This window comes from methane-oxidizing endosymbiont of Gigantopelta aegis, from assembly GCF_016097405.1.
In the GTDB taxonomy this organism is placed as follows: Bacteria; Pseudomonadota; Gammaproteobacteria; order Methylococcales; family Methylomonadaceae; genus Methylomarinum.
Window position 1 is genome coordinate 690,246 of record NZ_JAEHGD010000001.1, and the last position, 55,586, is coordinate 745,831.

At 47.1% G+C, this 55,586-nt stretch carries 65 protein-coding genes, 1 tRNA gene, 1 other RNA gene and 1 pseudogene (2 of these 68 cut by a window edge); 37 read left to right on the top strand and 31 right to left on the bottom strand.

The genetic code is table 11. The annotated features are described in order from the left end of the window. The 4 genes in view from JEU20_RS15775 to JEU20_RS15790 are tightly spaced (at most 46 nt apart) and all read left to right on the top strand, a layout consistent with a single transcriptional unit that may run on beyond the window. Positions 1-190, top strand: partial view of a transposase gene (locus JEU20_RS15775; RefSeq protein WP_425356670.1) — the 3' portion only. 20 nt of this gene lie to the left of the window's left edge; only the last 190 of its 210 coding nucleotides appear in the window; the start codon falls outside the window, past its left edge; it ends in the stop codon at positions 188-190. 14 nt (positions 191-204) lie between these two features. Then, complete coding sequence (locus tag JEU20_RS15780; protein ID WP_425356701.1) at positions 205-522, top strand: transposase; 318 nt, start codon at positions 205-207, stop codon at positions 520-522. A gap of 46 nt (positions 523-568) precedes the next feature. Beyond that, positions 569-1,261, top strand: a complete 693-nt coding sequence (locus JEU20_RS15785; protein ID WP_425356671.1) for a DDE-type integrase/transposase/recombinase — start codon at positions 569-571, stop codon at positions 1,259-1,261. After that, positions 1,188-1,538 (top strand): hypothetical protein, encoded by a 351-nt coding sequence (locus JEU20_RS15790; protein WP_425356672.1) that lies wholly within the window; start codon positions 1,188-1,190, stop codon positions 1,536-1,538. The genes JEU20_RS15785 and JEU20_RS15790 overlap by 74 nt, the downstream gene beginning before the upstream one ends. Before the next feature lie 51 nt (positions 1,539-1,589). Here JEU20_RS15790 and JEU20_RS03460 read toward each other — a convergent pair whose 3' ends face one another. The 9 genes from JEU20_RS03460 to JEU20_RS03500 all read right to left on the bottom strand — a co-directional run bounded on the left by JEU20_RS03460 (position 1,590) and on the right by JEU20_RS03500 (position 10,130). After that, positions 1,590-3,191 (bottom strand): type IV pilus secretin PilQ, encoded by a 1,602-nt coding sequence (locus JEU20_RS03460; RefSeq protein ID WP_245395089.1) that lies wholly within the window; start codon positions 3,189-3,191, stop codon positions 1,590-1,592. Between the two features lie 15 nt (positions 3,192-3,206). Continuing rightward, positions 3,207-3,764, bottom strand: coding sequence for a pilus assembly protein PilP (locus tag JEU20_RS03465; protein WP_198243675.1), 558 nt, complete (start codon positions 3,762-3,764; stop codon positions 3,207-3,209). After that, entirely contained in the window at positions 3,761-4,372 is a 612-nt protein-coding gene (locus JEU20_RS03470; RefSeq protein ID WP_198243676.1) for a type IV pilus inner membrane component PilO, read from the bottom strand. Before JEU20_RS03470 ends, JEU20_RS03465 begins: the two co-directional genes overlap by 4 nt. Further along, positions 4,369-4,941, bottom strand: coding sequence for a PilN domain-containing protein (locus JEU20_RS03475; protein ID WP_198243677.1), 573 nt, complete (start codon positions 4,939-4,941; stop codon positions 4,369-4,371). The genes JEU20_RS03470 and JEU20_RS03475 overlap by 4 nt, the downstream gene beginning before the upstream one ends. Beyond that, on the bottom strand, positions 4,941-6,002 hold the full coding sequence (locus tag JEU20_RS03480; RefSeq protein WP_198243678.1) for a pilus assembly protein PilM: 1,062 nt from the start codon (positions 6,000-6,002) through the stop codon (positions 4,941-4,943). The genes JEU20_RS03475 and JEU20_RS03480 overlap by 1 nt, the downstream gene beginning before the upstream one ends. A gap of 315 nt (positions 6,003-6,317) precedes the next feature. Then, positions 6,318-6,845 (bottom strand): RNA 2',3'-cyclic phosphodiesterase, encoded by a 528-nt coding sequence (thpR, locus tag JEU20_RS03485; RefSeq protein ID WP_198243679.1) that lies wholly within the window; start codon positions 6,843-6,845, stop codon positions 6,318-6,320. A gap of 153 nt (positions 6,846-6,998) precedes the next feature. Next, a complete protein-coding gene (sucD, locus tag JEU20_RS03490) occupies positions 6,999-7,889 on the bottom strand; it encodes a succinate--CoA ligase subunit alpha (protein ID WP_198243680.1) in 891 nt (296 codons plus the stop codon). A 10-nt stretch (positions 7,890-7,899) separates the two neighbouring features. Continuing rightward, positions 7,900-9,081 (bottom strand): malate--CoA ligase subunit beta, encoded by a 1,182-nt coding sequence (locus tag JEU20_RS03495; RefSeq protein WP_198243681.1) that lies wholly within the window; start codon positions 9,079-9,081, stop codon positions 7,900-7,902. Between the two features lie 95 nt (positions 9,082-9,176). Then, positions 9,177-10,130: an HpcH/HpaI aldolase/citrate lyase family protein gene (locus JEU20_RS03500; RefSeq protein WP_198243682.1), complete on the bottom strand. Its 954-nt coding sequence runs from the start codon at positions 10,128-10,130 to the stop codon at positions 9,177-9,179. 241 nt (positions 10,131-10,371) lie between these two features. Between JEU20_RS03500 and JEU20_RS03505 the strand changes: the two genes are divergently transcribed. The 9 genes from JEU20_RS03505 to JEU20_RS03545 all read left to right on the top strand — a co-directional run bounded on the left by JEU20_RS03505 (position 10,372) and on the right by JEU20_RS03545 (position 17,198). Next, positions 10,372-11,082: a DUF1538 domain-containing protein gene (locus JEU20_RS03505; RefSeq protein ID WP_198243683.1), complete on the top strand. Its 711-nt coding sequence runs from the start codon at positions 10,372-10,374 to the stop codon at positions 11,080-11,082. After that, on the top strand, positions 11,079-11,852 hold the full coding sequence (locus JEU20_RS03510; RefSeq protein WP_198243684.1) for a DUF1538 domain-containing protein: 774 nt from the start codon (positions 11,079-11,081) through the stop codon (positions 11,850-11,852). Before JEU20_RS03505 ends, JEU20_RS03510 begins: the two co-directional genes overlap by 4 nt. Continuing rightward, positions 11,852-12,202 carry a P-II family nitrogen regulator gene (locus JEU20_RS03515; RefSeq protein ID WP_198243685.1) on the top strand — a complete coding sequence of 117 codons (351 nt, stop codon included), beginning with the start codon at positions 11,852-11,854 and terminating at the stop codon, positions 12,200-12,202. Before JEU20_RS03510 ends, JEU20_RS03515 begins: the two co-directional genes overlap by 1 nt. Then, entirely contained in the window at positions 12,199-12,603 is a 405-nt protein-coding gene (locus tag JEU20_RS03520) for a CBS domain-containing protein (protein WP_198243686.1), read from the top strand. Before JEU20_RS03515 ends, JEU20_RS03520 begins: the two co-directional genes overlap by 4 nt. A gap of 184 nt (positions 12,604-12,787) precedes the next feature. Next, positions 12,788-13,954: an aminotransferase class V-fold PLP-dependent enzyme gene (locus JEU20_RS03525; protein WP_198243687.1), complete on the top strand. Its 1,167-nt coding sequence runs from the start codon at positions 12,788-12,790 to the stop codon at positions 13,952-13,954. 328 nt (positions 13,955-14,282) lie between these two features. Further along, positions 14,283-14,711, top strand: a complete 429-nt coding sequence (locus JEU20_RS03530) for a YeeE/YedE family protein (RefSeq protein WP_198243688.1) — start codon at positions 14,283-14,285, stop codon at positions 14,709-14,711. Beyond that, positions 14,708-15,121 (top strand): YeeE/YedE family protein, encoded by a 414-nt coding sequence (locus tag JEU20_RS03535; protein ID WP_198243689.1) that lies wholly within the window; start codon positions 14,708-14,710, stop codon positions 15,119-15,121. The genes JEU20_RS03530 and JEU20_RS03535 overlap by 4 nt, the downstream gene beginning before the upstream one ends. Then, a complete protein-coding gene (xseA, locus tag JEU20_RS03540) occupies positions 15,121-16,464 on the top strand; it encodes an exodeoxyribonuclease VII large subunit (protein WP_198243690.1) in 1,344 nt (447 codons plus the stop codon). The genes JEU20_RS03535 and xseA overlap by 1 nt, the downstream gene beginning before the upstream one ends. After that, positions 16,461-17,198, top strand: coding sequence for a pteridine reductase (locus JEU20_RS03545; RefSeq protein WP_198243691.1), 738 nt, complete (start codon positions 16,461-16,463; stop codon positions 17,196-17,198). Before xseA ends, JEU20_RS03545 begins: the two co-directional genes overlap by 4 nt. Here JEU20_RS03545 and folK read toward each other — a convergent pair whose 3' ends face one another. Next, positions 17,199-17,696, bottom strand: coding sequence for a 2-amino-4-hydroxy-6-hydroxymethyldihydropteridine diphosphokinase (folK, locus tag JEU20_RS03550; RefSeq protein ID WP_198243692.1), 498 nt, complete (start codon positions 17,694-17,696; stop codon positions 17,199-17,201). Beyond that, positions 17,693-18,052: a dihydroneopterin aldolase gene (gene folB, locus JEU20_RS03555; RefSeq protein WP_198243693.1), complete on the bottom strand. Its 360-nt coding sequence runs from the start codon at positions 18,050-18,052 to the stop codon at positions 17,693-17,695. The genes folK and folB overlap by 4 nt, the downstream gene beginning before the upstream one ends. An 82-nt stretch (positions 18,053-18,134) precedes the next feature. Between folB and plsY the strand changes: the two genes are divergently transcribed. Continuing rightward, positions 18,135-18,707 (top strand): glycerol-3-phosphate 1-O-acyltransferase PlsY, encoded by a 573-nt coding sequence (gene plsY, locus JEU20_RS03560; protein WP_198243694.1) that lies wholly within the window; start codon positions 18,135-18,137, stop codon positions 18,705-18,707. 2 nt (positions 18,708-18,709) lie between these two features. Here plsY and tsaD read toward each other — a convergent pair whose 3' ends face one another. After that, on the bottom strand, positions 18,710-19,729 hold the full coding sequence (gene tsaD / locus JEU20_RS03565; RefSeq protein WP_198243695.1) for a tRNA (adenosine(37)-N6)-threonylcarbamoyltransferase complex transferase subunit TsaD: 1,020 nt from the start codon (positions 19,727-19,729) through the stop codon (positions 18,710-18,712). A gap of 103 nt (positions 19,730-19,832) precedes the next feature. On the opposite strand from tsaD, the gene rpsU reads away from it, so the two are divergent. From rpsU to JEU20_RS03610, 10 genes and pseudogenes are all read left to right on the top strand, one after another. Next, positions 19,833-20,066, top strand: a complete 234-nt coding sequence (rpsU, locus tag JEU20_RS03570; RefSeq protein WP_198243696.1) for a 30S ribosomal protein S21 — start codon at positions 19,833-19,835, stop codon at positions 20,064-20,066. Between the two features lie 4 nt (positions 20,067-20,070). Continuing rightward, a complete protein-coding gene (locus JEU20_RS03575; protein WP_198243697.1) occupies positions 20,071-20,520 on the top strand; it encodes a GatB/YqeY domain-containing protein in 450 nt (149 codons plus the stop codon). Positions 20,521-20,533: 13 nt separating this feature from the next. Continuing rightward, positions 20,534-22,228 carry a DNA primase gene (gene dnaG / locus JEU20_RS03580; RefSeq protein WP_198243698.1) on the top strand — a complete coding sequence of 565 codons (1,695 nt, stop codon included), beginning with the start codon at positions 20,534-20,536 and terminating at the stop codon, positions 22,226-22,228. 89 nt (positions 22,229-22,317) lie between these two features. Further along, positions 22,318-24,108, top strand: a complete 1,791-nt coding sequence (rpoD, locus tag JEU20_RS03585; RefSeq protein ID WP_198243699.1) for an RNA polymerase sigma factor RpoD — start codon at positions 22,318-22,320, stop codon at positions 24,106-24,108. 15 nt (positions 24,109-24,123) lie between these two features. Next, positions 24,124-24,200, top strand: a tRNA-Ile gene (locus tag JEU20_RS03590). A 115-nt stretch (positions 24,201-24,315) separates the two neighbouring features. Beyond that, positions 24,316-25,476, top strand: a complete 1,161-nt coding sequence (gene metK / locus JEU20_RS03595; RefSeq protein WP_198243700.1) for a methionine adenosyltransferase — start codon at positions 24,316-24,318, stop codon at positions 25,474-25,476. An 18-nt stretch (positions 25,477-25,494) separates the two neighbouring features. Beyond that, positions 25,495-26,787, top strand: a complete 1,293-nt coding sequence (gene ahcY / locus JEU20_RS03600) for an adenosylhomocysteinase (protein ID WP_198243701.1) — start codon at positions 25,495-25,497, stop codon at positions 26,785-26,787. A 93-nt stretch (positions 26,788-26,880) separates the two neighbouring features. Next, positions 26,881-27,372: pseudogene (locus JEU20_RS03605) on the top strand (16S rRNA (uracil(1498)-N(3))-methyltransferase); the annotation flags it as partial. A gap of 5 nt (positions 27,373-27,377) precedes the next feature. After that, positions 27,378-27,608 (top strand): RsmE family RNA methyltransferase, encoded by a 231-nt coding sequence (locus JEU20_RS15575; RefSeq protein WP_342590450.1) that lies wholly within the window; start codon positions 27,378-27,380, stop codon positions 27,606-27,608. Beyond that, entirely contained in the window at positions 27,605-28,483 is an 879-nt protein-coding gene (locus tag JEU20_RS03610) for a CPBP family intramembrane glutamic endopeptidase (protein ID WP_198243702.1), read from the top strand. The genes JEU20_RS15575 and JEU20_RS03610 overlap by 4 nt, the downstream gene beginning before the upstream one ends. On the opposite strand, the gene JEU20_RS03615 is transcribed toward JEU20_RS03610, so the two are convergent. After that, complete coding sequence (locus JEU20_RS03615) at positions 28,473-28,955, bottom strand: YajQ family cyclic di-GMP-binding protein (RefSeq protein ID WP_198243703.1); 483 nt, start codon at positions 28,953-28,955, stop codon at positions 28,473-28,475. The genes JEU20_RS03610 and JEU20_RS03615 overlap by 11 nt on opposite strands. A gap of 80 nt (positions 28,956-29,035) precedes the next feature. Here JEU20_RS03615 and JEU20_RS03620 point away from each other — a divergent pair, with 80 nt between their 5' ends. Continuing rightward, positions 29,036-29,719: a hypothetical protein gene (locus JEU20_RS03620; protein WP_198243704.1), complete on the top strand. Its 684-nt coding sequence runs from the start codon at positions 29,036-29,038 to the stop codon at positions 29,717-29,719. On the opposite strand, the gene JEU20_RS03625 is transcribed toward JEU20_RS03620, so the two are convergent. Next, positions 29,706-30,944, bottom strand: coding sequence for a multifunctional CCA addition/repair protein (locus JEU20_RS03625; RefSeq protein ID WP_198243705.1), 1,239 nt, complete (start codon positions 30,942-30,944; stop codon positions 29,706-29,708). The two genes, JEU20_RS03620 and JEU20_RS03625, sit on opposite strands and share 14 nt — an antisense overlap. An 85-nt stretch (positions 30,945-31,029) precedes the next feature. Here JEU20_RS03625 and JEU20_RS03630 point away from each other — a divergent pair, with 85 nt between their 5' ends. Beyond that, positions 31,030-31,818 (top strand): sulfite exporter TauE/SafE family protein, encoded by a 789-nt coding sequence (locus tag JEU20_RS03630; protein ID WP_198243706.1) that lies wholly within the window; start codon positions 31,030-31,032, stop codon positions 31,816-31,818. A gap of 134 nt (positions 31,819-31,952) precedes the next feature. Here the strand turns inward: JEU20_RS03630 and JEU20_RS03635 are convergent, their stop codons facing one another. The 7 genes from JEU20_RS03635 to JEU20_RS03665 form a co-directional block, all read right to left on the bottom strand. Then, positions 31,953-32,498 (bottom strand): IS630 family transposase, encoded by a 546-nt coding sequence (locus JEU20_RS03635; RefSeq protein ID WP_198245841.1) that lies wholly within the window; start codon positions 32,496-32,498, stop codon positions 31,953-31,955. After that, positions 32,449-32,790 (bottom strand): IS630 transposase-related protein, encoded by a 342-nt coding sequence (locus JEU20_RS03640; RefSeq protein WP_198243707.1) that lies wholly within the window; start codon positions 32,788-32,790, stop codon positions 32,449-32,451. The genes JEU20_RS03635 and JEU20_RS03640 overlap by 50 nt, the downstream gene beginning before the upstream one ends. A 199-nt stretch (positions 32,791-32,989) precedes the next feature. After that, positions 32,990-33,625 carry a YiaD family glycine zipper/OmpA-like lipoprotein gene (locus tag JEU20_RS03645; protein WP_198243708.1) on the bottom strand — a complete coding sequence of 212 codons (636 nt, stop codon included), beginning with the start codon at positions 33,623-33,625 and terminating at the stop codon, positions 32,990-32,992. 209 nt (positions 33,626-33,834) lie between these two features. Then, a non-coding RNA gene (gene ssrS / locus JEU20_RS03650) (6S RNA) lies at positions 33,835-34,015 on the bottom strand. A gap of 225 nt (positions 34,016-34,240) precedes the next feature. After that, positions 34,241-35,182 carry a hypothetical protein gene (locus JEU20_RS03655; protein WP_245395090.1) on the bottom strand — a complete coding sequence of 314 codons (942 nt, stop codon included), beginning with the start codon at positions 35,180-35,182 and terminating at the stop codon, positions 34,241-34,243. 206 nt (positions 35,183-35,388) lie between these two features. Next, positions 35,389-35,700 (bottom strand): cell division protein ZapA, encoded by a 312-nt coding sequence (locus JEU20_RS03660; RefSeq protein ID WP_198243709.1) that lies wholly within the window; start codon positions 35,698-35,700, stop codon positions 35,389-35,391. Beyond that, positions 35,697-35,924 carry a TIGR02449 family protein gene (locus JEU20_RS03665; protein ID WP_198243710.1) on the bottom strand — a complete coding sequence of 76 codons (228 nt, stop codon included), beginning with the start codon at positions 35,922-35,924 and terminating at the stop codon, positions 35,697-35,699. Before JEU20_RS03665 ends, JEU20_RS03660 begins: the two co-directional genes overlap by 4 nt. Before the next feature lie 128 nt (positions 35,925-36,052). Between JEU20_RS03665 and JEU20_RS03670 the strand changes: the two genes are divergently transcribed. The 5 genes from JEU20_RS03670 to JEU20_RS03690 all read left to right on the top strand — a co-directional run bounded on the left by JEU20_RS03670 (position 36,053) and on the right by JEU20_RS03690 (position 40,853). After that, entirely contained in the window at positions 36,053-36,592 is a 540-nt protein-coding gene (locus JEU20_RS03670) for a UPF0149 family protein (RefSeq protein ID WP_198243711.1), read from the top strand. Continuing rightward, entirely contained in the window at positions 36,589-37,899 is a 1,311-nt protein-coding gene (pepP, locus tag JEU20_RS03675) for a Xaa-Pro aminopeptidase (RefSeq protein ID WP_198243712.1), read from the top strand. The genes JEU20_RS03670 and pepP overlap by 4 nt, the downstream gene beginning before the upstream one ends. Next, the gene (gene ubiH, locus JEU20_RS03680; RefSeq protein ID WP_198243713.1) at positions 37,899-39,095 is read left to right on the top strand and encodes a 2-octaprenyl-6-methoxyphenyl hydroxylase; all 1,197 of its coding nucleotides are present in this window, start codon (positions 37,899-37,901) and stop codon (positions 39,093-39,095) included. Before pepP ends, ubiH begins: the two co-directional genes overlap by 1 nt. Beyond that, positions 39,095-40,315 carry a UbiH/UbiF/VisC/COQ6 family ubiquinone biosynthesis hydroxylase gene (locus tag JEU20_RS03685; RefSeq protein WP_198243714.1) on the top strand — a complete coding sequence of 407 codons (1,221 nt, stop codon included), beginning with the start codon at positions 39,095-39,097 and terminating at the stop codon, positions 40,313-40,315. Before ubiH ends, JEU20_RS03685 begins: the two co-directional genes overlap by 1 nt. Before the next feature lie 82 nt (positions 40,316-40,397). Then, positions 40,398-40,853, top strand: coding sequence for a hypothetical protein (locus tag JEU20_RS03690; RefSeq protein ID WP_198243715.1), 456 nt, complete (start codon positions 40,398-40,400; stop codon positions 40,851-40,853). 132 nt (positions 40,854-40,985) lie between these two features. Here the strand turns inward: JEU20_RS03690 and JEU20_RS03695 are convergent, their stop codons facing one another. The 9 genes from JEU20_RS03695 to trpE form a co-directional block, all read right to left on the bottom strand. After that, complete coding sequence (locus tag JEU20_RS03695; RefSeq protein WP_245395091.1) at positions 40,986-42,020, bottom strand: ABC transporter ATP-binding protein; 1,035 nt, start codon at positions 42,018-42,020, stop codon at positions 40,986-40,988. After that, positions 41,983-42,483, bottom strand: a complete 501-nt coding sequence (locus JEU20_RS03700; protein WP_198243716.1) for a nucleotide exchange factor GrpE — start codon at positions 42,481-42,483, stop codon at positions 41,983-41,985. The genes JEU20_RS03695 and JEU20_RS03700 overlap by 38 nt, the downstream gene beginning before the upstream one ends. Beyond that, positions 42,476-42,787, bottom strand: coding sequence for a J domain-containing protein (locus JEU20_RS03705; RefSeq protein ID WP_198243717.1), 312 nt, complete (start codon positions 42,785-42,787; stop codon positions 42,476-42,478). Before JEU20_RS03705 ends, JEU20_RS03700 begins: the two co-directional genes overlap by 8 nt. After that, positions 42,780-44,231, bottom strand: a complete 1,452-nt coding sequence (locus tag JEU20_RS03710; RefSeq protein WP_198243718.1) for a tetratricopeptide repeat protein — start codon at positions 44,229-44,231, stop codon at positions 42,780-42,782. The genes JEU20_RS03705 and JEU20_RS03710 overlap by 8 nt, the downstream gene beginning before the upstream one ends. Before the next feature lie 275 nt (positions 44,232-44,506). Beyond that, entirely contained in the window at positions 44,507-44,707 is a 201-nt protein-coding gene (locus JEU20_RS03715; protein WP_198243719.1) for a hypothetical protein, read from the bottom strand. Between the two features lie 293 nt (positions 44,708-45,000). Further along, positions 45,001-45,798: an indole-3-glycerol phosphate synthase TrpC gene (gene trpC / locus JEU20_RS03720; RefSeq protein ID WP_198243720.1), complete on the bottom strand. Its 798-nt coding sequence runs from the start codon at positions 45,796-45,798 to the stop codon at positions 45,001-45,003. Positions 45,799-45,804: 6 nt separating this feature from the next. Continuing rightward, positions 45,805-46,887, bottom strand: a complete 1,083-nt coding sequence (trpD, locus tag JEU20_RS03725) for an anthranilate phosphoribosyltransferase (protein ID WP_198245846.1) — start codon at positions 46,885-46,887, stop codon at positions 45,805-45,807. A 5-nt stretch (positions 46,888-46,892) separates the two neighbouring features. Then, positions 46,893-47,483, bottom strand: a complete 591-nt coding sequence (locus JEU20_RS03730) for an anthranilate synthase component II (protein ID WP_198243721.1) — start codon at positions 47,481-47,483, stop codon at positions 46,893-46,895. Beyond that, a complete protein-coding gene (trpE, locus tag JEU20_RS03735; RefSeq protein ID WP_198243722.1) occupies positions 47,480-48,967 on the bottom strand; it encodes an anthranilate synthase component I in 1,488 nt (495 codons plus the stop codon). The genes JEU20_RS03730 and trpE overlap by 4 nt, the downstream gene beginning before the upstream one ends. A gap of 131 nt (positions 48,968-49,098) precedes the next feature. Between trpE and JEU20_RS03740 the strand changes: the two genes are divergently transcribed. Next, positions 49,099-49,956 (top strand): fumarylacetoacetate hydrolase family protein, encoded by an 858-nt coding sequence (locus tag JEU20_RS03740; RefSeq protein WP_198243723.1) that lies wholly within the window; start codon positions 49,099-49,101, stop codon positions 49,954-49,956. 86 nt (positions 49,957-50,042) lie between these two features. Beyond that, entirely contained in the window at positions 50,043-50,528 is a 486-nt protein-coding gene (locus JEU20_RS03745; RefSeq protein ID WP_198243724.1) for a hypothetical protein, read from the top strand. A gap of 226 nt (positions 50,529-50,754) precedes the next feature. Here JEU20_RS03745 and JEU20_RS03750 read toward each other — a convergent pair whose 3' ends face one another. Beyond that, positions 50,755-52,608 (bottom strand): bifunctional diguanylate cyclase/phosphodiesterase, encoded by a 1,854-nt coding sequence (locus tag JEU20_RS03750; protein WP_198243725.1) that lies wholly within the window; start codon positions 52,606-52,608, stop codon positions 50,755-50,757. Positions 52,609-52,796: 188 nt separating this feature from the next. Here JEU20_RS03750 and hisB point away from each other — a divergent pair, with 188 nt between their 5' ends. The 4 genes in view from hisB to hisF are tightly spaced (at most 31 nt apart) and all read left to right on the top strand, a layout consistent with a single transcriptional unit that may run on beyond the window. Beyond that, positions 52,797-53,390 carry an imidazoleglycerol-phosphate dehydratase HisB gene (hisB, locus tag JEU20_RS03755; protein WP_198243726.1) on the top strand — a complete coding sequence of 198 codons (594 nt, stop codon included), beginning with the start codon at positions 52,797-52,799 and terminating at the stop codon, positions 53,388-53,390. A 27-nt stretch (positions 53,391-53,417) separates the two neighbouring features. Next, positions 53,418-54,059 (top strand): imidazole glycerol phosphate synthase subunit HisH, encoded by a 642-nt coding sequence (hisH, locus tag JEU20_RS03760; protein ID WP_198243727.1) that lies wholly within the window; start codon positions 53,418-53,420, stop codon positions 54,057-54,059. Between the two features lie 31 nt (positions 54,060-54,090). Next, on the top strand, positions 54,091-54,828 hold the full coding sequence (hisA, locus tag JEU20_RS03765; RefSeq protein ID WP_198243728.1) for a 1-(5-phosphoribosyl)-5-[(5-phosphoribosylamino)methylideneamino]imidazole-4-carboxamide isomerase: 738 nt from the start codon (positions 54,091-54,093) through the stop codon (positions 54,826-54,828). Beyond that, positions 54,825-55,586, top strand: partial view of an imidazole glycerol phosphate synthase subunit HisF gene (gene hisF, locus JEU20_RS03770; RefSeq protein ID WP_198243729.1) — the 5' portion only. The gene runs 15 nt beyond the window's last position; only the first 762 of its 777 coding nucleotides appear in the window; it begins with the start codon at positions 54,825-54,827; its stop codon lies beyond the right edge, outside the window. The genes hisA and hisF overlap by 4 nt, the downstream gene beginning before the upstream one ends.

Genomic DNA, 55,586 nt, shown 5'->3' on the forward strand with positions numbered 1-55,586 from the left:
ATTTAAAGTACAATCAGTAGAAAAAGCATTATCCAGAAGACCAGAACAATCGCTAAAGCAAATTGCAGTTACTTTAGGTGTGGGTTACTCCACACTTCAAAAATGGATTCGGTTAGCTAAGAAAAATCAACTCGAAAAAACAGAGTCAAACATGTCAAAAGAAAAAGCCCTCAAGATTGGAATACAGTAGAACGTTTTGAAGCCATTGTTCATTGTCATCATCTCACCGATGATCAGGCTAGCGCCTATTGTCGTGAACAAGGCATCTACTTACATCATCTAAATACCTGGAAAGCGGAATTTTTGTCAGAATCTAAATCAACAGAATCCGTATATAAACAGGCGCAAACAAAACTCAAACAAGAAAACAAGCGTTTGCATAAGGAGCTAAACCGCAAAGAGAAAGCGTTATCAGAAACAGCGGCTTTACTGGTGTTATCAAAAAAGTGCCAAGCGATCTGGGGGAAAAGGCGGCCGATTAATCGCCTACTCAGATCGCCAACACTACAGCGCACTCATTGATGAAGCCGTTGACAATGGAGCGCGGCAGAAATTAGCCTGTGAACTGGTGGGTATATCAGCTCGAACCTATCAGCGTTGGAACCGGGGAGAAGGACTCTCAGAAGACCTACGACTGCACAATACAGCGCCTGTGCACAATCAATTATCCGAGGCCATCAAGCAAGAAATCATCACCGTGATTAATAAACCGGAATACAGCGCTTTAACGCCGCATCAAATCGTTCCGAGGTTATTGGATTTGGGCTGCTATCTCGCATCAGAATCAACCTTTTATCGTGTCATGAAAGCCCACAACCAGCTTAAGCACAGAGCTAAAGGAGCCGCAGGTCAGCATAATAAACCGCAGTCACTCAAAGCCACACAGGCCAATCAAATCTACTCGTGGGATATTACGTATTTATTAAGCCCCGTCAAAGGGCAGTATTTTTACCTCTACATGGTGATGGACATCTATAGTCGGAAAATCGTAGGCTGGCAAGTTCATGATGCCGAATCAAGCGCACACGCTGCTGATTTGATCGAAGATATCGCTCGCCGGGAAAACATCGACAAAAAGCAATTGGTGATACATTCTGACAACGGCAGTCCGATGAAAGGCGCAACATTAAGGGCCAAATTGGTCGATTTAGACATTGCCACGTCGTTCAGCAGACCTCGTGTCAGTAATGATAATCCTTATTCAGAATCGTTATTTAAAACAGTCAAATATCATCATACCTTTCCAGAAAACCCTTTTTAAAACATTAAGCGAAGCCAGGAACTGGGTTGAAGCTTTCGTTTGTTGGTTCAACAATGAACATCAACACAGTGCGCTCAAGTTTGTAACACCCAACCAACGCCATAACGGCTTAGACAGCGCCGTACTCGAAAAAAGAAAACGAGTCATCGAGCAAGCAAAAAGAGACAATCCAGAGCGATGGAATGGACGACAAACACGAAATTTAACGCCCATTGGCCATGTTTATCTTAATCCGGATAAGGAAAATTTCAACACAACAGAATGTCAAGCAGCTTAATAAAATTCATTTCGTAAATTATTGCAAAAAATGCGACAGGTTGGTTGACATTTAGCGTGTTCCGCCACCGCCTACGGCAAAGTTTTTACCAGAACCCACAATAGCCTGTTTAGCCACACCAAATTTCACCCCTAAATTACGGGCAAATTCGGTAGTCGCCACAACGATACGCGATTCGATCATCACCTGCCTGACGGGAATATCCAATTGCGCAATCATTTTATGAATTTCTTCTAATTGTTTTGCCGTATCCCGGATAATCAGTGTATTGGTACGCGAATCAACTGTCGATGTGCCACGAGGTGATAACAAACCTTGTTGTTGATTTCGTGTAGTTTGTCGATTGGTGGTTGAGGTTGATGTTCTTGGCGTTAAAAAGCCGCCACCCGTTCCTGATATTGAAGAAGACGTCGACTGTGAACGAACCACATTTCGGCCCGATAATAAGGCTTGAATTTCTTCTGCCTTAGCATATTGAATCGGGATATATTCTGTTCTTAACGGCTCTAACTTTTCAACGACTTTCTTGGCTGCTAGTTCTTCCTCTTCCATTTTAGTGATCTCTGAAGCCGGCGCAACGAAGATCACATTACCGCTTTGCCGTTTAGCCAGACCTTTAGACTTTAAGACTAAGGCTAACGCTTGATCCCACGGAACATCATTCAGGCGCAATGTCACATTCCCTTTGACTGAATCGGACGCAATAATATTCAAATTAGTAAAGTCAGCGAGTATCTGCAAGACAGAACGCACCTCAATATCCTGAAAATTTAAGGTTAATTTCTTGCCGGTAAATGGAAATTTACTCTTGACTCTGGACAGCTTTTCCGCCTCGCTTAATGGTCTGAATTCAACGGTCAACATACCTTCAGACTGAAAAGACGAATATTCAAAGTTACCATCGACCGGCTTGATGTTAATACTGACACCGTTACCCCGTTGCTTGGCGATAATACTGCGCACCGGCGTCGCAAAGTCCATCACATCATATTGCTTGGCTAAATTTGCGGGCAAGCGGGTATTAAGAAAATTCAAGACGACTTTGTCGCCGCGCTCTTTAATATCGACGATGGTATTTGGATTGGATAGTTTCAACAATAAACGGCCCTCGCCTTTTGGCCCGCGCCTGAAATCCAGAGCTGTAATTTCCTGCCGAGGCACCAATTTACTGATGACATCCTGCTTCTGCTGTTTCCTGATGTTTTTTTCTTTCAAGGCAACAGATTTAGCCGCATCCAATGTCAGAAAGAATTTCCCACTCATTTGTTGCGCCTTATAGGCGACTAAACTATTTAAATTGACGATAACACGCGTTCTTCCTCCAGCCTCAATGACATAGACATTGTTAACAGCGCCCTGTTTGACTGGAAAACTTTTCTTGGCTAAATGGCTTTTAACACCATCAAAATCTAGCGCAATCCGTGCTGGGTTATCGGTTTCAAAAATCTTAGGTTTTCCCACCTCACCCTGTAATCCAAGCACTATTTGAACCCGGTTGCCTGCTAGGGTTGAGAACTGCAGGTTTTCAATCGCCTTTTCCGTTTCAGCCATACTGTTCGACGCCTGCAAACAGAGTGCCAGCGCCAATAAAATGCCGCTCACGTTAATCATGACGGACAATCCCCATTGCTGTTTATTTTGTTTCGTATACATCTGCCAACCCTTGAATTATTCTGCCAACGCTATAGTAACTTGCTGTTCACGCCAATAGCCCGGTTTTTTATCCGGTACAATCTCGGTCAATTCAATTTTATCCTCTTGAATGCGGACAATTTTGCCGTAATTGGTTCCCATGTGATTGCCTTCTTTAACCCGATGAATCGTACCATCAGCGGCTTTTATCAAAGCCCATAGCGTATGATCCATTTTGACGGTACCGACCATACGCAACGAATCTAAGGTATAAAATTCCAATTCCTCTTTACGCCGAGTGATATCGGGCCGAATGCCACTGCCGATGCCAATTTCAAAATCTTCCGCCTCGGCGACTTTATCAATTGGTCTGAAAGGATCACGCAAACCTTCAGGATTAAATAAAAAGGGTTCAACCGCTTTGATCTCAGGCAAAGGCTCTATCGCACTTTTTGGCCTAGCCTTTACTTCAGCAATATAGCGCTCAAGATCGTCAAAGTCATTTTGAGCACACCCTGTCAGCGCAATCAGCATAACCCAATAGCACAGAGAAAAAGATTTTTGTGGACGCATCAGCCTCATTTCAGCTTTCATCGTCTTTTCCTCCTCTTTTTGGCAGGTTTTTTACTCGACTGCACGCCTTCGTTGTAAGTTTTAACGACTGCTCTCATAGTTAGCTTTTTACCTTTATTCGGTAAGATAACAACATTATGGACCGTCACAATCCGTGGCAATGAGGCCAACCCACTAATAAAAAGCCCTAACTCTTCATAGTTTCCGAGCACTTCAATATGAATAGGGAGTTCAGAATAAAAATCTTTCCTGATTTCGCCGCTAGGTTTAAACAATTTGAATTCCAGACCGCTCGCTAACCCGGTTTGAGAAATATCGACCAGCAAATTAGCCACCTCCGCTTTTGTTGGCATTTGCTTGATCATTTCGCCTAACGAGTCTTCTATTTGCGCGAGCTGTTCACGATAATCTTGTAGATTGACGGCTTTTTTCTGTTTAATTTCAAACGCAGTTTTCAGAGTTTTTTCTTTTGCTGTTAGCTGCTCAAGCTCGGCCAACTGATCGGTTGTAATATAGGAATAACTGGCGAATACAACGGCTGCACAGATAATCACAACCGTAGCAATTTTTACAGGAAGCGGCCAAGTTCCTGCCGCTTCAAAATCCCAGTCGACTTCAGACAGATTCATAACTTGCCTCCCGTCTGTGCTTTAGCCTGCTTTTTCCCCTGAATGGCTGTCATGGTAAAATCGTTCAACGCTTTTGTTCTCGCGCCTTTGCCTTTAATAAAATTTAATTTAGGCGTATGCATCCAGGAGGAGTGTTCTATTGCACGCATAAACGCCGATACTCGCGCATTTGATTGCGCCTTGCCAGCAAAAAACAGCTTCTTCCCTTTCTGCTCAAATTTAGTCAAATAAATGCCATCCGGGGTAATCCTAGGCAGTTCATCGAATAAATGAACGACTTCGGGACGACTTTCCTGCAATTTCTGAATTAATTCGATTTTTGTCAGCAACTTTTCTTTCTTTGTTTCAATATCTTTAATTTCCTTAATTTTCCGATTCAGAACATTGATTTCAGTTTGCAAGCGTTGATTACGTTGCGCCTGATATTCCTTTTTGCCTTCAATATGCATATAAATTGCAAACAAGACCGTGCAAGTCAATGCAACAGCAAGCCCTATTGCGACTAAAAAATCCTGCTGTTGCTGTTTACGCCGTTGTTCGCGCCAGGGTAATAAATTAATTCTGGCCATCAGTCAAAACTCCTCAACGCCAGTCCGCAAGCAATCATCATGGCAGGTGTATCATTGCTCAGTGCTTGCGGTTTAACCTTATTGGAAAGTGCCATATTGATAAAGGGGTTCGCAATGTAAGTTGGCATGCTGAGTTCCTGCTCTATCAACGCATCAATGCCGGCAATTGAGGCACAGCCACCAGCGAGGACAATACTGTCAACCGAGCGACTGGCGCTAGATGAAACAAAAAACTGCATGGAACGAGCGATTTGCTGAACAATCGCCCGACGAAAAGGCTCAAGAACATCAGTTTGATAATTGTCCGGCAGCCCACCATGTTTTTTTGCCAAGCCGGCCTCTTCATAAGACAGTCCATAACGTCGCTGGATTTCTTCCGTGAGCTGCCTGCCGCCAAAGCCTTGCTCTCGGGTATAAATCGTTCGCCCTTCAAATAGAACATTGAGTGTTGTTGTGGTCGCACCAATATCGACGACAGCAACGGTTTCATTTTCAGTCGCCTCGGGAAACTGGTCTTCCACCAAGGTAAACGCATTCTCCATTGCAAAGGCTTCAACATCGACTATTGCTGGCTTTAAGCCAGCAATAGTCAAGGCTTCAACGCGGTCTTGTACGTTTTCCTGTCGGCAGGCAGCAAGTAATACATCTTGCATTTCAGGATTTGTTTCATTGATGCCTTGAACCTCAAAATCCAGATTAACTTCATCTAATGAATAAGGAATATACTGGTCGGCCGCCATCATGATTTCTTCTTCCATTTCATCTTCGCTCAAATCACTTGGCATTTGGATGATTTTGGTCATCACCGACGAGCCCGATACGGCAACACAGGCTTGTTTGTTTCGTGTTCCCGACTGTTTTACTGCTGTCTTGATCGCATTGCCGATAACTTCGGTATTAGTGATATTTTTATCGACAATTGCATCCTGAGGTAACGGTGCAACAGCATAACTTTCGACCTTATATTTAATCCCTGTTTTGCTGAGTTCTAATAGCTTAACAGCCGCTGTACTTATATCGATACCCAGAACAACAGACTGATTTTTTCTAAACCAGTTCATGAAAAAGCCCTTGTAAGATACTGTGTGGTCTTGCTATTTATTTTCGACATCATATAAAAGTCTTTTAAAAAGCTGTTTGAGGCAAGTATAGACGCGATTTATTTTTTTCCCAGAAAAATAGCTGTCTAAATCCTATTTTGCCAACTGGCTAACAAGAATATTGAGTTTCTAGGAGGTTGTCGGGTTTAGGAATTCGTGACGAGACGAGTGGGAAATCAAGGACAGTTTTTCGATCTTTTGAGGCGCATAGTAGTGCTACGCAACGAAAAAGATCGGAAAAATGGACTGATTTCCCACTGTCGCAGTAGAATTTTCCTAAATCCGACAACCTCCTAGGCTTAAAGGCCAACGTTGCACGACCTGATAATGCACGCCATCCTCCAGACTTATGGATTCAACCAGGCAAAAATCCTGCGCACGCCAACACACAGGTTCAAAATCAAGTTGTACTGTTTTTCGCACCTTTCGCGCTAATGTCACATGCGGGCGATAGCGCCTGGATTCTGTCCGAATCCCCGCTGCCTCAGCTCTAACGTTGATAGCATCGACTAACGCCAAAACTGAAGGTGGCGGTTCGGCAATCAAACATAAAATGCGCGGCTTGCGCCAAAAACTCAAGCGATCAAATGTCAAACTGACAGCTTGAGTCTGAATACCTGTACACAACTGCCGCAGCAAGCGTTCTGAATCGGTATCCACTTGTCCCAGAAAACTGAGGGTGACATGAAGATTTGATGACCTGACGAGCTTCATATCTTTGTCAGGCAATCGCCGACAAATCTGGACAATTTGCCGACGTACGCCATCATCAGGCCATAATGCAAAAAAAAGTCGTTTCATCATACAAAAAAGCTGTATTCCAACTAATCAGAATACAGCTTTTCCCGGCTTAAAAATAGAGATTCACACATTGCGCGCTTACAGACAGCTTACGCAAAGCAATGCACAAGACTCATAAAAACGAGTCTTATGCACTATCTCTCGTGACTGTTACTCTCAGCCCAGCTTTGCCAGCACTTTGGCAACGGTTTCACCCATCGCCGAAGGCGTTGGTGCAATCGTCACACCCAACTCGGTCAATCTTTCAACTTTTTCAGCCGCCGATTCACCGGATGATGAAATAATCGCACCCGCGTGCCCCATACGGCGACCTTTTGGCGCAGTTAATCCAGCAATATAGGCAACCAACGGTTTGGTCATATTTTCTTTAAAGAAAATACCGGCTTCGACTTCCTGGGGACCACCAATTTCGCCAATCATGACGACTACTTTCGTGTCAGGATCCTGCTCAAATTTTTCCAGAATATCCCGATGCGAGCTACCATTGATGGGGTCACCGCCAATACCCACTGAGGTTGAAATACCAATATTTAAGGCTTTCATCTGATCGGCCGCTTCATAACCCAGTGTTCCCGACCGCCCTACAATACCAACATTTCCGGGCTTGTAAATATGTCCTGGCATAATGCCCAACATGGATTTCCCAGGACTAATGGTACCTGCACAGTTTGGCCCAGTCAGCATCATGCGCTCATCTTCAGAAAAACGACGCAGGAAGTTTTTTACCGTCATCATGTCTTGTGTCGGAATACCATCGGTAATCGCGACACAATATTTGATACCGGCATCGGCCGCTTCCATAATGGAGTCTGCCGCAAAAGCAGGTGGCACGAAAATGATACTGGCTTCGGCACCCACCTGTTCAACAGCTTCTTTTACCGTATTAAAAACAGGCTTTCCTAAGTGTTTTTGCCCGCCTTTGCCAGGTGTCACGCCACCGACCACATTTGAGCCGTAATCAATCATATCCTGAGCATGAAAGGTTCCGATCTTACCGGTAAATCCTTGTACGATTATGCGCGTATTTTCATCAATTAAAATTGCCATTGTGCTCCTCTCAGCCTTGTTTTGCTACGACTTCATTACGTGCCTGTACGGCTTTTTCTGCCGCTTCCGCCAATGTATCTGCGGTAATAATCGGCAACCCGCTGTCGGCGATAATTTTACGTCCTTCTTCCACATTCGTGCCTGACAAGCGCACAACTAAAGGGATTTGCATATTTAATTTCTTAACTGCCTGTACCACGCCTTCGGCGATCCAGTCACAACGGTTAATACCGGCAAAGATATTAACCAGCATAGACTTGACATTTTCATCCTGCAATACCATGCGGAAAGCTTTCTCGGTACGCTCAGGTGAAGCGCCGCCGCCGACATCCAGAAAGTTTGCCGGCTCCCCTCCCGCCAGTTTAATCATATCCATCGTCGCCATCGCCAACCCTGCACCATTGATCATGCAACCGATATCGCCATCTAAGCCTACATAGCTCAAACCACGGTCAGCTGCCGCCATTTCGCGGGGGTCTTCTTGGGTTTTATCACGCAATTCAGAAATTTTTTGCTGCCTGAACAGAGCGTTGTCATCAAATCCCATTTTGGCATCCAATGCGATCAATTCACCACTGCCCGTAATTACTAATGGATTGATTTCCAGCATATTGGCATCCAAATCACGCATGGCGCGATAACAGCCTTTGATAGTTTTTACCGCATGACTGATTTGCTTTGGCTCAATACCTAATGCAAACGCCATTTTACGCGCCTGAAAATCACGCAACCCCACCGCCGGTTCAATATGGATTTTTTTAATCGCTTCTGGCCGATTTTCGGCCAGTTCTTCGATTTCCATGCCTCCTTCGGCCGAACCTACCATGACGATGCGCTCATGTTCGCGATCGACCAGCAAGCTGAAATACAATTCACGTGCAATATCGGTTCCGGCTTCAACGTACAAACGCAGACAGACTTTGCCGGCAGGGCCGGTCTGGTGCGTCACCAAGCGTTTGCCGAGCAAGTCTTCGGCCGCTTGTCTGACTTCATCGTCAGACCTGCAAATCTTGATGCCGCCCGCTTTACCCCGTGCACCGGAATGAATCTGCGCCTTGACCACCCAGACATCACCGCCAATTTCCCGAGCGCGTTGTACCGCATCTTCAGGACTGTACGCCAAGCCGCCTTCAGCTATTTTGACACCATATTCTGATAAAAGCTGCTTCGCCTGATACTCATGAATATCCATCGCTTCCTCTGACTATTTGAAAAATTGACCCATTGAACAAGCCAGCCCACGCTATTACGGTGGCGGCCTGTTCAATGGGATTAAAAAAGGGGGAGTTACTTTGTTTTTGCCGCAATAGTTTCCGCTGCCCTGACAATATTATTCGCCATTTTTTCTGAGGCCGCATCAATCAGCCTCCCATCCAGCGATGCCGCACCTTTACCTTGCGCAGCGGCTTCTTTTAAAGCTTCGAGAATACGGCGCGCTTTTTCCACTTCTTCAGCAGGCGGCGTAAACACTTCATTGGCCAATTCGATTTGAGACGGATGAATGGCCCATTTTCCTTCACAGCCTAAAGCTGCCGCGCGTTTAGCCGCCAGTTTATAACCTTCGGGGTCTTTAATATCACCAAAAGGCCCATCGATAGGCCGCAGCCCGTAAGCTCTGCAAGCGACAATCATACGGCTCAGGGCAAAATGCCATTGATCGCCTGGGTAATCTGGGTTCAATCCACCGATATTGACGGTTCTGGCACGATTACTCGCCGCATAATCGGCCACCCCAAAATGCAGCGCCTCCAGGCGACCGCCTAAAGCCCCTTGTTTGGCAATATCTTCCACATTCGCCATGCCTAAAGCCGTTTCTATCAAACATTCAATGCCGATACGATTTTTCAGCCCTTGCTGCATTTCCAGCTGGTTGACCATTGCCTCAACCATATACACGTCAGCATACACACCAACCTTTGGAATTAAAATCGTTTTCAGTTTTTCGCCGCATTGTTCTATCAAATCCACGACATCCCTAACCATATATTGCGTATCCAAACCATTGATACGCACCGATACGGTAATACCATGACCTTCCCAATCTAGGTCATTGATCGCTTCAATTACATTTTTACGCGCCGTAAGTTTATCATCTGGCGCAACAGCATCTTCAAGATCAAGGAAGATAAAGTCCACGCCACTTTTCAGTGCTTTTTCAAACATGCCAGGGTTCGACCCGGGAACCGCTAATTCGCACCGTTGTACGCGCTGAGCATTGGCTTCAAATAATGTATGACTCATTTATACCTTCCTAATATCTTGTTAAATTCCAACGTTCTATATTTGTGGAGACGGCTAAAATGCCAGCCCGACCCGAAAATTGTCAAATCCACCATTTTACTTTGTAATACCTTAATGTCAATCGAGATGCTTTTGGCCAATTTTAAAAATCAAATCAAAACAAGCATCTAGCTATTTTAGACAGCCTTCTTCAATTGCTTTAGAATCATGATCAGACGGTAAAAATTACTGCGGAACCATAATGACTTTCAGCAACAGCCGCTTTGTTAAACAACTCTTCAGCAGCTTAAGGGATTTAACCCCCATCCTGCTCACTGTCTTCCTATTCCAGCTGTTTGTCATTCAACAACCCTTGCCAGAACTGAGTCGGCTAGTTATTGGCACATTACACACCATTGTCGGCCTTACTTTATTTACCTTAGGCTTGGAATTAGGTCTGTTTCCACTCGGTGAAGAAATGGCCTATGCCTTTGCCCGCAAAGGCAGCTTATTTTGGCTACTGATGTTTGCTTTCTGTTTAGGGTTTGGCACCACGATTGCCGAACCCGCATTGATAGCGGTCTCCGAAAAAGCGGCCCAGGCAGCCCACTCCTCCGACATCGCTCGCTATGCATTAGGCTTGCGCACCACTGTCGCTATCTCTGTCGGTTTTGCCATAGTCTTGGGCGTTATCCGCATTCTGCGCGGCTGGCCTTTACAGCATTTAATTTTGACCGGCTACGGGCTAGTGCTGGCCATCACGCCGTTTGCCCCAGCCGATATTATCGGTATCGCTTATGATTCTGGCGGCGTCACGACCTCAACGATTACCGTCCCACTCGTCACAGCACTCGGCATCGGCCTGGCAAATTCAATCAAGGGCCGTAACCCGATGATTGACGGCTTTGGCCTGATTGCTCTAGCATCACTCATGCCCATCATTTTCGTTCTGCTTTATGGCATCTTACAATGACCGTTTTTCTGATCTGGCTACATGATTTCCTACATACATTAGCCACTACCAGTCGCGACATTGCTCCTATCGCCGTGTTATTCATTTTTTTTCAGCTCGTCATTATTCGAAAACCGTTAGCTAATCCCGGCAAAATTTTATGGGGTTTTATTTTGGTTTTATTGGGCATTGCCTTTTTCCTTAAAGGACTGCAACTAGCGCTATTTCCATTAGGCGAGATGATGGCCCAACAACTCACATCACATAGTTTTTTAAACGTTTCACCTCACCAGATGGACTGGTCTCATTATGGCTGGATTTATGCTTTTGCGGCCTGCATTGGCTTTGCCACTACCCTGGCCGAACCCTCACTGCTGGCTATCGCTCTTAAAGCCGAAGATATTTCCGGCGGCGCAATTAAATCAACCGCTTTACGACTCACCGTATCTATCGGCGTCGCTGCAGGCATTACCCTAGGCGTCTGGCGCATTATTACCGGCCTGGATTTATACTATTTTATTCTCGTCGGTTATTTAATCGTTATGGTACAAACTTTTTTTGCGCCCAAATTGATTATTGGGCTAGCCTATGATTCCGGAGGCGTCACCACATCTACCGTTACCGTCCCCTTGGTGACTGCCCTAGGTCTTGGACTTGCCAACACCGTCCCCGACCGCAACCCATTATTGGATGGCTTTGGTTTAATTGCCTTTGCCAGCCTTTTTCCCATCATTGCCGTATTGGCTTATGCACAAATTGCCAGCTGGCTGGCCCGACACCGGAGAACATGATGCATTTTAAATTGATTATCGCATTTGTCGATGACGACAAAACGGATCTAGTCTTAAAAACTGCCCGTAAACATGGCGCAAAAGGCGCAACCGTGATTACCAGCGCGCGCGGCGAAGGCCTGAAACAAAATAAAACATTCTTTGGTTTGATGCTGGAAGCACAGCGTGATGTCGCCATGATTCTGGTTGAAGAACACCTAAGCCGCAGCATTCTGGAGAAAATCGCGCGTGCCGCTGAGTTTGAAGCCAAACCCGGCTCCGGTATCGCCATTCAGATTGATGTCGAAGACGCTATCGGCGTCATGGGCCAAGTCGAACAATTGACCCACGAACTGGAGGACGAAATATGAAAACTATCCTGCGCGTTAAAGATGTGATGAAAACAACATGCTGCACAATTGATGGCACGGCGACTATTCATGAAGCTCTCCTAGCCATGCGCGACAACAAAACCTCGGTTTTAGTGGTCAACAAACGCCATGTCGATGACGAGTTCGGCATGATCACCTCAACCGACATCGCGCGTCATGTCCTGTCGAAAGACCGATCCCCGCTCCGGGTCAATGTTTATGAAATCATGGCCTGCCCGGTGATCACCGTCTCACCGGATATGGAAATCAAACTCTGTTCGCGCCTGTTCGATCGCTACAATCTGGTTAGAGCACCCGTCATTGATAGAAATGGCAAACTAGTCGGCACCATAAGTCCAAACGCCTTGGTTTTACAGGGACTTTATCAAATCTATTGCTGACGTATTCGGATGCTGAACTTGCCGACACCCTGTAAATATGGCACTATTAAAGGATTTTGAAAGCCTTTCTATCCAGAAAGGCTTTATCGTTTGTAACGATGCCTGACGCCGTCCGATAATTCAAGCTACTCGGCTGCTGTCGCATCTATACTGGTTTTAATTCTTAACTTACAGAGGCATATCAATGGCTGGTCGCAATCATCTTTTTATCCCAGGCCCAACAAACACACCCCATTCTGTACTCAGTGCCATGCACGTCCCAATGGAAGATCACCGCTCCCCGATCTTTCCAAAGCTGCTAACCCCCGTTCTGGAAGATTTAAAAAAAATCTTTCGTACCGAAAAAGGCCGTGCGCTAATCTTCCCTGCAACCGGCACAGCGGGCTGGGAAATCGCCCTGACAAATACCTTAAGCCCTGGCGATAAAGTTTTGATTTACCGTTTTGGGCAGTTCAGTCATTTGTGGATGGAAATGGCTAAACGCTTAGATTTGGATGTTGAAGTCCATGAAATTGAATGGGGCAAAGGCATTCCGCTCGACCATCTGGAACAACGCCTGAAAGAAGACACTAATCATGAAATCAAAGCCTTTTTAGCCACGCATAATGAAACGGCAACCGGCGTCACCAGTGATATCGCCGGCGTTCGTAAAGCTCTGGACAACGCCAATCATCCGGCGCTGTTGTTTGTTGATGGCGTCAGCTCTATCGCCAGCATCGAATTCCGCATGGACGACTGGGGCGTGGACGGCGCGATCAGCGGCTCACAAAAAGGCTTTATGCTACCTGCTGGTCTTGCCATTGTCGCATTCAGCCAAAAAGCTATTGACGCCACCGAAACCGCACAGTGCAAACGCGGCTTTTTGGATTTAAAAGACATGATCAATGCCAATGACACTGGCTACACCCCCTACACACCATCGACACCGATGATTCACGGTCTCCGTAAAGCGCTGGACCTGTTACTAGAAGAAGGCATGGACAATGTTTATGCACGCCATGCACGTTTGGCTGAAGGTACACGCCAAGCCATTAAAGCTTGGGGCTTGTCGCTATGTGCACAACCGGGCTGGGAGTCAGACACCGTTTCTGCCATCGTCGTCCCTGAAGACAAAGATGCCCGCGACGTCATCGCAACAGCCTTCCATAAATACAATATTTCCTTGGGCGCAGGCTTGACTGAACTGGCTGGCAAGGTGTTTCGTATTGGCCATATCGGCGACATGAATGATGTCTCCATGCTAGGCTGTATTGCCGGCGTGGAAATGGCCATGCTCGATCACGGTTTTGATATAAAACCGGGCAGCGGTGTCGCTGCAGCGATTGAATACTACCGTTCAACCGCGGCTTAAAAATGACTCAGGCAGCGCTTAATTTTATAAAGCGCTGCCTGTTTATACCCTCCCTAATTCAATCTCTCTTAGCTGTCGACTTAAACTATCCTAGAAGACTGTCGGGCTTAGGGATTCGTAACGAGACGAGTGAAAAATCGAGGACAGTTTTTCGCTCTTTTGAGGCGCATAGCGGTGCTACACAACGAAAAAGATCGGAAAAATGGACCGATTTCCCACTGTCGCAGTAGATTTTTCTTAAATCCGACAACCTCCTAGTCATTATTGTTGGCAAAGCTGGGCTAACGCGCGTTAAAATAAGCGGTTTTTCTCTCGTTGAGGAACAACTGTGGAAAATTTCACGCCTGTTTCTGCCTTCTTAGGTGGCTGCCTAATTGGCTTAAGTGCAATTTTGTTATTACTTTATAACGGCCGCACAGCTGGCATCAGCGGCATTATGAATGGCATTTTTTTATCGCCTGGACATGAACAACGCTGGCGCCTCACCTTTTTGATCGGCCTGATTCTCGGCGCAGTTATTTTTCAGCAGATCGTGCCAGATTTCATTCAATTTCGCAGCGACTACCCGCTTGCCCTAGTCGCCATTGGCGGTTTTCTGGTTGGTGTTGGTACCCGTTTAAGCAGCGGCTGCACCAGTGGCCATGGTATTTGCGGCATTGCCAACCTGTCGCGCCGCTCTATTATCGCGACACTATGCTTTATGGCCAGTGGTTTTATCACAGTTTTTATCATCAAACATGTGTTGTATTTAATATGAACAAACTCTTGGTTGCCTTGATTTCTGGCATCATTTTTGGCTTAGGCCTATCGTTATCGCAGATGGTTGACCCCAACAAAGTCTTGGGCTTTTTGGATATTGCAGGTGACTGGAACCCGAGCCTGGCTTTTGTCATGGCGGGTGCACTAGCGGTCGCCATGCCAGGCTTTTACTGGATAAAAAAACGCCAGCGTCCAATTTTTGAAGACGGTTTTCATCTATCGCATAAAAAACAGATTGATAAACCACTTGTTTTAGGCGCGATTATTTTCGGTATTGGCTGGGGTTTGAGCGGCTATTGTCCAGGCCCTGCCGTCGCAGGCATCGGCTTTGGCAACGGGGAAGCACTCGTCATGGTACTGGCCATTTATGCCGGTTTTTTTGCCGAGCGTTTTATCGCTAAAAAATAATGCCAACACCTCAGCCTGAAAAAATCTATAGCGTCAGCCAGCTCAATCGGGAAACCCGGCTGCTATTAAGTGATCATTTTTTATCAATCCGAATTGAAGGCGAAATATCCAACCTCAGCCGCCCGGCATCGGGCCATTTGTATTTTTCTTTAAAAGACGATCGCGCTCAAATCCGCTGCGCCATGTTTCGTCCACATCAACGCGGGCTTCGTTTTAAACCAGAGAATGGTCTACATGTTATCGCTACAGCCCAGGTCAGTCTGTATGAGCCCCGCGGCGATTATCAGCTCATCATTGAACAAATGGAAGAAGCTGGCAGCGGCGCACTGCAGCGCGCATTTGAACAATTAAAACAAAAACTACTCGCCGAAGGCCTATTTGAAACCCACAGGAAACGCCCGATTCCACGCCTGCCAAACCATATCGGCATCATCACATCTCCTTCCGGTGCCGCTATTCAAGATATTTTAAGTGTCTTGAAACGACGCTTTCCTGCCATTCCAATTACCCTCTACCCTGCTTCGGTACAGGGTGAGATGGCGGCACAGGAAATCGTCCGCGCACTGGCACAGGCCAATCAACAAGGTATTGCCGATGTGTTAATTGTCGGCCGTGGGGGTGGCTCACTGGAAGATTTGTGGCCCTTTAACGAAGAAAGCGTCGCCCGCGCCATCGCCGCCAGTACCATTCCAGTCATTTCTGCCGTAGGCCATGAAACCGATTTTACCATTGCCGATTTTGTCGCCGATTTACGCGCGCCAACGCCTTCGGCCGCTGCCGAACATGCCGCTCCTGACCAGACCGAATGGCTAAATACATTCAAGGCGTATGAATTAAAATTGCAACAACTCATCGAATACGTGCTGGAACAATCGACGCAGCAACTGGACTGGTTGTATCGCGCCTTACAACAACAGCATCCCGAACAAAAACTGGCGCATAAAGGCGAACAATTACGCCGCCTGGAAAGCCACCTGCACCAAAGTTGGCAGCGTCAACACGCGCAGCGCAGCCAACAGACATCCAACCTGGCCCACCGTTTGCTACAGAAAAATCCTTCGGTAATGGCAAAACAACAGCGCCATAATCTGCACAACACCGAACAACGCCTGATTCGCGCCATGCAATCGGCATTGAATCAAGCCCAGCAACGCTACACCGCCACGACTCAAACTTTACATGCCATCAGCCCACTGGCAACACTCGAACGTGGTTACGCCATCGTCCAAAAAGACGATGCCATCATAAAATCCAGCCGACAATTGCAGGTCGGCGATCGTGTCAAAACCCGACTAGGCGAAGGCTGTTTTGTCAGTTGCATCGAAGAAATAGACACCCCATGAAAACAATCAAAAACATCCTGATCACAGGTGCAGCCAAACGCATTGGCGCCAGTTGCGCACGCCTTTTACATACTGAAGGCCACAATATCGCACTGCATTATCATCACTCCGACCAACAGGCACTGAGCCTGCAACAAGAATTCAACCAAACTCGCCCTCATTCTGCTTGCTGCCTGAAGGCTGATCTCAAACAGCTTGACGATATACAACAGCTAGCCATGCAAGCCAGCACAGAATGGAACGGCATTGACGTGTTAATCAACAATGCTTCAGCCTTTTTCCCGGATGACTTTGCAACAACATCGGAACAGGATTGGGACACGCTATTAGATACCAACTTGAAAGCACCGTTTTTCCTGAGCCAGGCCTTGCTCCCCACATTACGCAAAAACCAGGGCTGCATCATCAATATCATCGATATTCATGCCGAACGCGGCTTGAAAGGCTATCCTGCCTACAGCATCAGCAAAGCAGGGCTGGCCGCCCTGACGCGCTCGCTGGCCAAGGAATTGGGGCCCGAAATTCGTGTCAATGGTATTGCGCCGGGAGCTATTTTATGGCCAGAACAGGATATGGATGAGTCGACTAAAAGCGACATCCTCGCGCGCATTGCCTTGAAACGCAGCGGCAGCCCACAAGATATCGCCCGTGCGGTACGCTTTTTTATCAATGATGCCGATTATATTACCGGCCAGATTCTGGCCATTGATGGCGGCAGAACGCTGTTCAACTGATTACTCGTTTTCCCAGGGCGGCTCGATTTTGCGTTGCCACACTGCCGTCTTGTCGAATTCATCCCACAGCTGTCGATAGCTTTTACCAGAAACGGGGTGTTTTTCATCGCCCGCAATTTCTGCCAAAGGCTCCAGCACAAAAGCATATTTTTCGATTTCATCCCGTGGAATTTGCAGGCGGCCATCATGAATAATCTGGTCGCCAAACAGAATCAAATCCAGATCCAGAGTTCGCGATGAAAATTTTTGGCTGTTACGACTACGCCCATGATCGAGTTCAATCTGCCGCAGTATTTTACCGACCTGCTTGGCCTCAAGGTCAGTATTAAAGCGCACAATCAAATTATAAAAATCATCGCCTTCAAATCCCATCGCCGCTGTTTGATAAATACTAGACAAATCAAGCACCCCAAAAGCATCCTGCAACACGCGAATACTCGACGGAATATGCTTGTCTTTGTCGATATTACTGCCAATACTGATATAACCTGTGGTCATGGCTTTTTTATACCCCGTTCGATGACAATGCCAACATCCCGAGCCCGGCTGATGGCACCGCGTTTATTCAAGCGAATCTTGACCCATTCAATCGGAAATTCGTTCAACAACATTGTCGCCACTTCTTCAATCAACTTTTCAACCAAAAAATATTCGCTGTTTTCAACAAAGCTGACGACTCGCTCGGTGACGGCCTTGTAATCCAGAGTATCAGCAATATCATCCGATGCGGCGGCAGCGCGAATATCGAAGCCCATTTCAATATCAAATACCAGCGTTTGCTTGATTTCGCGCTCCCAATCATAAATTCCAATGACAGCTGCAACTTCCAATCCACCTAAAAAGATAATGTCCATGTTGTGTTTCCGGTTATCATATATGACAAATTTACCAGTATCATGTAAACCCGAAAGATATACAAGTTTTAGGAGCATCAACATGCTTGAATGGTTACTCGTTCCCGCCGCCTATTTGTTCGGCTCAATCTCCAGCGCCATCATCGTCTGTCGCCTGATGGGTCTACCCGACCCACGCGAGCAAGGCTCCGGCAATCCGGGTGCAACTAATGTCATGCGCATCGGTGGTAAAAAGGCCGCTGCCATCACTCTGCTCGGTGATGCCTTAAAAGGCCTAATTCCTGTATTATTAGCCAAATCCTTAAACGCTGACAGCGCATTGCTTTCGGGCGTTGTTTTTGCTGCATTTTTAGGCCATCTCTATCCGCTATTTTTCGGTTTTAAAGGTGGCAAAGGCGTCGCGACATCGTTTGGCGTCACCTTAGGTGTCACCTGGCTGCTTGGCCTAGTCGTCTCAGGCACTTGGTTTCTGGTCTATAAAATCAGCGGAATATCATCCCTTTCAGCGCTTGTGGCTTCAGTATTAACGCCCTTTTATGTCTGGCTCATTGTTGGTGATAGCAACCTAGTCATCACCTTTGTCCTGGTCTCAAGTATTTTACTGTGGCGACACAAAGCCAATATTCAGCGTTTATTGCGCGGTGAAGAGAAATAACCTCAACCACGATGCACTGATGTCAATTCGGAAATTGGCCATCGGGGTTTAGCAAAAATCTGCAAATCTTCATGCTGCCCGGCCAATAACCGCTGACATCCGGCATAAGCAATCATGGCGCCGTTATCGGTACAAAATTCCAAGCGAGGAAAATTAAGCACTGCCCCTTCCTTTTCGGCCATAGCTTGCAATTGCCGCCGAATTTCCTGGTTGGCACTGACGCCGCCGGCAATCACCAGCGTCGTCAATCCAGTTTGCTGTAACGCCCGCCGACATTTAATCACCAATGTTTCCGCCACCGCCTGCTGAAATGCGTAGGCCACATCGGCTTTGTCCTGCTCAGTTTTAGCGGTTGTATTCAGGGTATTCATGGTAAAGGTTTTGAGGCCGCTAAAACTAAAATCCAGCCCTGGCCGGTCAGTCATTGGCCGCGGAAAACGAAAACGCGGCCTACCTTGCTGCGCCAGTTGCGACAAACGCGGCCCGCCCGGATAACCTAAACCTAGCATTTTCGCCGTTTTATCGAAGGCCTCTCCGGCCGCGTCATCCAGCGACTCGCCTAACAACTGATAGCGCCCAATGCCCTCAACTTTAACCAGTAAGGTATGCCCGCCTGAAATCAATAAAGCCACAAACGGATATTTTGGCGGATTATCTTCCAGCATCGGTGCCAACAAATGCCCTTCCATATGATGCGTCGCCAGCGCAGGCACCCCCCAAGCCCAGGCCAAACTACGCGCAGTGCACGCACCTACCAACAATGCGCCCATCAACCCGGGCCCTGCAGTATAAGCCACACCATCGATATCCTGCGCCGTCAATGCGCTTTCGGCCAGACACTGTTTGATCAATGGTGTCAATTTCCGAATATGGTCGCGCGAGGCTAATTCCGGCACCACACCACCATAGGCGCTGTGCATTTCAACCTGACTGTAAAGCAGGTGATGAACCAGGCCTTTATGGGCATGATAAATAGCGACTCCAGTTTCATCGCATGAGGTTTCGATTCCGAGAACGTACATTAAGTTTTGAAAAATATTTTTTGTCAGATATAATTGGGGATTCTCTGAAGATCTAATGTCTTCGTTACACTCTTTTGAATATTAACATATATCAGGTCAATTTATGCCAGCAGTAAAAGTTAAAGAAAACGAACCTTTCGATATTGCGATCCGTCGCTTTAAACGCGCATGCGAAAAAGCCGGTGTTTTATCCGAAGTTCGCCGCCGTGAATTCTACGAAAAACCAACCGCAGAACGTAAACGCAAGAAAGCGGCTGCCGTCAAACGTCATCTTAAAAAACTGGCCCGCGAGCGTTATGCACTGAAAAACCTGCGTCGTGGCCGCCCACAAATCTAAGACGATGCCCTCTTTAAAAGCGACCATTACCGACGCCATGAAGGCCGCGATGAAATCCGGAGACAAAGCCCGACTCGGCACAATCCGGATGATTCTCGCCGCCATCAAACAAATCGAAGTCGACGAGCGCATCGAGCTAGACGACAATCGTATCATTGCTGTGCTTGACAAAATGCTCAAGCAACGCCGCGAGTCCATTCGTCAATATCGCGATGCTAATCGTCAAGATCTGGCTGAAATTGAAGAGGCCGAAATCCAAATCATTCAGGATTTTCTGCCAAAAGCACTCAGCACCGAAGAAATTCAGAAGTTGATTGACCAAGCTATTTCCGAAACAGGCGCAAGCTCAATCAAGGATATGGGTAAAGTAATGGGCATCTTAAAACCTAAAATGCAAGGGCGTGCCGATATGGCTGTCGTCAGCGCACAAATCAAGACCGCCTTATCGGCATAAGCTGCCGCCGACTATGAGCGGCCGAATTCCTCGTGAATTTATTGATGATCTACTGGTACGCGCCGATATTGTCGATCTGATCGACACCTATGTTCCCTTAAAAAGAACCGGCAGCAACTTTATGGCGCGCTGCCCTTTCCACAACGAAAAAACTCCCAGCTTCTCAGTCAGCCGCAAAAAACAGTTCTATCACTGCTTTGGCTGCGGAGCCAGCGGCAATGCCATCAGCTTTCTGATGGATTACAACCATCTTGACTTTGTCGAAGCGGTCGAAGACCTCGCCGCCTTTGTCGGCGTTGATGTACCGCGTGAAAAATCCAATTTCAGCACTCCCGCCAAACACGACCTCAGCGCTCTGTACCAGACACTAGAACAGGTCAGCGCGCATTATCAAAAAATCCTGCACACCGATGCCGGTCACGCTGCCCGAGACTACCTTACCTCCCGCGGCGTCAACCCCGATGTCATTAGCCGCTATGAACTGGGCTTTTCCCTAGATAGCTGGGACGACTTAAGCAAACGCTTTCCCCAAAAGCTGCTCATCGATGGCGGCATGCTGGTGCAAAACGAAAATGGCCGAACTTACGATCGTTTCCGTGGTCGCCTGATGTTCCCCATTCGTGACAAACGCGGCCGCGTCATCGGCTTTGGCGGCCGCGTACTCGACGACAGCACACCTAAATACCTGAATTCGCCGGAAACCGCCATCTTTTCCAAAGGCAACGAACTCTATGGCCTGCACGAAAGCTTAAGCCAATCCGCCCACCCTGAGCGCTTTATCATCGTGGAGGGTTACATGGATGTCATTGCCCTAGCTCAACAAGGCATCGATTACGCTGTCGCAACATTAGGCACGGCAACATCGACAAAACACATCGAAACATTATTTCGCTTCAGTAACGAATTGGTTCTATGCTTTGATGGCGACAGCGCCGGTCAACAAGCCGCCTGGCGCGCGATGGATGCCGTATTCCCCAGCCTAAAAGACACTCGCCAGGTTAAAATCATGCTACTACCGAAAAAGGAAGACCCAGACAGCCTGATACGTCGCCAGGGTCTCACCCATTTTCAAAACCTGATTGAACACGCCACACCACTGTCGGAATATTTTTTTTCCACACTCAGCCAGAATATAGACCTTAGCAACGCCGAGGGCCGTGCCGCATTAGCCGCAAAAACATCGCCCTACCTAAAAAAACTCCCAGCCGGTTTTTTTAAAGACATGATGTATGCCCGCGCCCGAGAAATCACCCAGGTACAAAATCTAACACCTCTCAAAAAACCATCTATACTTAAATCCAAACCCGACAACAGACCTTCACCGACTCGACTGGTTATCGCCTTGCTATTACAAAATCCTGAATTTTCCCGACACATTGAAGTCAAAAACCTGGATTGGAATGCACTCGATGCACCCGGCATGTCCCTTTTGCAGGAAATTTTTGCAAAAATCCAGACAACCCCCGGTACTAATACAGCTATTTTAATCGAGGAATTTCGTGACTCACCCCATGCCGCCGCCATACAGAAATTAGCCGGCCTAGAGGTCGTCGGATCGGATCTAGAAGCCGTATTTTTACAAGCACTAGACCGTATTTTAGCTCAGGTTGCCGACCAACAGATCACCCGCTTACTCGAAAAAGAACAGCAGGAAGGTTTGACGCATGAAGAAAAACAGAGGCTTCTGGAACTATTAAGCAAAAAATAGACTCAATAGGGCATTCCAATTTTATTTTTTATGTTATACTGGCCTGTTCATCGGCGAGTGATTAGTGCTTTCATATTTGTGAGTAAAGAATGAACCAAGATCAACAACAATCCCAATTAAAACAATTGATAGCGAAAGGTAAACAACAAGGTTACCTGACCTATACAGAAGTAAACGATCACCTCCCTGGCGACATCGTTGACCCTGAACAGATTGAAGAAATCATTGGCATGATTAATGACATGGGTATCCAGGTTCATGAAGTTGCGCCAGATGAAGACGCCATCATCAGCACCGATAGCGCTGTAACTACTGATGACGACGATGCCGCCGCCGAAGTGGCCGCCTTAGCGTCTGTCGACGCTGAATTTGGGCGTACCACCGACCCCGTTCGCATGTATATGCGTGAAATGGGTTCTGTAGAGCTACTGGCACGCGAAGAAGAACTGGCTATCGCCAAACGCATCGAAAGCGGTCAGCGCCAGATTATTGAATCTATCGCGCGCTCGGGCTTCATTGTCGACGCTTTTCTACAATCTTTTGACGACGTACAAGTTGAAGATTCCGGCGTCCGCCTGGCCGACATGCTGACAGGCTTTGTCGACCTCGACGCCCCCGATGATGCCCAGGTGACTACCGGCGATGAAGAAGTTGAAGAGCCGAAGACACTGAGCTACGAAGACATCAAAGTCAAAGTAGATGAGCTTAGAGCTTTACAAAAAAAGGCCAAGGCATCCATCAAGAAAAATGGCTATACGCACGAAAAAACTGAAAAGATATTCGACGAGCTGTCGCGCTGTTTCAGTGAATTTAAATGGACACCTCAATATCTGAAAAAAATGATCGCGATCTCTGCCGACATCACGGCGGAAATTCGCGAACAGGAAAAAATCATCCTGAACATTTGTGTTAAAAACGCAAAAATGCCACGCAAGGAATTCATCAGTTCTTTTGTGGAAAATGAAACCGACCCTAAGTGGCTAGATCAATATCTTTCTAAAGATACACGCTATGCCGAAGCTTTACGCGAACACCAGCACGACATCAAGAAAGCACAGAAAAAACTGGCTGATATCGAAAAAACGCATGGCTTGAAAATTGCAAATATCAAAGATATTAACCGCCGCATTTCTATCGGCGAGGCAAAATCCCGCCGTGCTAAAAAAGAAATGATTGAGGCTAATTTACGGTTGGTGATTTCAATTGCAAAAAAATACACTAACCGCGGCCTGCAATTTCTGGATCTGATCCAGGAAGGCAATATTGGCCTGATGAAGGCGGTGGATAAATTTGAATATCGCCGTGGTTATAAATTTTCAACCTATGCCACCTGGTGGATTCGCCAGGCCATTACCCGCTCCATTGCGGATCAGGCCCGCACTATTCGAATCCCTGTGCATATGATTGAAACGATTAACAAGCTAAACCGAATTTCGCGCCAGATTCTTCAGGAAAAAGGCCGCGAAGCGACACCTGAAGAACTCGGTGAACGCATGGATATGCCGGAAGACAAGGTACGCAAGGTATTAAAGATTGCCAAAGAACCTATTTCGATGGAAACACCGATTGGTGATGACGAAGATTCACATCTTGGCGATTTTATTGAAGACTCCAAGGTGTTATCGCCGGTAGAATCTGCTACAATTGCAGGACTACGGGAATCTACTCAAAATGTTTTGAGCGGACTGACCGCCAGAGAGGCCAAGGTACTCAGAATGCGCTTCGGTATCAATATGAATACCGATCATACTTTAGAGGAAGTTGGCAAACAGTTTGACGTTACCCGTGAACGGATTCGTCAAATCGAAGCCAAAGCGTTGCGTAAATTACGCCATCCTTCGCGCTCTGAGCAATTACGCTGCTTTCTGGACGGCGACTAAACCTTTTAAAAATTCGGGCCCTTAGCTCAGTTGGTTAGAGCATCCGACTCATAATCGGCAGGTCCCCAGTTCGAGTCTGGGAGGGCCCACCACAAACAAAAGGCCGCATGCGGCCTTTTTTAATGACATTGCAGCGAACGTCCAAGCCTGTCAATCTCTGCAAAACGTACTAAACTACTGATATTCAATCAGTTAAAGGAACCTGTTATGAGCAATAATTTCATCTTTACCTCAGAATCCGTCTCTGAAGGTCACCCTGATAAACTGGCCGATCAGATTTCTGATGCCATGGTCGACGCATTACTGGCACAAGACCCACATTCCCGTATCGCCTGTGAAACTATGGTTAAAACTGGTATGGTCATCCTCGCCGGCGAAATCACCACCGAAGCCTGGGTCGATACCGAAGAACTGGTTCGAAAAGTGGTCTGTGAAATTGGCTATGACAACGGTGACATCGGCTTTGATGGCAAGACATGTGCTGTTTTAAATGCCATCGGCAAACAATCACCCGATATTGCCATGGGGGTTGATGATACCGACGATCATGAACAGGGCGCAGGCGATCAAGGCCTGATGTTCGGTTACGCCACCAATGAAACCGATGTACTGATGCCTGCACCAGTAACTTATGCCCATCGCCTGGTGGAAAGGCAAGCGCATATCCGTAAAACCGGTGTTCTACCCTGGCTACGCCCCGATGCAAAAAGCCAGTTGACATTCCGTTACGAAGACAATAAACCCGTCGCCATCGATGCGGTCGTGTTATCGACCCAGCATTCACCTGAAATCAGCGGAAAACAATTGGAAGAGGCCGTGATGGATGAAATCATCTTGCCTACTTTGCCTAAAGAGTGGCTACATGCTGACACCAAATATTTTATCAACCCCACAGGACAGTTCGTCATTGGCGGCCCTGTCGGTGATTGCGGCCTGACCGGACGTAAAATTATCGTGGACACCTATGGCGGCATGGCACGCCACGGTGGCGGCGCATTCTCTGGTAAGGATCCTTCCAAAGTTGACCGTTCGGCAGCCTATATGGCACGTTACGTCGCCAAAAATATTGTTGCAGCTGGCCTAGCTCAACGTTGTGAAATCCAGGTTTCCTACGCCATCGGCGTTGCCGAACCTACATCGATCAGCGTTGAAACATTTGGCACTGGCCAAGTTGGTGAAGAACGCTTGGTTGAACTGATTCGTGAGCATTTTGACTTACGCCCCAAAGGCCTGATTGCGCAACTGGATTTATTGAAACCCATTTATCAGCCAACGGCAGCTTATGGCCATTTTGGCCGTACTGAAGCTTCTTTCAGCTGGGAAAAAACCGATAAAGTCGAAGCCCTGAAAGATTCTGCTGGACTGTAACCTAAAAAGGATAAAACGATGAGCGAACATGATTATAAAATAGCCGATATTTCCTTGGCTGACTGGGGCCGCAAAGAAATCAGTATTGCGGAAACTGAAATGCCAGGCTTGATGTCGCTGCGTGAAGAATATGGTGTCGAGCAGCCATTAAAAGGTGCCCGCATTGCAGGCTGCCTGCATATGACCATTCAAACAGCCGTGTTGATCGAAACCCTAACCGCGCTCGGTGCCGAAGTCAGATGGTCATCCTGCAACATCTTTTCAACCCAAGATCATGCCGCCGCCGCAATGGCTGCTGCCGGCATTCCAGTATTTGCCTGGAAAGGTGAAACCGAAGAGGAAGCCGAATGGTGTATCGAACAAACCATTATTGGTCCCGATGGCTGGCGCCCAAATATGATTCTGGATGATGGCGGCGACCTGACCTTGATGATGCATGAAAAATTTCCAGAATTGATGGATGACGTCAAAGGCTTGTCTGAAGAAACCACAACTGGCGTTTTACGTCTATATGAAATGGTTGAAAACGGTACCCTGCGCGTACCAGCATTCAATGTTAATGACTCGGTCACTAAATCAAAATTTGATAACTTATACGGCTGTCGTGAATCCTTGGTAGATGGCATTAAACGCGCCACCGACGTCATGGTTGCCGGTAAAATCGCCGTAGTTTGTGGTTATGGTGATGTGGGTAAAGGTTGCGCGCAATCCTTACGTGGTCTCGGTGCAACGGTCTGGATTACCGAAATTGATCCAATTTGTGCCTTACAGGCGTCGATGGAAGGCTATCGTGTGGTTACGATGGACGAAGCCGCGCCTCTCGCCAATATTTTTGTGACGGCTACCGGTAACAAAGATGTCATCACACACGAACACATGAAACAGATGAAGAATCAGGCCATCGTCTGTAATATCGGCCATTTCGATTCTGAAATTGAAATCGCCAAACTGCGCCAATACACTTGGGAAAACATCAAACCCCAGGTTGATCATGTGATCTTCCCGGATGGCAAGCGTTTGATCGTGCTGGCAGAAGGCCGCCTGGTCAACTTAGGCTGCGCCACCGGACATCCGAGTTTTGTCATGTCCAACTCGTTCTGCAACCAGGTTCTTGCTCAGATTGAACTGTGGAACCATGCTGACCAATATGAGAACAAAGTTTATATTCTGCCGAAAAAACTGGATGAAAAAGTTGCCCGTTCACACCTGAAACAACTGGGCGTGAACTTGACTCAACTCACGCCAGAGCAGGCCGCTTATATCAACGTTCCGGTCGAAGGACCCTACAAGCCTGACCATTACCGTTATTGATGATGCGCATGGCTACTTATATTTCGGTAGCCATGCCCTTTGTACCCTACCAAAAAGGAGCCCCCCGTGGCTCCTTTTTTTAGTTAATGTATTATGCGCCAATCCAGACTCTTTCTCGACAACCCACTAACAGTCGGCCAATCTTTAGAACTTGATGCTGAAGCCGCTCACTATCTGCGCACCGTACTGCGCTTAAAAAAACAACAGGAATTGATTGTTTTCAATGGTCAGGGTAATGAGTATCGCGCCGAAGTAAGCTTGGTCAGCCGAAAATCGGTTGTCATTCAAATCCTATCCAAGCAGATTAAAGATATCGAGTCGCCACTCACTATTCATCTTGGTCTGGGTATATCCCGTAGCGAACGCATGGACTGGGCCATCCAAAAATCCGTTGAATTGGGCGTTTGTCGAATCACGCCGTTATTGACCGAACGCTGCGTCGTCAAATTAACCGACGATAAACGCCAGCTTCGCCTACGTCACTGGCAAGGCATCATTCAACATGCCGCCGAACAATCTGGCCGTACCCGCTTGCCGCTGTTGCAACCGATTCAAACACTGACAGACTGGGTATCAGAACAAACTGCGCTGTGCTTTTTTTGGATCCCTATGCCGATAAAAGCCTTGCTACATACACGCCAGAACAACGTCAAGTCACGCTGCTGTCGGGTCCGGAAGGTGGCTTTACCGATCAGGAACGCGCTTACGCCACCGAGGCAGACTTTATTCCCGTCAGACTAGGGCCTCGTATTTTACGCACTGAAACAGCCGCTCTAGCCGCAATTAGCGCCATTCAAACCTTATGGGGAGATTTTTCATGATGCGCCTGCTCTATGCTTTCCTGCCGCTTATCATCTTAATCATTCTGGCAACGGTTGCCTGCTGGCTGGGATATTATTTACTGCTCGCATTCGGCGATGTGGTCGAATTTCGGAAAATCATCAGTAAAACCACCTTAGTTTTACTCTTGCTCAGCATTTTCCCGCTTAAGGCTTGGTTAAAGTTAAGCTGGCAAGACTTAGGCTTCGCGCCACCTCGCCAATTCCTGCATCAAATGGGCTTAGGCCTGCTCATTGGCATCATAACCTTACTGCCGGTACTGCTCGTACTCTATGGCTTGGATGTGCATATCATCGACACTAGCCGCGACTGGACTGTCCTGAAAGCCTGTAAACGCATTGGCATTTCCCTGCTACTGGCATTGCTGATTTCTTTTCTGGAAGAACCCTTGTTCCGCGGTATTTTACTCGCCAGTCTACGCCAAAAGCTCTCCTTATCGCTTGCCGTCGGCTTAAGCGCTTTTTATTATGCCAGCCTACATTTTCTTAAAGCGAAATCTTCGGTACCCTATGCCGAGATAAGCCCTGCAAAAGGTTTCGATTTGATGCTGGAAGCCTTTGCCAACTGGTTTAATCCTGCTATTTTTTCAGCTTTATTGGCCTTATGGGTCGTCGGCGTCTTTCTGGCCTTGATCCGAATTGAATTCCGGCACAGCTTAGGCATCTGTGTTGGCTGCCATGCCGGATGGGTTTGGTTAATAAAAACCAGTAAAGATTTTTTAGATGTAAATCCAAAATCGGACTATCTGTTTTTGGTCAGCGGTTACGACGGCGTCGTAGGCCCATTAGTCACAATCTGGCTCTCGCTGGCTATTGCAGGTTATTGGCTCTGGAAACAACGATGCACTAATCCCTGAAATTATTGAACTGCAGAGGCTGCCCGACATCTTCTTGTTTCAACATCTGAATCACCTGCTGCAAATCATCTCTTTTCTTGCCAGTAACCCGGACTTTATCACCCTGGATAGCCGCTTGAACCTTGAGTTTTTTATCTTTGATCAATTTGACGATTTTCTTGGCAATATCCTGTTCAAGCCCTTGCTTTAACGTCAGCTCCTGTTGCGCCATTTTCCCTGAGGCTTTCGGCTCGCCCGTTTCCAGACAACCAATATCCACACCTCGCTTGGTCATTTTGGAATATAAAATTGGCAACATTTGCTGTAATTGAAAAGTCGATTCGGCAATCATCATAATCTTTTCATCCTGTAACTCAAATTTAGCATCACTGCCTTTAAAATCAAAACGAGTGGAAACTTCACGATTAGCTTGATCAACAGCGTTACTGACTTCGTGACTATCAAATTCGGAAACAATATCAAATGATGGCATAGTGATTTTATTCAATTAAAAACTAGAGAAATATAACTATAATTTTGTTATCTTTAAAACTCAATTCATTTTTCTTCCGCATGAAAAAAAACATCCCTTTTTTCAGTTGCTTATGTTTTAGCATACTCCTCAGCGCCTGCGCCTCGGAAGGTCAGGTCAAGGGCCGGGATTTCGAAATGCGCTCATTGCTGAAAAACGATATCGACCTAGTGTCGGAAACACACCAAACTATTGTCCGCAAGGCTTTGATTGAGCTGGCCATCAAATTATATAAACGCAACCCAAATCAATGGCGAAAAGCCGGCCTTGCTTCACGACAACAAGCTATAGCAATGCTTGAGCACTATCCCTACAGCAGAATTAATGGCAAAGACGGCATTGCCTGCATTCGTCAGACATTTGACGAAAGTTATCAAGGCGACCGGGTGCAAAGTTTTATTGCCGGCCTTCAAACTATGATTATGCACGCATACGATAATCACGAAGAGTTTTATATGCACAACTTACTGGAGGCACAAAAACTTTATGACAGCGCCCGCAACCTAGAACTGGCGGCCTGGCTGTTACGCACTAAGCGTAAAACCGATGGCACGCCGTTTTTATACAGCACCGGGGAAGGCGAGCAAATCAATCTAAGTTTTGAACGTCTGTTTGGCAAAATGATCAATGCTCAAGATATGTTGGCACAAATCATGGCTAACCGAACTCACCGACAAATTAAGAACACGCTGCAAAGCATGATTACCGCCTTTATTCCGATTTAGTTCGCCAGCTTCTGATAAAACGCTTAACCGCTGTAATGCGCAATTGCCGTATCGCCTCTGCAATTTGTTTACCTTGTACATCGCTAGCCATAACGCTGGATATATCTACATTGGCGGCCGCCTCCGCGGCTTGTTTTAAATACTGCACCTGTGGGTAGTCGCGCCGCTCAAAACCTGCCCTGCCGCGAATATCGGCCTCACAGGTAACAAGATAGTCATCCAGCGCGCTATTTTGTTTAAACGCGCCTAATTTCTGCAATAGATCGACCAAGGTCGAAGCCTTCAACTCAAACACCCGATGACAATAGCCATGATATTGCATCACCACCATAGCCAGCACTTTAAAACTATTGGGCGCTTTCAATCGCTGACACAGCGTTTTTAATGCGGGCAAACCCAATGTCTCATGGCCATGGTGACTAGGCCATTTAGCCGGATCGGTCAATGCCTTGCCTAAATCATGCACCAATGCGGCAAAGCGCACTTCAGCTTTACCCGACAACTGCGCGGCCTGATCAATAACCATCATGACATGGACGCCGGTATCGATTTCGGGATGATATTTTGCCGGTTGTGGAATGCCAAACAAGCAATCAATCTCCGGAAAAATGACTTTTAACGCACCACAATCACGTAAGGTATAAAAAAATGCCGATGGCGTTTTTTCCATCAATGCCTTAATCAATTCCGCCCACACACGTTCTGCCACCAAATGATCGACCTCACCGGCATCGACCATTTGCTGCATCAAATCGCGTGTTTCAGCGGCTAAAGTAAAACCTAAATGTGCATAACGGGCGGCAAAACGTGCAACCCGTAAGATTCTGACCGGATCTTCGACAAAGGCCGGCGAAACATGTCGAAACACACGTTGCTGTAAATCCTTCTGGCCACCATAAGGATCGATGATTTCGCCACTTTCTGTCATTGCCATCGCATTGATGGTCAAATCACGTCGTTGCAAATCCTGTTCCAGTGTCACATCGGGTGTGGCATGAACATTAAACCCTTTATAACCCGGCGCTGTCTTGCGCTCGGTTCGCGCCAGCGCATATTCTTCATGTGTTTCAGGATGTAAAAAAACGGGAAAGTCCTTACCGACAGGTCTGAAACCTTGCGCTATCATGGATTCGGGCGTTTCACCCACCACCACCCAGTCTCGTTCCTTGACTGGGTAACCCAGCAATGTATCGCGGACCGCACCGCCGACAAGATACTTTTTCACACGTTTCCAACCCTTTCAAACAATCCCGTTATTATATACTCTCTACACATAAAATTTAGTCACCTCTACTCTCATTAAAAATGACATGACCGATATTTTCTTAGCCAGCTTGATTTTAGGTGCGGCCACCGGCTTATTAGCCGGCCTGTTTGGTATTGGCGGCGGCATCATCATCGTGCCAGTACTGATGTGGTTATTCGAACGCTTAAACTTAGCAGATAAACACATCATGATTATGGCAATTGCCACGTCACTAGCGACCATTATTCCCACCGCTATCGCCTCAAGCTACGCCCATCACCAAAGACAAAACCTGCTGTGGCCTGTTGTTCGTAAACTCGTCCCCGGTATTATCATCGGCAGTTTGTTAATGTCTTTTGTCGCAGCACATTTGCCGGCACACCTGCTACGCTATTTTTTTATCGCCTATTTGATATACGTTGCGACCAATATGCTTTTGCAAAAAAAAACCGTCATCTCAGTACAAAGCAGATGGAAAGGTATGGATTATGTTGCCGGCGCGATTATTGGCGGCCTGTCAACTTTACTTGGTATCGGAGGCGGAACGCTGACCGTCCCTTATTTGTTGGGCAAAAACCTTGTGATGAAAAATGCCGTTGCCGTCTCCAGCGCGTGCGGATTACCCATCGCCATGGCAGGAACAATAGGCTATATCCTGACTGGCTGGAAGCTAACTTCATTACCCGAATACAGCTTAGGCTTTATTTATCTACCGGCGTTTTTAGGTATCACCGCTAGTAGTATTTTTACCGCATCTATCGGTGCGCGACTCGCTAATAGCCTACCGGCCAAACACTTAAAGCATTATTTCGCGCTGCTACTTTATATCATCGCCGCAAAAATGTTGTGGTAACTGATGTTACGCGGTGGCTCTTTAATTTCATTTCCATAATTCTCCGTTCGCCATTACCGAGAAAAAAAGCCATCTCTGGCCTCTCTCTTATCGACACTTCAGACCACAGAGCACACAGAGTTATAGCTAGAGCATTATAAACTGGCATAATCTAAATATTTGCAAAATAACGTATCGACATCACAGCGATGCTGTCGTCGAAGCGCTTTAGCTTGTGCCCATTTGCGTTCAATAGGATTAAGGTCTGGACTATAGGGCGGAAGAAACTCAAGAGTGCAGGTTGTTTGCTTGATGGCATCTAAAATATCTGCACGTTTATGGAAAGCAGCATTGTCCATAACAATGAAAGCCTGTTCCGGCAGTTTGGGTAACAAATCCTGGGTTAACCAGGCATAAAAAGTGTCCGCATTAATGCTGCCTTCAAACAAGCTGACTGTTACCAAAGCGGACCCCATCATAGCGCCAATCGCATTAATTCGCCCTTTCGCATGCCAATCATGGACATCGTAGCACCGCTCGCCTACCGGTGAATAAGCATGCGTTCTCGGCATACTTTGCTCAAAACCACTTTCATCCACATAGACAATAGGTCGCTCTTTGGACTCGTAGTCCACAATTTTCGCTTGGAAATCAGACCGTGCCTGCTCGTCCGCTTTTGGATGTTTGAGTGTTTTTTTTATTGCTGAAACCCAAACGCTTTAAGGCATAACCAATCGCCCGTTGACTCACGTTAAACCGTTTCGCTCTTTCCCATTGATAGTCATCAGGGTAACGCTCAACATCTTTCTTCAACGCTTCCATATCAATTTTTGTGGCCGGTTTATTTCGAGTCAGACAGGGTTCAAGCTTTTTTTGCCAGCGAAATAAGGTGCGTATCGGCACATCAAAACGTTCGCTGGTCTGTTCAAAGGTCAGGCCATATTTTTCTTTGACCGCAAAGACTTTTTGTCGAAATTTAAGAGGGTATGTCATGGGAATATATTATGCCACATAATCTTGCTTTAGTTATATCCCCTGGTTCCCGCTCTTGCGTGGGAATGAGGGAAGAGTTACTGCGTAACATCAGGTGGTAACTCAACTCTACAAAAAAGCCCACAAGCATTGCTTTGCGGGCTTTTGTATTTTTAGGGAAGTGCGAATAAACCAGCACTTCCTTAGCAAAACAATTCGATCAACGTGGCCGAATCGTAATTTCTACACGCCGATTTTGTGCACGTCCCATCGGCGTATCATTTGATGCAATAGGGTAACGCTCACCAAAGCCCCGCGCCTGGATGCGATTATGATTGACACCACGCTGAACCAGATAACTCGCGACACTGTTTGCCCGCCGCTCAGATAAGCGCTGATTATAATCCGCGCTGCCGGTAGAATCGGTGAAGCCAGAAATATTGATGCCGGTATCATCAAATTCCTTCAGCACCAACGCAACAGAATCCAATACTGGATAAAACTGTGGACTGATATTAGCTGAATCCGTGTTAAAGGTAATATTACCCGGCATAATCAGTTTTAGATTATTGCCTTGACGCACAACCCTGACGCCGGTTCCTTCCAGCCGGGCGCGCAACTGTGCTTCCTGCCGATCCATATAATACCCGACACCGCTGCCAACGGCCGCGCCTGCTGCCGCGCCAATCAGCGCGCCATCTCCTCCCCCTGCTAACGCGCCAATGCCTGCACCAATAGCCGAACCTACACCGGCGCCAATCGCCGTATTCGCAACTTTTTGTTCCCCCGTATAAGGGTCTGTCGCACAACCTGTTGCCAAACTAACGGCAAATGCAATTGCAGTAATTTTTTTCATCGGGACTACTCCATTGTTTATAAGGACGATACGAATAAATCCAGCACCTCGCCCTGAGGGACAATATTTTCTTAAAGAAAATATTGTCCCTTTTCATCCTCGCCATAAATGCCGAGGTATTACGAGGTGCTGGATAAAATACTAAAGATAGCTTAATCCAGAATGAATTGCGAACGGTTTAAGAGGGACAGGAAAAATGAATGGGGATTGTATCTCCCGCCTGCGCCGTCTCATGCCTTCGTCCTTGAACCAAAGGTTCAAGTGGAAGCTTAACCGGTTCATCAGGCTTCCCGTCTAAAACGGGCCTGCGCACCAGAAACCCGGAGACCGCTTCCGGGGCAATATTAGGTTCAGGAAACACCCAGCACTGCTCGAACGCCGCAGGAGATACAGGGGGTATTTTAAACGATTTAACCTAAAAATTGCACTAACAGATTATTTTTTGGCAAATCCGTACTCAACAGTTCTTTAAAAAGCCTATTCTCATTGAAATAACAGGGTCAGGTGTTGGGTTTATGATTCTTAAACAATACTGCTAACAGTAGAATGCGGCCATTAAGAGCGCATGCCTCTTGATAAATTGACATATTTGGTGCTTTAATCAAAAAAGTTTTTCTACCTTGAGGGTAACTCCAACCATAATTCAAGTACGCCAGGTCTGGGTTTCTTGCTACGGTAAGATACAAACGAACTTGCTGTGATTTTGGTTGCTGTCCGCTCGGGATATCCCAGCCCATGAAGAGCACGAGTTACATCGTCTGCAAGGCGTTTTGCAACTGCTTCATCTTTATCATGAAAATATCTAACCTCGTGCTTTCCTGCTGCTCCACCTTCTCGATCTTCTCCTGGAACAACATAGCCGTTTTGTTTAAGAACAGCCGATAATTCCCTAGCTTGTTCGCGGCGCCCTCCAGCAAACTGGAAAAATACAGTTGTTTTGCTGCGTGCTTGCGCAAAGCGTTTTTCTGCTACCTTTGTGTCTGATATCACTGATTGTATTGCAGCGCTACGTTGTTGGAAGGCTTCTGCGGAATCTACTCCAGAATTTAACCCACTAACTGTGGCAATAGCATTCAATTGATTCACTTGTTCAGCCAATGCTCTAAGCTGGCTTGAAAGCGACTCTACACTTGAAGTAAGCGGCTGAACTTCTTGGGAATATGTGGCTATCAAATCTTGTGAAGTGACATTCAAAGCTTTTACTTTTTTTATAGTTTCATCTAAATTTTCCGCTTGGGGCTGGAAATCGTCGAGTTGTTTTTCTAGGCGCTCAATTACCATATTAGCGCGTCTAGCCATAACTCGCGTTTCAGTAACTCGTTCCACAATCTCGGTGCGCTTTGCCTCTACATCTTTGCTAATCGAGTCGACAATTTCGGCTTTAATTTCAGACTTAATATCTTTGACGATGTCCCAGCCCACAAAACCTAGAACTCCAATCACTGCCAGTCCAACAGTTGCATAAAGTTTAAATAACGCTGGTTGAACTCGATTTGTTATCCGTTCCGCGAGCTGCCTTTCTAAAAGTTCGAGTCTATCATTATCTATATCTGTCACTGTTATCCCCTGCTTTATAGATTTATAGCGAGCCCTCGCTTAACGCCGAAATCAGCGCAGCATTTTTTGCGTCCGCTAGATTTTCTTACGTACAATCAGCATGAGCACAAACTAATGAGGCAAAAGTCTTCCGTTAAAGAAAAAGAATGGGGGGGCAGCTCTTTGATTTATGATTTGCGAACCAATTCCGAGTCGCAATACTCGAATTATCTATTTTCTAAAACCATTTCTATGCGCTGCCGCATTTTAATCAAGGCCGCTGTGATTCCATCCGGCCTTGTCACGGCGGCAGGCTGGACTTTGCTCTGTAATTGACGTAATTCATGCGCTAAGTTCAAGGCGGCCATTACCGCAATCCGGTCAGGGCTCGCAACCTTGCCTGAATCACGAATTTTCCGCATCTGCTGATCAAGTTCCTTGGCCGAATCAAGCAACGCATCCACCTCGTCCGGTTCACAAGCAACCTTATATTCTTTGCCAAGAATCGTAATCGTAACTGGCGTTATCGGCTTTTTCATGAACCTTGCTCCATCGCCTTCAATCGACTGATCATCGCTTCTACCCGGGTTCTAGCTAAAGTCGTCTTTTCCAATAATTTCGCCTTTTCTTTTACTAAAATATCTTGCCGCAGCTTCAAGGAATTGTTTTCGTTTTGTAATTGCTCATACCGAGCAATCAATTCTTCCAGCTTTGCTTCAAGGCTGGCGAGCTCAGCCGAAGGGTCATAATCAGAATTAGCCATGGGAGGGGTCATTAACAATGTTAAAAATCTTAAAAAAATAGCGCGGCAAAATTCATCGCTGCGATACAAAATTCATAGATAATGTTAGCATAAGCGGTATTTTTTTGTGCACTCTACAAAAATATTCTATGAGCTACGAAATTGTCAGCACGATTTTACAACAGCATGATGTGACCCTAAATCCGTCTGAAGCACATGGCATGGCCTGTGGCATGTTATGTGTCGATAGCCGTTGTGATGTGGCGAATTGGTTGGATACCTTACTTGAAAACGCCAGTTTGACTGAAGAAGATAAAACCATTTTGTTCAATCTATTTGAGCAAACACGAAAATTACTCCATCCTGAAGAGGATGACTTCAGTTTTGATCTGTTTTTGCCCGATAGCGATGAAAATGATGATTTAAGTCAGCAGGCCGAAGCGTTACGCAGCTGGTGTCAGGGGTTTTTATTTGGCATCGGTTATCTAAAAAGCGGTCAGACTGACTGGCCGGGTGAAACCGGTGAAATCATGCGTGATCTTGTCGAATTCAGCAAACTCGACGCCAATGTTGAAAATGAAGACGATGAACACGCCCTGATGGAAATTCACGAATATCTTCGGGCTGCGGTTTTGCTCATTCGAGACCAGTTCACAGAAGCCACTGAACACGATAACACGCCCTCATGAAGCAACAAGAATTCAAACGCCGCCGCAAAGCCTTAATGCGGCAAATCGGCCATGGCAACATTGCGCTGATTGCCAGTGCATCCAGCCAAATCCGTAACCGTGACGTCGAATATCCTTTCCGTCAGGATAGCGATTTTTATTATTTAACTGGATTTAATGAAGCCGATGCATTGGCGGTTTTTATCCCTGGCCGGGAACAAGGCGAATATATTCTGTTTTGCCGCGAATTTGACCCGACCAAAGCACTTTGGGAAGGTGCCCATGCCGGGCTTGAGGGTGCAACTGAGCATTTTGAAGCTGATGATGCCTTCCCCATTGATGACCTGGATGATATTTTACCGGGCATGCTAGAAAACAAGGCAAAAGTTTTTTACCCCATGGGCAGAGACAGTGTGCTCGATCACAAGCTACTGGAGTGGATCAATCATATCCGCAAACAATCCCGCAGCGGCGTCAATGCACCTGGCGAACTGGTTTCGCTCGAACATATCTTGCACGAAATGCGCCTCTTTAAGAGCGCAGCTGAACTCAAACTCATGCGCATTGCCGCCAAAGTTTCCGCCGCCGCCCATATTCGTGCCATGCAGATGTGTAAAGCCGGCCTGTACGAATATCAAATTGAAGGCGAAATCGTACACGAATTCTATCGTCATGGCTTACGCCATGTCGCCTACCCATCCATTGTCGCCGGTGGTGCGAATGCCTGTGTCCTGCACTACACCGAAAACAAGGACAAACTAAAAAAAGGGGACTTGTTACTGATTGACGCCGGCGTGGAATGCGACCATTACGCTGCCGACATTACCCGGACATTTCCAGTTTCTGGCAAATTCAGCCCGGCACAAAAACAACTGTATCAACTGGTCCTCGATGCCCAAGCCGCAGCCCTAGAGCAGATTCAGCCGGGCTTACCCTGGAATCAGGCTCATGATGCCTCTGTAGAGGTTTTAACCCGTGGTCTGGTTAAGCTTGGCCTGTTATCCGGCAATGTCAAAACGTTGATTAAAAACGAAAAATATAAACAGTTTTATATGCACCGCATCGGCCATTGGCTGGGCATGGATGTCCACGATGTGGGAGATTATAAAGTTGATAATCATTGGCGCGAACTGGAGCCGGGCATGGTCTTGACAGTTGAACCCGGTCTTTATATCCCAGCAGATTGTCAATCTGTCGAAGAAAAATGGCGCGGTATCGGCATTCGCATTGAAGATGATGTGGTTGTAACTAAAAACGGCCATGACGTTCTAACTGCCGATGTCCCCAAAACGATTGAAGAAATTGAGCAACTGATGCAGGCAACATAATGCAACATGATTATGACATTCTGATTGCAGGTGGTGGACTGGCAGGCAACTGCCTGGCACTGGCATTGAAGGACTCCGGCCTGAAAATCGCCATTATCGAAGCACAAACACCACAGCAATTAAAACAATCCCCAGCGGGAGACCGCGCTCTGGCTCTGGCTGCCGGCACCGTCAACATGCTGGAAACCATGCATATCTGGCAAGGCATCGAAACGGCGACGGCAATCAAGCAAATTCATATTTCAGACCGTGGTCATTTTGGCAAAACCCGTTTGTCAGCCAAGCAGCAAGGTGTCGCGGCCTTAGGCTATGTGATCTCTGCACGGGATATCGAGACCCATGTTGCCGCCCTCGTCGAACAAGCCGGCATTCCGCGCTTTTGCCCGGCCCGTGTAGTAGGATTAATGGCCGGAAACGATGCCATACATGTTAGCCTGAAACAAAACCAACAACCACTCAATCTATCCGCAGCCTTATTGGTTGGTGCCGATGGTGGAAATTCCAGCGTGCGCAAACTACTGGAAATTCCGCAGCACGTCACCGATTATGGCCAAACCGCCCTGGTCACTACGGTACATAGCGCCAAACCCCATGCCAACACTGCTTACGAACGCTTTACCGAATCCGGCCCGTTAGCCCTGCTGCCAACGCAAAACAATCACCTGTCTGTGGTATGGACGCGCCAGCATGACGATGCCGATGCCTTAATGGCCGGAGGCGAAGCCGATTTTCTGGCGCAATTACAAGATTGCTTTGGCTATAAACTCGGCTTACTCAAACTCAGCAGCCCGCGCCGCGCTTTCCCTTTAACCCTGATCCGTGCAGAGCGCATGATCGACAATCGTGTCGTACTCATCGGCAACGCCGTTCATCAACTACATCCAGTTGCCGGACAAGGCTTTAACTTAGGCTTACGCGATGTGGTGCAGCTTGCCGAACTATTACATTCACAACCCGACCCCGGCACCCCCGAAGTCCTGCAACACTATGCCGAGCAACGCCGGGCGGACCACGACAAAACAATCCAGTTTACCGACACCACCGTCAAAATATTCTCTAATCGTTGGCTGGCATTAGCCGCCATACGCAATGCTGGATTGACCGTCCTCGATCATCTGCCATTCGCCAAAAAGCAGCTGGCCCGCCACGCGATGGGAATGGCCGACCGCTTACCCAGAATCGGGAGTAAACGCTGATGCAAAACCATTTTGAAATTATCGTCGTCGGTGGCGGTATCGTCGGTGCCACCGCCGCCCTTGCACTGGCTAAAGGCGGTATTGAGGTTGCGCTGCTAGATATTGCTCGGCCACCTGAACAATGGCCGGCTGATTCGGTCGATTTACGGGTTTCGGCCTTGACCAAAGCCTCACAAAATATACTGCAACAACTCGATGCCTGGCCCGAGATGGTCAAGCGTGGCGTCTGTGCCTATAAAGACATGCGTGTCTGGGATGCCAAGGCCGATGGTGAATTGCATTTCGATTGTGCCGACACGTCCTTCAATGAACTCGGCCATATTGTTGAAAATCGTATCACCGTAGCGGCGTTATGGACGCAACTGGAACGACAGCCCTCCGCGCATTGTATTACTCCGGCCAAAATTGTCGATATGCAAATGATTGAACCGGGACGCCGCCTGACTCTGAACGATGGCCGCCAGTTTGAAGCCGATTTAATCATTGCTGCCGATGGTCGCGACTCCTTTCTGCGCCGTCTAGCTGGCATCGATATTACTGGCTGGCCTTATCATCAAGATGGCCTGGTCGCCACCATAGACACCGAAAAAAGCCACCAAAACACGGCCTGGCAACGCTTTTTAGATGAAGGGCCGCTGGCCTTTTTACCCTTACACACCGGTCAATGCTCCATCGTCTGGACATTAAAAACGGAAACGGCCCAAACTTATGCCAAACTCGCCGAAGATGAGTTTTTAACCGAACTGGAAAAAGCCTCTGGCGGCATTCTCGGAAAGATGCTCAAAACCGGGCCGCGTGCCGCCTTCCCGCTTAAATTTCAATATGCCAATCAATACACCGACGCGCATCTGGCCCTGATTGGCGATGCGGCACACGCCATGCACCCGTTAGCCGGCCAAGGCGCCAATCAGGGCCTGCTCGACGCCGCCGCCATTGCCGAACTCGCCATTAAACAAAAAAAGACTGGCCGTCCACTCAGTAGTCGCAAATACCTGCGCCAATACGAACGCTGGCGTAAAGGGGATAATTTACTGATGATGAGCAGCATGGATATTCTGAATAAAACCTTCAGCCGTCAGGAATTGCCGGTCATCTCCCTGCGTTCTTTCGGTATGAACCAGATTAATCACACGCGCTGGCTTAAAAACCTATTCAACCAACATGCCATGGGACTGCGTGATGACCTGCCACTACTGGCACAAAACCAACCCTGCTGGTAAATCCGCAGTTTACCCGAAGCCAACGCTTCTGGTATAGTCGGTTTAATAATCTCCGTAACAATAAAAACCAAGAGGAAACGGTATGGCCGAATTACTTTTCATACTCGTCACGATTTATGTCGCCTATGTCGTCTTTAAGGTCGTGGAATGCGAAAAAAATCTGAAAAAACAAAAAACAGCCACACAAGCTGCAACCGCAAGCAAGCCACAAGTTGTCGTTAAAGCCGAATCGGCTCCAAAACCTGCCACAGCGCCACAGCCAAAAACCACCTCTACACCTAAACCTGCCAGCCCTGCAAAACCGGCCACGACAGCCGTCACCACAAAACTGATGCCTGGCGAGTTGAAAAACCCGGAAACCGGCGAAATCAGTAAAATCGCCAGCAACTATCGTTTTCTGAAACGCTGGATAAAAGAAGCCTTAGTCACAGAAGGCTTGCTGGAAAAAGTCTATAAAAATACCGAACTAGACAAGGCAAACATTGCTAAAATCAACGAGGCCTTGAATAAACTCAAGGCAATGGATAAGTACCAATAAACGTCTTTTTGTAACGACCCAGCGTCTTCTAGAAGGCTAAAATCTCCCATCTGGCATAAATCAGCTCTTGCCAGATGGGACAACAACCTCATGGTTGTGGGTAAACACAGCAAATTTGCCAAGAACATCGTCTTAAAACACTAACACGCTGTTCGACTTAAAACTCAGCCAAACCTCATCGCCAATGCTTAAAGCCATTTCCTGCAAAGCATGATGAGTAATCATGACTTGAAAGACTTCTCCGGCCTCAACCGTCACCAGAATATTACCGCTCGCTTCACTAATAGCCTTGATGCGGCCTTGCATCTGGTTACGCATACTAGAAACCAGCGCCTGCCGAGACAACACAATCTCTTTAGGTTCAATCGAAACATGACGCCCTGGCCCTGCGCCATCGGATAAATAAATTGTCATTTTGCCGGTTTTAAAACATTGCTTTTCCTGAATACCGTGAAACACGTTAATCAACGGCGATTGCACCGGCCGCCCCGCGACTAATGAAATCACCTCATCAGCCAAAGCCATGCCCTGCAAGCGATCATGCGTGCTAAATACCAATGTCGCCTGTCTGTCTTGTTGATAATCACGCATAAACCGCATCAGCATCTTATTACTGTCCTGATCGAGATAACTAAATGGTTCATCCATCAGTAACACCTTCGGCTTACCAATAATCGCCCGCGCCAATGCAACTTTCTGCGCCTCCCCACCCGACAACCGATTCGCCGATTGTTCACACAAATGACTGATACCTAACTGTTTTAACGCCTCACTAACACGAGCGCCCCATAACGCCCGTGGAACCTGCTGAAATCTCAAGGCCAAACGCAGGTTATGCGCCACACTGCCACGGAACAAATAGGGCCGTTGTGGCAGTAATGCAATCTGTCGTCGCACCTTTTCGGATGGCATCCGTCCAAAAAAAACCACTCTACCCTGCGTAGGCGGCACCAAAAAAGCTAACACCTTCAACAAGGTACTCTTACCACTGCCATTTGCACCAATCAGCGTGGTAATTTTCCCAGCCGTAATAGTCAAATCAGGAATCGACAATGCCGGTTTCGTACCATAATTAAACTGCACCTTGCTTAATTGATAAGCAGTTAAGCTGTTTTCTGCAAAGTTTTCCTCAAACATCTTGATGACGATTGACACTGACTTCGGCACGGCGCAGAATGGTATCGCGCCAGTAAAATCCGGGTCGCATTTCAAACAAAACCATGCCATCACTTTCTTTAGGGTTGTTTTCTATGCTGACGGCAACCATGGTTTCGGGATTAAAGCGCTGTTTTTCTGTCAGAACCGGCTTGAGCTGGTAACGATCCAGCATGCGCTGTATGTGTCTGAGACTAATCTGTTGCCCTTGTTTGATGCGCTTGATAAATTCAACATCCTCTGTCCTGGAATGGCGAAATAATTTATCGACCGGCCGATAACTTACTAACGCCTCAACGCTATAGCGCAGACTGTCATAAACCTCTAACAAATCCAGTAATACTTCTCGCTGTCTACTCTCTTCAGACTGACTCTGTTGCTGTATCGTAGAGAGTGTTTCTGATAATTGCAGCAATATTTCGCCATACCGCGCCTGCGCCGTCACAATTTTTTTCAACAGTTCGCTGTCATTCATAAAACATATCATCTAGCGCACACCGCAAAATATCTCGAAATTGCGCCGCAGTGAGTGGGGCGGGGGGTGATAACGCAAAGGCCTGATCCAGCCAGGATTCAAAGGTACTGTCTGGTTGCTGAAACAATTGATACGTTAGGCGACTGCGCTCATCTTTAATGGCCTCATACGCCTGCCGTATTTGTTTGAAGATTTCGGGGTCTTGTTCCGGCGGATGTTGTTTAACACATCGCAAATAGGCTTGCCGGATCTGTTGATCGCTTGCATCAGGCGTCACGCCCAAACGCTGGAATGGGTCAATCATGCTCTTCCACAGTGTTCAATAATTGTTGCACGCTAAAAGGCTTAGGGAGGTGACAGCATTCTGCAGCCTTTAACAGCAGCAAGCCCTCATACAACATCGGCTGCCGGGCTAAAGCCTGCTCTAGATCACGAGATGGCATGTCGCTTTCAAACGCGGCAGCCAGTTGCTCGGGCGTAAACACCATCATCAATTCATCGCGTTTTTCATATAACAGTGCTTTTTTATCGTCGTCTAAACCTGTCAGCAAAACATCAAATACATCGCCATCATCACCCGATGTTTGCAGGGAAAACGGCGTATGCTGTCCCTCTAACGTCGCCAGTTTATCCTGCGTTTCAACATCATCCGGGTCATAACGCAGACTCTGTGCCAACCATTCAGCTTGCGACTCCGGTGGATAAAATTCGGCGATATGGCGTAAAATCAAGGCGATCTTCATCGCCTGTCCGGGTGTTTTGTTTAAACTGTCAATGGCATCCAGCCAATGCTGCTCGGCCCCGTGAAAGTCATTACTACGTTCGCACGCTAAGGCTTTCAAGCGGCTTAATTCAAATGCGGAAAGTTCTGGAAATTGTTTTTTAAAGCGAAGCCAGCGCACAAAATCATTGGGTAAATGCCCGGCACAAAACGCCATGGCCTCAGCAAAACTTGTCAATGCCCGAAATTGCATCACCCAATCAAATGCCTGTAATGGCGTTATGTCATCAACCTGTTCGCAGTAGCGTTCAATAAACTGACATTGCTGCTCACTTAAACGCCGTAGCGCATACACGGCTTCACGCTGCCGTCTGTTCAAGGCGGTCATCGCAGCAACAAAACGCTGTCCCTGTAAAGGTAGCACCTGTAATACCGGCAAACAGGCTGCATAGGGTGAATCCTGCGGTAGAGGCAGCTCCTGTATTAAGCGGGCAAAATCATAAAAAGCAGAATCAGGCGATAAATCCTGCACGATTTGTGCGGCAGCCTGCTTGTCCGGCAAGGCTTGCAATGCCGCTTCGGCCACGGCCAGATCGGCGACAAATTGCGAGTCTTGCGGCAAACAGCCGCGCAAATCAACCGTTCCGGTCAACTGTAAAAGCCCCAACGTCATCACCAGATCAGGGTTTAAGTAATCGATTTGATCGGCGCTGCCCTGTTTTAATAACGCTTTAGCCTCGGCTTGGTCGCCCAACGCTAACAGCCATAACACGGCATCATCCAACTGCACGCTGTCAGCCGCATTCATCTGGCGATATTGCCGCCACAAATCCACCGCTTCCCGATACATCGCTCGTTTTGCAAACATCTGCGCCCGGGCCAGATAACATTCAGCCATCGCTTGGCGCCAGTGGATATCATCGGTTTCCAGCCACAGTTTCCGATAGCATTCGGCCGCCTCTTTGTATTGCGCTTGACTCACCAGTTGGCGAGCTTTTTCAGCCTGAGACTGTATTTCGTTTGGCATGGTTTTAGCGAAGACACATAATTACGGTTTGATGAACTTATCATATTCAGCATGACTTCCAATCCAAAACCAGAGTAAGTCATCATTGATTTCTATTGCCAATGCTCGATATCGAATTCCTGCACGCACAGACCAATACGGGTTGATCTTTTTCAAATGCAGTGATGGGTAATAGGGATTCTCTTTGAGTATCTTAAAATTCCTATCAGCAACACATTTCACTGATTGAGGCAACATGTCGTACGCAGACCAAAACGATGGACTCGTATAGTGTTTCACAACTTTTTAGATTTTCCCGATTTATGGTCGGCTATAGCCGCCTCTGCCAACTTATCCAGTTTGCCAGAGAGAATATCTTGTTCAATCTGTTTATCCCAGGTCTCTGCATCGAACTTTTCATACCAGGCACGGAACTTCCTCAATTGATCTGCGGGCAATTGAGTAACCGCTTTTTCAACTTCTTCAACCGTTTTCATTTTTTATACCTCCTGCTGAGTATTATCTGGCTCAGCACAAAACGCATCAGCGGTAACATTAACCCAGTTTTGTCATTGCCGTGCTATACAGAGCGACAAGCTGTTGACAGCAAAGTGGGGCTGTAACGATTTAGCCAAAATAATTTAATAAAATACGTTAAATATCAGTTACTTATGAAGAAAGTATATGTGTCAAAGATGACACATTCAAGCCTACACGGATATATTTACGGCGTCTTCTAGAATAAGTGACTGATATTTAGACATTAAACATGCTGAATAATTACGTGGGGTTAAAAAAACAATTCCCGCATTTTTTGCCCTGGTGATGGTGCACGCATAAAGGATTCACCAACCAAAAAGCTGTAAATACCGTGCTCGGTCATCAACTTAATATCCTCTTTACTGTGGATGCCGCTTTCTGTCACTAACAGATGGTCATCTGGAAATGCTTCGAGTAATGTCAGCGTCGTTTCTAGCCGGGTTTCAAAGCTGCGCAAATCGCGGTTATTGACACCGACCAGAGGTGTTTTGAGTGTTAATGCACGTGCCATTTCGTCTGCATCGTGAACTTCCACCAAAACATCCATGCCTAATTCCAGAGCCGTATCTTCAAGTTCCTGCATTTGCGCATCGCTTAAGGCGGCAACAATCAGCAAAATGCAATCGGCGCCTAGTGCACGCGCCTCATACACCTGATAAGGGTCGATCATAAAATCTTTGCGCAATACCGGCAATGGACAACGTTCGCGCACCATCTGCAGATAAACTTCCGAACCTTGGAAATAGGTTTTGTCGGTCAGCACCGATAAACAGGTCGCGCCATTCATCGCGTAATCCTGTGCAATCTCAACCGGTTTGAAATCTTCCCGAATCACACCTTTACTGGGCGAGGCTTTTTTGATTTCAGCAATCACGGCAGGCTGTCGCTTTTCAGCCTGGCTTTTCAAGGCCCGGTAAAAACCACGCGGCCCTTCGATGCCGGCGGCGATTTCTTGCAGCATGTCTTGCGGAATATTTTGTTTGCGTGTGGCGACTTCGTCCTGCTTAGTCGCCAGAATCTTTTTTAAAATATCGGGAGTATCAGTCATAGGGTTTTAATCTTTAGATGAATCATTATTGGCACTATTCTGTTTTCGAGCTTTGTCTGGTTTTTTATCGGACTTTGCCGCCGGCGACCAGTTAATCAGTGCCTCAAGTTTTTGTAAGGCCAAACCTTCGTCCAGCATCGCCTTAGCCATGGCAATACCTGCTTTCAAATTATCGGCCAAATCGGCGGCATAAATCGCAGCACCGGCATTCAGCAACACGATATCGCGGGCCGGCCCCGGTTCGTTATTTAATACCTGCCGGATAATGCCCAGGCTGTCTTCTGCGCTTTTCACCGCTAGTGTATCAAGCGGACTGCGCTGCAAACCAAATTCTTCTGGCCGAATGGTGTATTCACGAATACGGCCGTCTTTTAATTCTGCAATATGGCTGTGCGAAGCGATACTCAATTCATCCAACCCATCATAGGCATTGACCACCAGAACATGGCGACTGCCCAGTTTTTGCAGCACCTCTGCCATCGGCCGCAGCCATTTTTTATCGAAAACACCGATCAACTGATGGTCGGCATTAGCCGGATTGGCTAATGGGCCAAGCAAATTGAAAACGGTTCTGACGCCCATTTCCTTACGCGCACCAATCGCATGTTTCATTGCACTATGGTGTTTAGGCGCAAACAGAAAACCGACGCCGATATCTTGTACGCATTGCGCCACTTGTTCAGCGGTTAAATCCAGATTGACACCCGCCGCTTCCAGCACATCGGCGCTGCCACAACGGCTCGACACTGAGCGGTTGCCATGCTTGGCCACTTTCCCGCCCGCTGCGGCGACTACAAAAGCGCAAGCAGTAGAAATATTGAAAGTATTGGCACCATCGCCGCCGGTACCGCAGGTATCGATGACATGCTCACCTTTCACCGGCACCGGGGTCACCAGTTCGCGCATGACTTCCACCGCCGCGGTGATTTCCTCGACCGTTTCGCCTTTCACCCGTAACGCAATCAAAAAGCCAGCGATCTGGGCGTCGCTGGCCTGCCCCGTCATGATCTGCCGCATAACATAATGCATTTGCTGATGCGTTAAATCCTGTTTATCCAGGAGTTGGCCAATAGCCTGCGGTAAAGTAATATTCATTAACGTTCCAGAAAATTTTTCAGTAAATCATGACCGTGATCGGTCAAAATGGATTCCGGGTGAAATTGTACGCCTTCAACATCCAGCGTTTTATGCCGAACACCCATGATTTCATCCCGTTGACCTTGTTTATCCTGAGTCCAGGCGGTGACTTCCAGACAGTCCGGCAAGCGGGTCTGATCGATTACCAGCGAATGATAGCGAGTTGCGATGAAAGGATTGCTCAATCCTTTGAACACCCCGGTGTTTTTATGATAAACGGACGATGTCTTGCCATGCATGATTTGCTTGGCGTGAATGATTTTGCCGCCAAATGCATGACCAATGCTTTGATGCCCCAAACAGACGCCTAAAATCGGTAGTTTTCCAGCAAACTCCAGAATCGCCGCGACCGAAATTCCGGCTTCTTTTGGCGTACAAGGCCCTGGAGAAATCACCAACTTGTCAGGCCGCATGGCGGCAATATCATCAAGCGTAACCTCATCATTGCGAACCACGGTCACGTCTGCGCCCAATTCGCCAAAATATTGCACCAGGTTGTAGGTGAATGAATCGTAATTATCAATCATCACCAGTTTAACCGCACTCATGTTTGTTCTCCTTCCAGTCCGGCTTCAGCCATACTGACAGCCCGGAAAATCGCCCGGCCCTTGTTCATTGTTTCATCCCATTCATTACGAGGGACAGAGTCATAAACGATGCCTGCACCCGCCTGAATATGCAACGTTTTATCCTTAATAACAGCGGTACGAATGGCAATCGCGGTATCTAAATTACCCGACCAGGAAATATAACCGATGGCACCGGAATACACACCACGCTTAACCGGCTCTAATTCATCAATAATTTCCATCGCCCGGATTTTAGGTGCCCCACTAACCGTACCGGCCGGAAAAGTCGCAGCCAGAACATCAAATGCGTCTTTACCTTCGGCCAGCTCACCTGTGACATTGGAAACAATATGCATAACATGCGAATAACGCTCGACAATCATTTTATCGGTCAATTTAACGCTGCCGATTTTAGCGACCCGGCCGGTATCATTACGGCCTAAGTCAATTAACATCAAATGTTCGGCCAGTTCTTTCGGGTCGGCCAACAAATCCTGTTCCAGAGCCCTATCTTGTTCAGGCGTATCACCGCGTGGTCGTGTACCGGCAATCGGCCTGACCGTGACCTGATTATCTTCCAGTCGCACCAGAATTTCGGGTGATGAACCAACAATGTGAAAATCATCCAGATTCAGATAATACATATAGGGCGAAGGATTTAGACAGCGCAGCGCACGATACAAATTCAACGGCGATGCCGAGTATGGAATCGACAGACGCTGTGACAGCACAACCTGCATAATGTCACCGGCGACGATATAGTCTTTGGCCTTTAACACCGCTTGTTCAAAGCCTTGTTGGGTAAAACCGGAGACAAAATCATTCTCGGAAACCGTTTTTGGCGTCGTCTGTTCATCCGGCTGCGCCTTTAAGTTTTTCAATCGATAGGCTAGATCATTCAAGCGCGCGACTGCTTTTTCATAGGCCTGAGGCTGAGCGGGGTCGGCATGGGTCAAGAGCAGGGATTTGCCGGACAGATTATCAAATACCAGCATTTCTTCCGATACCATCAATAAAATATCGGGTGTGTCAATCGGATCTGGTTTTTGGCGCGGCTGCAGGCGTTTTTCAATATAGGCAATGGTTTCATAGCCAAAATAGCCGACCAGGCCGCCATTGAAACGCGGCAATCCTTCAATATCCGGTACCTTATACTGCTGCCTGAATTGTTCGATCCATTGTAATGGCTGCGGATGTTCCAGGCTTTGCGTGACTTGACCCTCTTCAATTTGAGTAATCTGATGGCCTGTCACCTGAATTCGTGTTTTACACGGCAAACCAATAATAGAGTAGCGCCCCCATTGCTCACCGCCATGTACCGATTCAAACAAGTAAGAATACGGCCCATCGGCCAGTTTTAAATAGGCGCTGAGCGGCGTATCCAGATCAGCGAGAACCTCCCGGCATACCGGAATACGGTTAAATCCCTGCCGGGCGTAATCATCGAATTGTTCGGGTGTCATCGTATTTTAAAGCCTTCGGCCAGTTTGACAGCATATAAAATCCGGCATTATAGCGTATTGTTATTTTTTCAGCGATGCTCAGCGCATAGCAAATCCGCTAAAATAGCTCATTTTAACAGGACAGATACCCTATGAAGCTGGCGACTTTTCAATTTCAACAGACAACACATATCGGCGCCGTTCTTGACCAAGTCATTGTCGATGCCGCAGCCGATCCGACCCTACCCGACAACATGATCGACTTTTTAGCACAAGGCGATACTGCGTTGAATCGCTTACAAGCCCTAATCGACAGCGGTAAAAGCCAGATTCCACTTGAACAGGTCAGATTACTAGCCCCCATCCCACGACCGGGAAAATTTTTAGGCATCAGCCTCAATTATGCCGACCATATTGGCGAAACCGGATTGGATAAACCCGACTATCCCACCTTTTTTACCAAACAAAGCAGTTGCGTCATCGGCCAGAATGCAGCAATTGAAATCCCGGTCGTTTCTGAAAAAGTCGATTATGAGGGAGAACTGGCCTTTGTTATCGGCAAACGCTGCAAACATGTGCCGCTTGCCTCTGCTGCCGATGTCATTGCAGGTTTTACCATCGTCAATGATGTTTCGGTACGGGACTGGCAAATCCGTTCACCGACCTGGATGCTCGGCAAGTCTTTTGACACACATGGGCCAATGGGCCCTTGGCTAGTCACCCGCGATGAAATTGACGACCCCCATAACCTACACCTTGAAACCTGGGTTGATAATGAACGCCGGCAATGCGCAAATACCCGTCAAATGATTTTTAATTGCTATGAAATGATCGCCTATTTAAGCCAAGCCATGACTCTGGAGCCTGGCGATGTGATCGCAACGGGTACTCCCGCCGGCGTAGGTGTAAAAATGAAACCCCGAGGCTATTTAAAAAGCGGCCAGACTGTGCGCATTGAAATCGAAAAAATCGGTCAATTAACCAACCCTGTCCGCGAAGAAATCATTTAATTAAACGATGTTCAGTTTTTATTCATCGAACCTCCTCTATGCTATAACCACACTAACAACATGCTGGAAACAGCGAGGAGGACACCATGAAAGTTTTATTATTTGCCCTGGCCTTCTTAACCATCCCAGTCGGATGCGCAGCCGATAACCGCCATTACCGCCATCATCATGACGATGATAGTGGCAACTACCAAGAGCGCCATACGTTCTGGAATCAAATTGATCGCCGCTTGGCACGACAATACCATCGTATTGAGGAAGGCCTTGAACATGGCCGTTTAAATCCACACCATGCACATAGATTATTCAGGAATTTACGCCGACTGGAGAACCGTATCGCCGATTTACGTTATCGCAATCGCTGGAGTTATCGTCAAAAACAGCATATTTTAGAGCGCCTAGAGCGTAATCAATGCGCACTTGAAGACTACTTACGTCACGACCGACCAAATCATCGTTATCAGCGCAGGTCTTATGGCACAAGCAACTACAGACCCAATGTGTATTTAGACGACAGCGGAATTCGCTGGTCAAGCGGTGATTCTTTTGGCAGCTTTTATTTCAGATTTTAATGCGGCTTCATTCGCATCTTAACCCAGCCTTGCCATTATCGTGCCATACACTTATAACAACTAATCAACGTAATACAGTCACTTACGCCGTAAATACATCCTTGTAGGCTTGAATGCAACATCCATGTCACAAACACTTCTTCCACAAGCAACTGATATTAAAATAGTTTTTGTTTAATTACGCTGAATAGTTACCACGCATAAATCTATTACTAGCAAAACTGGGTTAAGATTCGGATATATCTTGCTTTAAACGCTGTTCAAAATCCTGTGCCGACAAAGGGGGTGAAAAATAATAACCTTGCAATAAATCACAGCCTTCATCGGCTAAAAAATCATGTTGCTCCTGAGTCTCAACCCCCTCGGCAATCACATTGAGTGCCAGATTGTGCCCCATGGTGATAATGGTTTTTGCGATAATCATATCGTTCTTATCTGTCGGAATATCCTTAACGAAAGAGCGGTCAATTTTTAAAGTTGAGATGGGTAGGCTTTTAAGTTGTGCCAGCGATGAATGCCCAGTACCAAAATCGTCCATAGAAATCTTGATACCCAGCGTTTTAAGGGAATTGAGTTCAGTTAAATCCAATTGCTGCATAATCAGGCTCTCGGTGACCTCTAATTCCAATTGCGACACGGGAAAACCTAATTCATTTAATTTTCTTTGCATTTTTTCAGCAAACCCTGGCACCAGTTGCTTGACCGATAAATTGATTGCCAAAATAAATTTGGGCAAGCCCGCCTGCCACCAGTTCAAGCATTGCCGACATGCCATATCGATGACCTGCCAGCCAAGCGCCTCAATCACCCCTGACTGTTCTGCTACCGGGATAAACTCTAGTGGCGAAACCACTGTTCCATCGGGCTTTATCCAGCGCACTAGAGCCTCGGTTCCCACCAATTCATTCGCACAGGTGTATTGAGGTTGATAATAAACCTGAAATTCGGCATTGTCTAAAGCCTGCCGCAAACTTGAAACCAACTCCAAGCGTTGTTTTGCCTGTATCGTCAGATCATGCTGATAAAAACAATATTGCCCTACACCCTCCGCTTTTGCCTTAAACATGGCTGTATTAGCGTTGCGCAGTAAATCAATATAATTTTTACCATCATCAGGATAAATACTAACCCCCATACTGGCCGATAACGAAAAATCAACATGCTTATATCGGTAACACTGCGTCAATGTGTGCTGAATTTGCTGGCATATTGCCTCGACTTGTTCTTTATCTTCAATATTTTCTAGCAGAATAGCGAATTCATTACCCCCCGAACGGGCAAAAAAGACATCTTCCCCTAAAACCTGAATAATTTGCTGGCAAACATACATAATCAGCTGATCACCGGCTTCATAGCCTTGGAGTTCATTGATGTCTTTAAAGCGATCTAAATCCAACAATAACAGTGCCAACTTTTGCTGTTTCTGCTGCGCTTGTTCGATACATTTTTCAAGCCGCAACAACAAACTATGTCGATTCGGACGTTGTGTCAGATGATCTTGATAAAATGACTGCCATAACTTTTCTTGTTCTTTTTGCCGTTTTATGACCACACTGGCAACAATCGCACAGGTTTCCAAAACCTTTTTATGAAACAATGACGGCGCCCCTTCCTCTAAATGCGACAAAGCAAACGACCCCACGACATCTTGATCAACATAAATAGGATTTGACCAACAGGCCGCAACATTGAAGTTTATGGCAAACAAACGAAAGGCTTCGCCTTGCCAGCGAATATCATTTTTCGTCGATGCCACATATTGTGGAATTTTCTTAAATACCGCCGTCCCGCAACTCCCGGCCTGAGGCCCTGGCTGCAAACCACAAAGCTGATTGACCGCATCAGGCGGCAGCGATGGCGCGGCGACCACATTAAGAGCGTTTTTTTCGTCATTGAATAGCATGACCGAGGCTAAAGAACCTGTTACTAATTTTTCAGCCAATAAACACAAATCATTTAAAACAGCTTCAAAATTAATTTCGGTCGTCGCCAATTGCCCCATAATATCTCGTTGCAATGTCAACAAAGATTCAGCTTGTTTGCTACTGATTTCGGTATTGGTGGCTAAGTATGAGTCCATATTTAATGATATTTAAAATGTTTTTTAACCTGAATCTGTGATTTCAAGGCAGATTCAGGTTTAAACCATACCTAATAGGCGGTTTTTGTACCTCTAAAGATAGACCATAAGTAGCAAATCCTGCAATAACCTTGTTTTTAAATTTGTTTTTATGGCAAATTACAAGGCTTTAATTTACAATTCCCGCTATGACTTCTCGTACAGCCGAAATTGAGCGTAACACGCTTGAAACACAAATCCGCCTATCCATCAATCTTGATGGTCAAGGCCAGTCTAGTTTTGAAACTGGCGTACCATTTTTAGATCATATGTTGGATCAAATCGCCCGTCATGGACTGATCGACATGACCGTTGTGGCAAAAGGTGACCTTGAAATCGACGCCCACCATACCGTTGAAGATATTGGTATTACGCTTGGCCAGGCATTTGCCAAAGCGCTGGGCGATAAAAAAGGCATTTTTCGTTATGGCCATGCCTATGTGCCACTGGATGAATCCTTATCTCGCGTTGTTGTCGATTTTTCCGGGCGCCCCGGCTTGTTTTACCAGGTCGAATTTAAACGCGCCATGATTGGCCAATTCGACGTTGATTTATTCCGTGAATTTTTCCAGGGCTTTGTCAATCATGCCGGTGTCAGCCTGCATATTGACAATTTAAAGGCCGGTAACGCCCATCATATTGCCGAAACTGTGTTTAAAGCCTTTGGCCGCGCGGTTCGGCAGGCGATTACCCTAGACCCTCGCATGGCAGGCATGATGCCTTCCACCAAAGGATGTTTATAACCTTAAAGACTTAAACCCCAGCCAGCTATGTCAAGCGTTGCCGTTATTGATTACGGAATGGGCAATCTGCATTCGATTGCTAAAGCATTACAACATGCCGATTCCCGTGTAAAAGTCGTCCTAGCGTCCGATTCTGCCAGCATTCTCAAGGCTGACCGGATCGTTTTTCCCGGTGTCGGCGGTATGCGTGACTGCATGCAAGCATTAACTCAAACCGGTCTTGCCGACACCATTATCCAGGCCGCGACAAGCAAACCTTTCTTAGGGATTTGCTTAGGTATGCAGGCCTTGTTGAGCGATAGCGAAGAAAACCAACACACCGATTGCTTAGGCCTTATTCCAGGTCATGTTGTCCGCTTTCCACAGAAGTTAACGGACAAGGCTGGAAATACCTTGAAAATCCCCCATATGGGCTGGAACCAGGTCAAACAAGTAACACACCCCTTATGGCGTCATATTCCAGATAACAGCCGGTTTTATTTTGTGCATAGTTACTATGCTGTGCCCGATAACCCGGCCCATGTTTTTGGTCGCAGCGAATACCCTGAGCCTTTCGTTTGCGCCATTGGCAAAGATAACCTTTTTGCCGTACAGTTCCATCCTGAAAAAAGCCAAAAGCTAGGCTTGCAGTTGCTGAAAAATTTTCTCAACTGGGATGGCAGCCTCTGACTTTTTCTATCGAGATTACCGAGACACCGTTATGTTATTAATTCCCGCTATTGATCTAAAGGACGGAAAATGTGTTCGCCTGCGTCAGGGCAGAATGGAAGACGATACCGTTTTTTCTGAAGACCCGGTTGAAGTGGCTTCACGTTGGGTCGAGGCTGGTGCCCGCCGTATTCACCTGGTTGACTTGGACGGCGCATTTGCCGGCAAACCGGTCAATGCCGATATTATTCACGCCATTGCCGACCGCTACCCTGATGTACCCGTCCAAATTGGCGGCGGCATTCGTGATGAAGATACCGTTCAGGAATACCTTAATGCCGGCGTGCAATATGTCATCATCGGCACTAAAGCAGTCAGTGACCCGATGTTTGTACACGATGTAGCCATGGAATTTCCGGGCCATATCATCGTCGGCCTCGATGCTAAAGATGGCAAGGTTGCCGTCGATGGCTGGTCTAAACTGTCTCGTCACGACGTCATCGACATGGCGCAGAAATTTGAAGACTATGGTGTTGAAGCCATTATTTATACCGATATTTCCCGAGATGGCATGATGCAAGGGGTCAATGTCGAAGCCACCGCTAAGCTGGCGCGGGAGATTCGAATCCCGGTTATCGCTTCCGGCGGGATTACCAATATGGATGATATTCGAGCCCTCGGCAAAGTGGCCGAAGACGGCATCATGGGTGCAATCACTGGCCGAGCCATCTATGAAGGCACACTGGATTTTGCCGAAGCCGAAAAACTGGCGGAAAGTTTTGCACCATGAGTTTAGCCAAACGTATTATCCCTTGTCTTGATGTCGATAACGGCCGCGTCGTCAAAGGCGTAAAATTTGTCGATATTCGTGACGCCGGTGACCCCGTTGAAATCGCCCGCCGTTATGATCGCGAAGGCGCGGATGAAATCACCTTCCTCGACATCACCGCCACCCATGACAACCGCGACACCATCGTGCATGTGGTTGAACAAGTCGCCAGCGAAGTCTTTATCCCGCTGACCGTTGGTGGTGGCATCCGCAAGCTTGATGATATTCGCACCATGCTGAGCGCCGGCGCCGATAAAGTTGGCATTAACAGTGCCGCCGTATTTAATCCGGAATTTGTCCGCGAGGCCGCAGAAAAATTTGGCTCACAGTGTATCGTCGTCGCCATCGATGCCAAAAAAGTCAGCGCCGACAACGAAGCTGATCGCTGGGAAATTTTTACCCACGGCGGCCGCAAACCGACCGGTATCGATGCCATCGAATGGGCCATCAAAATGACCGATTATGGCGCCGGTGAAATTCTATTGACCAGCATGGATCGTGATGGTACTAAATCCGGCTTTGACCTGGCACTGACCCGCTCGATCAGCGAAGCGGTTGCAATTCCGGTCATTGCATCTGGCGGCGTCGGTAACCTAGATCATCTGGTCGAAGGCATTATTCAAGGCAAGGCCGATGCCGTACTAGCGGCCAGTATTTTTCATTTTGCCGAATACAGCATCGAAGAAGCCAAACACCATATGCAAAATAACGGCATTGAG

What these genes read in the sequence shown, in the direction of transcription:
- JEU20_RS15790 (WP_425356672.1), top strand. Translation starts at nt 1,188, where the DNA reads ATGATAATCCTTATTCAGAATCGTTATTTAAAACAGTCAAATATCATC.
- JEU20_RS03460 (WP_245395089.1), bottom strand. Translation starts at nt 3,191, where the DNA reads ATGTATACGAAACAAAATAAACAGCAATGGGGATTGTCCGTCATGATT.
- JEU20_RS03465 (WP_198243675.1), bottom strand. Translation starts at nt 3,764, where the DNA reads ATGAAAGCTGAAATGAGGCTGATGCGTCCACAAAAATCTTTTTCTCTG.
- JEU20_RS03470 (WP_198243676.1), bottom strand. Translation starts at nt 4,372, where the DNA reads ATGAATCTGTCTGAAGTCGACTGGGATTTTGAAGCGGCAGGAACTTGG.
- JEU20_RS03475 (WP_198243677.1), bottom strand. Translation starts at nt 4,941, where the DNA reads ATGGCCAGAATTAATTTATTACCCTGGCGCGAACAACGGCGTAAACAG.
- JEU20_RS03480 (WP_198243678.1), bottom strand. Translation starts at nt 6,002, where the DNA reads ATGAACTGGTTTAGAAAAAATCAGTCTGTTGTTCTGGGTATCGATATA.
- thpR (WP_198243679.1), bottom strand. Translation starts at nt 6,845, where the DNA reads ATGATGAAACGACTTTTTTTTGCATTATGGCCTGATGATGGCGTACGT.
- sucD (WP_198243680.1), bottom strand. Translation starts at nt 7,889, where the DNA reads ATGGCAATTTTAATTGATGAAAATACGCGCATAATCGTACAAGGATTT.
- JEU20_RS03495 (WP_198243681.1), bottom strand. Translation starts at nt 9,081, where the DNA reads ATGGATATTCATGAGTATCAGGCGAAGCAGCTTTTATCAGAATATGGT.
- JEU20_RS03500 (WP_198243682.1), bottom strand. Translation starts at nt 10,130, where the DNA reads ATGAGTCATACATTATTTGAAGCCAATGCTCAGCGCGTACAACGGTGC.
- JEU20_RS03505 (WP_198243683.1), top strand. Translation starts at nt 10,372, where the DNA reads ATGACTTTCAGCAACAGCCGCTTTGTTAAACAACTCTTCAGCAGCTTA.
- JEU20_RS03510 (WP_198243684.1), top strand. Translation starts at nt 11,079, where the DNA reads ATGACCGTTTTTCTGATCTGGCTACATGATTTCCTACATACATTAGCC.
- JEU20_RS03515 (WP_198243685.1), top strand. Translation starts at nt 11,852, where the DNA reads ATGCATTTTAAATTGATTATCGCATTTGTCGATGACGACAAAACGGAT.
- JEU20_RS03520 (WP_198243686.1), top strand. Translation starts at nt 12,199, where the DNA reads ATGAAAACTATCCTGCGCGTTAAAGATGTGATGAAAACAACATGCTGC.
- JEU20_RS03525 (WP_198243687.1), top strand. Translation starts at nt 12,788, where the DNA reads ATGGCTGGTCGCAATCATCTTTTTATCCCAGGCCCAACAAACACACCC.
- JEU20_RS03535 (WP_198243689.1), top strand. Translation starts at nt 14,708, where the DNA reads ATGAACAAACTCTTGGTTGCCTTGATTTCTGGCATCATTTTTGGCTTA.
- xseA (WP_198243690.1), top strand. Translation starts at nt 15,121, where the DNA reads ATGCCAACACCTCAGCCTGAAAAAATCTATAGCGTCAGCCAGCTCAAT.
- JEU20_RS03545 (WP_198243691.1), top strand. Translation starts at nt 16,461, where the DNA reads ATGAAAACAATCAAAAACATCCTGATCACAGGTGCAGCCAAACGCATT.
- folK (WP_198243692.1), bottom strand. Translation starts at nt 17,696, where the DNA reads ATGACCACAGGTTATATCAGTATTGGCAGTAATATCGACAAAGACAAG.
- folB (WP_198243693.1), bottom strand. Translation starts at nt 18,052, where the DNA reads ATGGACATTATCTTTTTAGGTGGATTGGAAGTTGCAGCTGTCATTGGA.
- plsY (WP_198243694.1), top strand. Translation starts at nt 18,135, where the DNA reads ATGCTTGAATGGTTACTCGTTCCCGCCGCCTATTTGTTCGGCTCAATC.
- tsaD (WP_198243695.1), bottom strand. Translation starts at nt 19,729, where the DNA reads ATGTACGTTCTCGGAATCGAAACCTCATGCGATGAAACTGGAGTCGCT.
- rpsU (WP_198243696.1), top strand. Translation starts at nt 19,833, where the DNA reads ATGCCAGCAGTAAAAGTTAAAGAAAACGAACCTTTCGATATTGCGATC.
- JEU20_RS03575 (WP_198243697.1), top strand. Translation starts at nt 20,071, where the DNA reads ATGCCCTCTTTAAAAGCGACCATTACCGACGCCATGAAGGCCGCGATG.
- dnaG (WP_198243698.1), top strand. Translation starts at nt 20,534, where the DNA reads ATGAGCGGCCGAATTCCTCGTGAATTTATTGATGATCTACTGGTACGC.
- rpoD (WP_198243699.1), top strand. Translation starts at nt 22,318, where the DNA reads ATGAACCAAGATCAACAACAATCCCAATTAAAACAATTGATAGCGAAA.
- metK (WP_198243700.1), top strand. Translation starts at nt 24,316, where the DNA reads ATGAGCAATAATTTCATCTTTACCTCAGAATCCGTCTCTGAAGGTCAC.
- ahcY (WP_198243701.1), top strand. Translation starts at nt 25,495, where the DNA reads ATGAGCGAACATGATTATAAAATAGCCGATATTTCCTTGGCTGACTGG.
- JEU20_RS03610 (WP_198243702.1), top strand. Translation starts at nt 27,605, where the DNA reads ATGATGCGCCTGCTCTATGCTTTCCTGCCGCTTATCATCTTAATCATT.
- JEU20_RS03615 (WP_198243703.1), bottom strand. Translation starts at nt 28,955, where the DNA reads ATGCCATCATTTGATATTGTTTCCGAATTTGATAGTCACGAAGTCAGT.
- JEU20_RS03620 (WP_198243704.1), top strand. Translation starts at nt 29,036, where the DNA reads ATGAAAAAAAACATCCCTTTTTTCAGTTGCTTATGTTTTAGCATACTC.
- JEU20_RS03630 (WP_198243706.1), top strand. Translation starts at nt 31,030, where the DNA reads ATGACCGATATTTTCTTAGCCAGCTTGATTTTAGGTGCGGCCACCGGC.
- JEU20_RS03640 (WP_198243707.1), bottom strand. Translation starts at nt 32,790, where the DNA reads ATGACATACCCTCTTAAATTTCGACAAAAAGTCTTTGCGGTCAAAGAA.
- JEU20_RS03645 (WP_198243708.1), bottom strand. Translation starts at nt 33,625, where the DNA reads ATGAAAAAAATTACTGCAATTGCATTTGCCGTTAGTTTGGCAACAGGT.
- JEU20_RS03660 (WP_198243709.1), bottom strand. Translation starts at nt 35,700, where the DNA reads ATGAAAAAGCCGATAACGCCAGTTACGATTACGATTCTTGGCAAAGAA.
- JEU20_RS03665 (WP_198243710.1), bottom strand. Translation starts at nt 35,924, where the DNA reads ATGGCTAATTCTGATTATGACCCTTCGGCTGAGCTCGCCAGCCTTGAA.
- JEU20_RS03670 (WP_198243711.1), top strand. Translation starts at nt 36,053, where the DNA reads ATGAGCTACGAAATTGTCAGCACGATTTTACAACAGCATGATGTGACC.
- pepP (WP_198243712.1), top strand. Translation starts at nt 36,589, where the DNA reads ATGAAGCAACAAGAATTCAAACGCCGCCGCAAAGCCTTAATGCGGCAA.
- ubiH (WP_198243713.1), top strand. Translation starts at nt 37,899, where the DNA reads ATGCAACATGATTATGACATTCTGATTGCAGGTGGTGGACTGGCAGGC.
- JEU20_RS03685 (WP_198243714.1), top strand. Translation starts at nt 39,095, where the DNA reads ATGCAAAACCATTTTGAAATTATCGTCGTCGGTGGCGGTATCGTCGGT.
- JEU20_RS03690 (WP_198243715.1), top strand. Translation starts at nt 40,398, where the DNA reads ATGGCCGAATTACTTTTCATACTCGTCACGATTTATGTCGCCTATGTC.
- JEU20_RS03700 (WP_198243716.1), bottom strand. Translation starts at nt 42,483, where the DNA reads ATGAATGACAGCGAACTGTTGAAAAAAATTGTGACGGCGCAGGCGCGG.
- JEU20_RS03705 (WP_198243717.1), bottom strand. Translation starts at nt 42,787, where the DNA reads ATGATTGACCCATTCCAGCGTTTGGGCGTGACGCCTGATGCAAGCGAT.
- JEU20_RS03710 (WP_198243718.1), bottom strand. Translation starts at nt 44,231, where the DNA reads ATGCCAAACGAAATACAGTCTCAGGCTGAAAAAGCTCGCCAACTGGTG.
- JEU20_RS03715 (WP_198243719.1), bottom strand. Translation starts at nt 44,707, where the DNA reads ATGAAAACGGTTGAAGAAGTTGAAAAAGCGGTTACTCAATTGCCCGCA.
- trpC (WP_198243720.1), bottom strand. Translation starts at nt 45,798, where the DNA reads ATGACTGATACTCCCGATATTTTAAAAAAGATTCTGGCGACTAAGCAG.
- JEU20_RS03730 (WP_198243721.1), bottom strand. Translation starts at nt 47,483, where the DNA reads ATGAGTGCGGTTAAACTGGTGATGATTGATAATTACGATTCATTCACC.
- trpE (WP_198243722.1), bottom strand. Translation starts at nt 48,967, where the DNA reads ATGACACCCGAACAATTCGATGATTACGCCCGGCAGGGATTTAACCGT.
- JEU20_RS03740 (WP_198243723.1), top strand. Translation starts at nt 49,099, where the DNA reads ATGAAGCTGGCGACTTTTCAATTTCAACAGACAACACATATCGGCGCC.
- JEU20_RS03745 (WP_198243724.1), top strand. Translation starts at nt 50,043, where the DNA reads ATGAAAGTTTTATTATTTGCCCTGGCCTTCTTAACCATCCCAGTCGGA.
- JEU20_RS03750 (WP_198243725.1), bottom strand. Translation starts at nt 52,608, where the DNA reads ATGGACTCATACTTAGCCACCAATACCGAAATCAGTAGCAAACAAGCT.
- hisB (WP_198243726.1), top strand. Translation starts at nt 52,797, where the DNA reads ATGACTTCTCGTACAGCCGAAATTGAGCGTAACACGCTTGAAACACAA.
- hisH (WP_198243727.1), top strand. Translation starts at nt 53,418, where the DNA reads ATGTCAAGCGTTGCCGTTATTGATTACGGAATGGGCAATCTGCATTCG.
- hisA (WP_198243728.1), top strand. Translation starts at nt 54,091, where the DNA reads ATGTTATTAATTCCCGCTATTGATCTAAAGGACGGAAAATGTGTTCGC.